The organism is Streptococcus atopicus (assembly GCF_049166725.1).
Taxonomy (GTDB): domain Bacteria; phylum Bacillota; class Bacilli; order Lactobacillales; family Streptococcaceae; genus Streptococcus; species Streptococcus hominis.
Genome location: NZ_JBMHFC010000006.1, coordinates 57672 through 108536 on the forward strand (window position 1 = coordinate 57672; position 50865 = coordinate 108536).

48 protein-coding genes and 3 pseudogenes (1 of these 51 cut by a window edge) are annotated in these 50865 nt (G+C 39.1%); 28 read left to right on the forward strand and 23 right to left on the reverse strand.

Annotated elements, in window-relative coordinates:
* Nucleotides 1-1565, forward strand: partial view of a YhgE/Pip family protein gene (locus ACOMA9_RS05490; RefSeq protein WP_421424836.1) — the 3' portion only. It extends 1234 nt beyond the left edge of the window; the window shows 1565 of its 2799 coding nt (coding positions 1235-2799); its start codon lies beyond the left edge, outside the window; the stop codon is at nucleotides 1563-1565.
* Between the two features lie 39 nt (nucleotides 1566-1604).
* Here the strand turns inward: ACOMA9_RS05490 and ACOMA9_RS05495 are convergent, their stop codons facing one another.
* From ACOMA9_RS05495 to ACOMA9_RS05505, 3 genes are all read right to left on the reverse strand, one after another.
* Nucleotides 1605-2378, reverse strand: coding sequence for a Cof-type HAD-IIB family hydrolase (locus ACOMA9_RS05495; RefSeq protein ID WP_421424838.1), 774 nt, complete (start codon nucleotides 2376-2378; stop codon nucleotides 1605-1607).
* Nucleotides 2379-2395: 17 nt separating this feature from the next.
* Nucleotides 2396-3277 carry a helix-turn-helix domain-containing protein gene (locus ACOMA9_RS05500; protein WP_421424839.1) on the reverse strand — a complete coding sequence of 294 codons (882 nt, stop codon included), beginning with the start codon at nucleotides 3275-3277 and terminating at the stop codon, nucleotides 2396-2398.
* Between the two features lie 274 nt (nucleotides 3278-3551).
* The gene (locus tag ACOMA9_RS05505; protein ID WP_024053269.1) at nucleotides 3552-3755 is read right to left on the reverse strand and encodes a hypothetical protein; all 204 of its coding nucleotides are present in this window, start codon (nucleotides 3753-3755) and stop codon (nucleotides 3552-3554) included.
* A 47-nt stretch (nucleotides 3756-3802) separates the two neighbouring features.
* Here ACOMA9_RS05505 and ACOMA9_RS05510 point away from each other — a divergent pair, with 47 nt between their 5' ends.
* The 5 genes from ACOMA9_RS05510 to ACOMA9_RS05530 all read left to right on the forward strand — a co-directional run bounded on the left by ACOMA9_RS05510 (nucleotide 3803) and on the right by ACOMA9_RS05530 (nucleotide 8070).
* Complete coding sequence (locus tag ACOMA9_RS05510; protein ID WP_421424842.1) at nucleotides 3803-4561, forward strand: DUF6261 family protein; 759 nt, start codon at nucleotides 3803-3805, stop codon at nucleotides 4559-4561.
* Between the two features lie 94 nt (nucleotides 4562-4655).
* Nucleotides 4656-5045 (forward strand): hypothetical protein, encoded by a 390-nt coding sequence (locus tag ACOMA9_RS05515; RefSeq protein WP_051437572.1) that lies wholly within the window; start codon nucleotides 4656-4658, stop codon nucleotides 5043-5045.
* 157 nt (nucleotides 5046-5202) lie between these two features.
* Nucleotides 5203-5937 carry a VTC domain-containing protein gene (locus ACOMA9_RS05520; protein ID WP_421424845.1) on the forward strand — a complete coding sequence of 245 codons (735 nt, stop codon included), beginning with the start codon at nucleotides 5203-5205 and terminating at the stop codon, nucleotides 5935-5937.
* The gene (locus ACOMA9_RS05525) at nucleotides 5918-6598 is read left to right on the forward strand and encodes a DUF4956 domain-containing protein (protein ID WP_330945145.1); all 681 of its coding nucleotides are present in this window, start codon (nucleotides 5918-5920) and stop codon (nucleotides 6596-6598) included. The genes ACOMA9_RS05520 and ACOMA9_RS05525 overlap by 20 nt, the downstream gene beginning before the upstream one ends.
* Nucleotides 6599-6609: 11 nt before the next feature.
* Nucleotides 6610-8070, forward strand: a complete 1461-nt coding sequence (locus ACOMA9_RS05530; RefSeq protein WP_330945146.1) for a carbohydrate-binding domain-containing protein — start codon at nucleotides 6610-6612, stop codon at nucleotides 8068-8070.
* Nucleotides 8071-8300: 230 nt separating this feature from the next.
* Here ACOMA9_RS05530 and ACOMA9_RS05535 read toward each other — a convergent pair whose 3' ends face one another.
* The 4 genes and pseudogenes from ACOMA9_RS05535 to ACOMA9_RS05550 form a co-directional block, all read right to left on the reverse strand.
* Nucleotides 8301-8915: a hypothetical protein gene (locus ACOMA9_RS05535; protein WP_003026739.1), complete on the reverse strand. Its 615-nt coding sequence runs from the start codon at nucleotides 8913-8915 to the stop codon at nucleotides 8301-8303.
* A 219-nt stretch (nucleotides 8916-9134) separates the two neighbouring features.
* A pseudogene (locus ACOMA9_RS05540) lies at nucleotides 9135-9751 on the reverse strand (HAD family hydrolase).
* Between the two features lie 9 nt (nucleotides 9752-9760).
* A complete protein-coding gene (locus tag ACOMA9_RS05545) occupies nucleotides 9761-10756 on the reverse strand; it encodes a DUF4097 family beta strand repeat-containing protein (RefSeq protein WP_270207192.1) in 996 nt (331 codons plus the stop codon).
* Nucleotides 10743-11069 (reverse strand): PadR family transcriptional regulator, encoded by a 327-nt coding sequence (locus ACOMA9_RS05550; RefSeq protein ID WP_126467953.1) that lies wholly within the window; start codon nucleotides 11067-11069, stop codon nucleotides 10743-10745. Before ACOMA9_RS05550 ends, ACOMA9_RS05545 begins: the two co-directional genes overlap by 14 nt.
* A gap of 303 nt (nucleotides 11070-11372) precedes the next feature.
* Between ACOMA9_RS05550 and ACOMA9_RS05555 the strand changes: the two genes are divergently transcribed.
* The 5 genes from ACOMA9_RS05555 to dltD are packed head-to-tail and all read left to right on the forward strand — an operon-like array spanning nucleotide 11373 to nucleotide 15821.
* Complete coding sequence (locus tag ACOMA9_RS05555) at nucleotides 11373-11504, forward strand: teichoic acid D-Ala incorporation-associated protein DltX (RefSeq protein ID WP_021002226.1); 132 nt, start codon at nucleotides 11373-11375, stop codon at nucleotides 11502-11504.
* A 33-nt stretch (nucleotides 11505-11537) separates the two neighbouring features.
* Nucleotides 11538-13064: a D-alanine--poly(phosphoribitol) ligase subunit DltA gene (gene dltA, locus ACOMA9_RS05560; RefSeq protein ID WP_414079131.1), complete on the forward strand. Its 1527-nt coding sequence runs from the start codon at nucleotides 11538-11540 to the stop codon at nucleotides 13062-13064.
* Complete coding sequence (gene dltB, locus ACOMA9_RS05565) at nucleotides 13061-14305, forward strand: D-alanyl-lipoteichoic acid biosynthesis protein DltB (protein ID WP_151380374.1); 1245 nt, start codon at nucleotides 13061-13063, stop codon at nucleotides 14303-14305. The genes dltA and dltB overlap by 4 nt, the downstream gene beginning before the upstream one ends.
* Nucleotides 14306-14320: 15 nt before the next feature.
* The gene (gene dltC / locus ACOMA9_RS05570; RefSeq protein WP_003026725.1) at nucleotides 14321-14560 is read left to right on the forward strand and encodes a D-alanine--poly(phosphoribitol) ligase subunit DltC; all 240 of its coding nucleotides are present in this window, start codon (nucleotides 14321-14323) and stop codon (nucleotides 14558-14560) included.
* Nucleotides 14553-15821 (forward strand): D-alanyl-lipoteichoic acid biosynthesis protein DltD, encoded by a 1269-nt coding sequence (gene dltD / locus ACOMA9_RS05575; RefSeq protein WP_330945149.1) that lies wholly within the window; start codon nucleotides 14553-14555, stop codon nucleotides 15819-15821. Before dltC ends, dltD begins: the two co-directional genes overlap by 8 nt.
* Before the next feature lie 130 nt (nucleotides 15822-15951).
* On the opposite strand, the gene ACOMA9_RS05580 is transcribed toward dltD, so the two are convergent.
* Nucleotides 15952-16776, reverse strand: a complete 825-nt coding sequence (locus tag ACOMA9_RS05580; RefSeq protein WP_151380372.1) for a Cof-type HAD-IIB family hydrolase — start codon at nucleotides 16774-16776, stop codon at nucleotides 15952-15954.
* Nucleotides 16777-17029: 253 nt separating this feature from the next.
* Here ACOMA9_RS05580 and ACOMA9_RS05585 point away from each other — a divergent pair, with 253 nt between their 5' ends.
* Nucleotides 17030-17614 (forward strand): DNA-3-methyladenine glycosylase, encoded by a 585-nt coding sequence (locus ACOMA9_RS05585; RefSeq protein ID WP_247906463.1) that lies wholly within the window; start codon nucleotides 17030-17032, stop codon nucleotides 17612-17614.
* Between the two features lie 66 nt (nucleotides 17615-17680).
* Here the strand turns inward: ACOMA9_RS05585 and ACOMA9_RS05590 are convergent, their stop codons facing one another.
* Nucleotides 17681-18850: a CynX/NimT family MFS transporter gene (locus ACOMA9_RS05590; RefSeq protein WP_151380371.1), complete on the reverse strand. Its 1170-nt coding sequence runs from the start codon at nucleotides 18848-18850 to the stop codon at nucleotides 17681-17683.
* A gap of 66 nt (nucleotides 18851-18916) precedes the next feature.
* On the reverse strand, nucleotides 18917-19438 hold the full coding sequence (locus ACOMA9_RS05595; RefSeq protein WP_021002220.1) for a TetR/AcrR family transcriptional regulator: 522 nt from the start codon (nucleotides 19436-19438) through the stop codon (nucleotides 18917-18919).
* Nucleotides 19439-19608: 170 nt separating this feature from the next.
* On the opposite strand from ACOMA9_RS05595, the gene ACOMA9_RS05600 reads away from it, so the two are divergent.
* The 3 genes and pseudogenes from ACOMA9_RS05600 (at nucleotide 19609) to ACOMA9_RS05610 (ending at nucleotide 22240) form a co-directional block, all read left to right on the forward strand.
* Nucleotides 19609-20472: a cation diffusion facilitator family transporter gene (locus tag ACOMA9_RS05600; RefSeq protein ID WP_049533139.1), complete on the forward strand. Its 864-nt coding sequence runs from the start codon at nucleotides 19609-19611 to the stop codon at nucleotides 20470-20472.
* 331 nt (nucleotides 20473-20803) lie between these two features.
* Nucleotides 20804-21792 (forward strand): annotated as a pseudogene (locus tag ACOMA9_RS05605) (LPXTG cell wall anchor domain-containing protein); the annotation flags it as partial.
* A 73-nt stretch (nucleotides 21793-21865) separates the two neighbouring features.
* Complete coding sequence (locus tag ACOMA9_RS05610) at nucleotides 21866-22240, forward strand: hypothetical protein (RefSeq protein WP_247905380.1); 375 nt, start codon at nucleotides 21866-21868, stop codon at nucleotides 22238-22240.
* 264 nt (nucleotides 22241-22504) lie between these two features.
* On the opposite strand, the gene rpmG is transcribed toward ACOMA9_RS05610, so the two are convergent.
* Nucleotides 22505-22654 carry a 50S ribosomal protein L33 gene (gene rpmG, locus ACOMA9_RS05615; RefSeq protein WP_003026692.1) on the reverse strand — a complete coding sequence of 50 codons (150 nt, stop codon included), beginning with the start codon at nucleotides 22652-22654 and terminating at the stop codon, nucleotides 22505-22507.
* 15 nt (nucleotides 22655-22669) lie between these two features.
* Nucleotides 22670-22852, reverse strand: a complete 183-nt coding sequence (gene rpmF / locus ACOMA9_RS05620; protein WP_003026691.1) for a 50S ribosomal protein L32 — start codon at nucleotides 22850-22852, stop codon at nucleotides 22670-22672.
* Nucleotides 22853-23080: 228 nt separating this feature from the next.
* Between rpmF and hisS the strand changes: the two genes are divergently transcribed.
* From hisS to ACOMA9_RS05640, 4 genes are all read left to right on the forward strand, one after another.
* Nucleotides 23081-24361: a histidine--tRNA ligase gene (gene hisS / locus ACOMA9_RS05625; RefSeq protein WP_421424852.1), complete on the forward strand. Its 1281-nt coding sequence runs from the start codon at nucleotides 23081-23083 to the stop codon at nucleotides 24359-24361.
* A gap of 79 nt (nucleotides 24362-24440) precedes the next feature.
* Nucleotides 24441-24647, forward strand: coding sequence for a hypothetical protein (locus ACOMA9_RS05630; RefSeq protein ID WP_003027825.1), 207 nt, complete (start codon nucleotides 24441-24443; stop codon nucleotides 24645-24647).
* Nucleotides 24648-24765: 118 nt separating this feature from the next.
* Complete coding sequence (gene aspS / locus ACOMA9_RS05635; RefSeq protein WP_421424854.1) at nucleotides 24766-26520, forward strand: aspartate--tRNA ligase; 1755 nt, start codon at nucleotides 24766-24768, stop codon at nucleotides 26518-26520.
* On the forward strand, nucleotides 26507-27442 hold the full coding sequence (locus ACOMA9_RS05640) for a YitT family protein (protein ID WP_003027823.1): 936 nt from the start codon (nucleotides 26507-26509) through the stop codon (nucleotides 27440-27442). The genes aspS and ACOMA9_RS05640 overlap by 14 nt, the downstream gene beginning before the upstream one ends.
* 102 nt (nucleotides 27443-27544) lie before the next feature.
* On the opposite strand, the gene pulA is transcribed toward ACOMA9_RS05640, so the two are convergent.
* The 6 genes from pulA to ACOMA9_RS05670 all read right to left on the reverse strand — a co-directional run bounded on the left by pulA (nucleotide 27545) and on the right by ACOMA9_RS05670 (nucleotide 35013).
* Nucleotides 27545-29620 (reverse strand): type I pullulanase, encoded by a 2076-nt coding sequence (pulA, locus tag ACOMA9_RS05645; RefSeq protein ID WP_421424856.1) that lies wholly within the window; start codon nucleotides 29618-29620, stop codon nucleotides 27545-27547.
* Between the two features lie 13 nt (nucleotides 29621-29633).
* Nucleotides 29634-30620 carry a LacI family DNA-binding transcriptional regulator gene (locus ACOMA9_RS05650; RefSeq protein ID WP_003027820.1) on the reverse strand — a complete coding sequence of 329 codons (987 nt, stop codon included), beginning with the start codon at nucleotides 30618-30620 and terminating at the stop codon, nucleotides 29634-29636.
* A 10-nt stretch (nucleotides 30621-30630) separates the two neighbouring features.
* Nucleotides 30631-31443: a DUF1189 domain-containing protein gene (locus tag ACOMA9_RS05655; RefSeq protein WP_247906466.1), complete on the reverse strand. Its 813-nt coding sequence runs from the start codon at nucleotides 31441-31443 to the stop codon at nucleotides 30631-30633.
* A gap of 97 nt (nucleotides 31444-31540) precedes the next feature.
* Nucleotides 31541-32383, reverse strand: a complete 843-nt coding sequence (locus ACOMA9_RS05660) for a sugar ABC transporter permease (RefSeq protein ID WP_049514631.1) — start codon at nucleotides 32381-32383, stop codon at nucleotides 31541-31543.
* Nucleotide 32384: 1 nt separating this feature from the next.
* On the reverse strand, nucleotides 32385-33680 hold the full coding sequence (locus ACOMA9_RS05665) for a sugar ABC transporter permease (protein ID WP_421424858.1): 1296 nt from the start codon (nucleotides 33678-33680) through the stop codon (nucleotides 32385-32387).
* A 73-nt stretch (nucleotides 33681-33753) separates the two neighbouring features.
* On the reverse strand, nucleotides 33754-35013 hold the full coding sequence (locus ACOMA9_RS05670; protein WP_247905386.1) for an extracellular solute-binding protein: 1260 nt from the start codon (nucleotides 35011-35013) through the stop codon (nucleotides 33754-33756).
* Nucleotides 35014-35341: 328 nt separating this feature from the next.
* On the opposite strand from ACOMA9_RS05670, the gene malQ reads away from it, so the two are divergent.
* The 4 genes from malQ (at nucleotide 35342) to nrdI (ending at nucleotide 40339) form a co-directional block, all read left to right on the forward strand.
* Nucleotides 35342-36865 (forward strand): 4-alpha-glucanotransferase, encoded by a 1524-nt coding sequence (gene malQ, locus ACOMA9_RS05675; protein WP_421424860.1) that lies wholly within the window; start codon nucleotides 35342-35344, stop codon nucleotides 36863-36865.
* A 25-nt stretch (nucleotides 36866-36890) separates the two neighbouring features.
* A complete protein-coding gene (glgP, locus tag ACOMA9_RS05680; RefSeq protein ID WP_049516937.1) occupies nucleotides 36891-39149 on the forward strand; it encodes a glycogen/starch/alpha-glucan family phosphorylase in 2259 nt (752 codons plus the stop codon).
* Nucleotides 39150-39298: 149 nt separating this feature from the next.
* On the forward strand, nucleotides 39299-39808 hold the full coding sequence (locus ACOMA9_RS05685) for an ABC transporter permease (RefSeq protein WP_003027812.1): 510 nt from the start codon (nucleotides 39299-39301) through the stop codon (nucleotides 39806-39808).
* 75 nt (nucleotides 39809-39883) lie between these two features.
* Nucleotides 39884-40339: a class Ib ribonucleoside-diphosphate reductase assembly flavoprotein NrdI gene (nrdI, locus tag ACOMA9_RS05690; RefSeq protein ID WP_421424863.1), complete on the forward strand. Its 456-nt coding sequence runs from the start codon at nucleotides 39884-39886 to the stop codon at nucleotides 40337-40339.
* A 54-nt stretch (nucleotides 40340-40393) separates the two neighbouring features.
* On the opposite strand, the gene argS is transcribed toward nrdI, so the two are convergent.
* Complete coding sequence (argS, locus tag ACOMA9_RS05695; RefSeq protein ID WP_195674378.1) at nucleotides 40394-42082, reverse strand: arginine--tRNA ligase; 1689 nt, start codon at nucleotides 42080-42082, stop codon at nucleotides 40394-40396.
* A 103-nt stretch (nucleotides 42083-42185) separates the two neighbouring features.
* Between argS and argR the strand changes: the two genes are divergently transcribed.
* Both argR and mutS read left to right on the forward strand, forming a co-directional pair.
* On the forward strand, nucleotides 42186-42626 hold the full coding sequence (gene argR, locus ACOMA9_RS05700; protein WP_330945158.1) for an arginine repressor: 441 nt from the start codon (nucleotides 42186-42188) through the stop codon (nucleotides 42624-42626).
* 192 nt (nucleotides 42627-42818) lie between these two features.
* Complete coding sequence (mutS, locus tag ACOMA9_RS05705) at nucleotides 42819-45380, forward strand: DNA mismatch repair protein MutS (protein ID WP_421424866.1); 2562 nt, start codon at nucleotides 42819-42821, stop codon at nucleotides 45378-45380.
* A gap of 188 nt (nucleotides 45381-45568) precedes the next feature.
* Here the strand turns inward: mutS and ACOMA9_RS05710 are convergent, their stop codons facing one another.
* On the reverse strand, nucleotides 45569-46027 hold the full coding sequence (locus ACOMA9_RS05710; RefSeq protein WP_003038399.1) for a DUF3021 domain-containing protein: 459 nt from the start codon (nucleotides 46025-46027) through the stop codon (nucleotides 45569-45571).
* Nucleotides 46024-46464 carry a LytTR family DNA-binding domain-containing protein gene (locus ACOMA9_RS05715; RefSeq protein ID WP_151379815.1) on the reverse strand — a complete coding sequence of 147 codons (441 nt, stop codon included), beginning with the start codon at nucleotides 46462-46464 and terminating at the stop codon, nucleotides 46024-46026. Before ACOMA9_RS05715 ends, ACOMA9_RS05710 begins: the two co-directional genes overlap by 4 nt.
* Before the next feature lie 253 nt (nucleotides 46465-46717).
* On the opposite strand from ACOMA9_RS05715, the gene mutL reads away from it, so the two are divergent.
* The 3 genes from mutL to ACOMA9_RS05730 all read left to right on the forward strand — a co-directional run bounded on the left by mutL (nucleotide 46718) and on the right by ACOMA9_RS05730 (nucleotide 49977).
* The gene (gene mutL, locus ACOMA9_RS05720) at nucleotides 46718-48664 is read left to right on the forward strand and encodes a DNA mismatch repair endonuclease MutL (protein ID WP_330945161.1); all 1947 of its coding nucleotides are present in this window, start codon (nucleotides 46718-46720) and stop codon (nucleotides 48662-48664) included.
* 133 nt (nucleotides 48665-48797) lie between these two features.
* Nucleotides 48798-49388 carry a Holliday junction branch migration protein RuvA gene (gene ruvA / locus ACOMA9_RS05725; protein ID WP_330945162.1) on the forward strand — a complete coding sequence of 197 codons (591 nt, stop codon included), beginning with the start codon at nucleotides 48798-48800 and terminating at the stop codon, nucleotides 49386-49388.
* 10 nt (nucleotides 49389-49398) lie between these two features.
* Nucleotides 49399-49977: a DNA-3-methyladenine glycosylase I gene (locus tag ACOMA9_RS05730; RefSeq protein WP_330945163.1), complete on the forward strand. Its 579-nt coding sequence runs from the start codon at nucleotides 49399-49401 to the stop codon at nucleotides 49975-49977.
* A gap of 102 nt (nucleotides 49978-50079) precedes the next feature.
* On the opposite strand, the gene ACOMA9_RS05735 is transcribed toward ACOMA9_RS05730, so the two are convergent.
* Both ACOMA9_RS05735 and ACOMA9_RS05740 read right to left on the reverse strand, forming a co-directional pair.
* The gene (locus ACOMA9_RS05735; protein WP_330945165.1) at nucleotides 50080-50493 is read right to left on the reverse strand and encodes an EamA family transporter; all 414 of its coding nucleotides are present in this window, start codon (nucleotides 50491-50493) and stop codon (nucleotides 50080-50082) included.
* A gap of 249 nt (nucleotides 50494-50742) precedes the next feature.
* Nucleotides 50743-50865: pseudogene (locus tag ACOMA9_RS05740) on the reverse strand (IS30 family transposase); the annotation flags it as partial.

Genomic DNA, 50865 nt, shown 5'->3' on the forward strand with positions numbered 1-50865 from the left:
TAAGCGATATGGAAACGGCTGCGAACACGCTTGCCAATAGTGCGACAACAGACAAGACTACGATTGCAACTAACGTGGCTGCTACAGCTGCTTATCAAAAGTTAAGTGCTAGTGAGCAGGCAGAAATCAATGCTGCGATTTCGCAAACTCCAAGTCAAACTGCTACGACTGCGGCAAGTCTATTGACAAATATTCAAGCGCTTAAGACGCAAGTGACGAACTTGCCAGAGCAATCTTCTAATCAACAAAGCGCAGCTGTCATCGGACAAGCAAAAGGTGCGCTTTCAGAGCTTCAAACGAGCTCACAACAATCCCAAGCAAAAATCCTTGCAGCTTTGCAACAATCAAATGCGGGTGCTAATAAAGTAGCAGCAGGTATTGACCAATTGCAAACGAGCTTAGCAACAGGTGCTGGTCAATTGGCAAAAGGTGTAACCGACTACACCAATGGGGTTGCGCAGATAACAGCAGGAGCTAATACCTTATCTAGTAAGAATATTCAATTAACATCCGGCATGGCGAAAATCAGTTCAGGTTCTAAGACTTTGGCTGGTAAGAATGGGCAGTTGACGTCTGGCATGGCGAAAATCAGTTCAGGTTCTAAGACTTTGGCTGGTAAAAATAGTCAATTGACATCTGGTATGGCAAAAATCAATTCCGGAGCTAATCAATTGGCGGCTAATAATGGTCAAATCGACGCTGGCTTAGCAAAATTGGCAGACGGAGCTAGTCAATTAGTGAACAATTCTGCTACGCTCGTGTCAGGGGCAGGCAAACTGTCTGACGGTGCTGGTCAAATTGCAAATGGTTCTACGAAGTTAGCAGACGGTAGTTCAACTATCACGTCTAATCTGGGAACACTTGTGTCGGGTGCGGACACCTTGACAGCAGGTTTGACAGATGCCAAAAATCAATTATCTATGGTGACAACCAATAAAGCCAATGCTAAAGCTCTCGCAAATCCATTAACAACGAAGAAAACAGATAAAGACCATGTTGGTAAAAATGGTATCGGTATGGCACCATACATGATTTCTGTGGCACTCTTTGTAGCAGCGATTTCAACCAATATCATTTTTAACACGTTGCCTTCTGGTAAGAAACCTGAGACACGTATGGAATGGCTGAAAGCACGTATTCAGGTCAATGGCGTTATTTCTCTCTTGGCAGGTTTATTGGTATATGGTGCGGTACACATGATTGGCTTAACCGCAAACCACGAATGGGCAACGCTTGGTATCATTCTTTTGACCAGCATGTGCTTCATGGCGGTGGTGACGGCTCTGGTAACGTGGGACACCAAGCTTGGAGCTTTCATTTCCTTGATCTTGTTGTTGCTGCAACTCGCCTCTAGTGCGGGTACTTACCCATTGCCATTGACGGATAAGATTTTCCAAGATGTCAATCCTTGGATGCCAATGAGTTACTCTGTTTCGGCTTTGCGTCAAACAATTTCGATAACAGGGCAAGTCGGTGGACAAGTTGCCTTCATGACAGTTGTTCTGCTGCTCTTTGTCGGTCTTGGTTTCTTGGTTTACAATCCAAATAAAAAAGAATTAGTCTAATCTAAAAGCTCTTGTATCTTGAATACAGGAGCTTCTTTTTCAAATTAAACCAAAGTGAGCAAGGGCGTACGGAATACCGTTTTCATCATTGGAGCGCGTGATGAAAGTGGCTGCTTCTTTGACGGCTGTTTGGCTATTGCCCATTGCAATGGGATAATCTACTGTCTCAAACATGGTCAGGTCATTGAGCCCGTCTCCGAATGCGTAAGTCGGTGCTTCGTCTGCCAGCAAAGTCAGCAGGTGCTGAATCCCAGAGCCTTTGTTACAGCCGTGCGGCGTGATGTCTATCGAGTAGGGGCTGTTACGGAAAAAGTGCAGTTCAGGGATTTCTGTCTGATACTGGGTGTCTTTTTCAGGCTCCTCACTAAAAATGAGCAACATCTGACAAGGCTGGTTTTGATAAATGGTCGGACCGACTTGGGGCAGGTCTTGATGAAAATAGCAGAAATTCCGCTGAACGGTCGGACTGAGCGCTGTCACACGCATTTCTCCTTGCGAATAAAAACCGAGGTCATGCTCATTTTCCTTTGCCAGTTGCAGGAGCTTGAGAATGCTGTTTTGTGCAATTCGTCCTTCAAACAGGAATTGCTTTTCATGGAGGATTTCCATGCCATTTAGCAAGATAGCGGAATGAATCCCAGCGTCTTCCAGAACCGTCCCCATTTCTCCGCGCCCGCGCCCCGTACAGATAATAGGCAGAAAGCCGTTGGCTCGTAGTTGAGCAATGGCTGTTTTGTTGTCTGCTGGGACTTGTCCTTGGCTATCAACCAAGGTGCCGTCAATATCAAAAAATACAAATCCGTTGTAAGTCATTGGCGTCTCTGTCTCCTTTAAGGTGCTGAAGTTCCACGTGAAACATGAGAGAAATGGGAAGTACGATGCTGTTTGACTTCTTCTTTCAAGTTTTCGAGCAAGGTCGTTTCTTCTGTCAGCTCAAGCAACTGGAGCCCCTTCTGGACAAGGGCATCGTCTCCTTGGCAAATACCCAGGCGAACCTGAGCAAACCCGAGCTTGTCGTATCGTTTTGTTTGCTTGGCGAGCGGTAAGATCATCTCGGTGATACGCTGGCAATCGTCAAGGCGGTTGTTGTAAAGGTAGATGGTCGAAAGGTTGGCTAAAATGGAGAATTGTGTACTGTGAATTTCTTTGTAATGCTTATACTTGTTGAGACTGGTTAAGATTTTTTCCGTTATATTTTGAATAGTTTCTAGTGGGAAGAAATAAAGAATGACACTTAGTAAATTTAGGTCACTTTCATAAAAAGTATCTCGTTTTTCTAAATCTGTCCATAACTGTTGGGCTAAAACTTGTGCTTGACTACTGATTTTATTTTTTCTAATTTCAATTAGTATATTTGCCATACGCAAAATATTGCTAATGGGAATATCATGATGAGCTTTCAAGTAGTCTTCACACTGTTTGGTTAAATCCAATAATTGTTCTGTTTCAACGACAGACAAATAATTTTTAAATTCCAAGATAATCTTCATTCTGTGATTTGAATGATAATAATCACAAATATATTCAAATTCCCCAAAGCTCATGTCAATCTGGTGAAGCAGAAATTCCATGGTTTCATAGCTGGGAATGGATTGGTTGCTTTCAAACTTGGAAAGATTGGAGCGAGAAATCCAATCTCCGCAAATCTCTTGCTGGGTGATTCCCTTTGCTTTTCGAATCGTCTTGTAAACTGTGCCAATATCCCAACGCATAGGCAACTCCTTGTGTAAAATATGAAATGTGAAAATAGTGGGCATTTTGTGAATGCCTTTTCATCATATTATATCATATAGATGAAAGGAGAAAAAGTGATGAAGAAAAATACCTTTTCTGCTTCTGCCGTCCATTAAGGACTGTGTGTTCAAACTGTTTTGAAAGTGGTTAATCCTCTTTTTCAGAAAATTTCCTATAATTTCCCATTCATGTTATACTAAATGAGATGATTTTTCTGGATTTCGTTGGCTGATGAGGTGAGGCGAGACAATTTTACTTCGTCCGCGCAGCTGACAAGGCAAACTGATTGTCGTTCACTTCGTCCGCCCGGCGGACAGCATGAATCAAAAGTAGTTTATCTCGTCCGCCGGGCGGACGGAGTAAACCAAAAGTAAGGGAAACTTTCTGCCGGGCGGACGAAGCAAACAAAAAGTAGTTGAGGTCATCCGCCGCGCTGACGGAAAAAGGAGAAGTCATTGAAACGGTCGCTTTAAGTGACAAGTAAAAAAGGAAAGAAGGAATGTATGAAGCAAGAAAAGCTCATTGGACTTAAGATTAGTAATCTCCGTCATGCGGAATTCACGCAGTTTATCACTCGTTTTTTAGATGATGTGGAGAAAGAAGCGCTCGACTTTAAAAATGAGGATGTCATTACCGCTCTCGTCAAGAAGATAAAAGCAGCCTTGCCTGCTTATCAAGCCTCTCTCGGTCAGATTCGGGCGAGTGAAAAGTCAGCTTCGATTAGTGCGGCTGACGAATTGCGCGACGCTGATTTGCAAGCTCTTCGCGATGCGCTGAAACCTTATCGGGCAGCCAAGCGGGAAGAGGAAAAGTCAGCTTATGCCAGCTTGAAACGCTTGTTTGACCAATACAAAGACGCTCATCAGAAACATTACGAGGAAGAAACAGCCCTCGTTGTCAGCTTACTGGACAAGCTAAAAACAGCCCCATATAAGGAGCAGGTGGGGACTTTAGCGCTTGGGAAATTCGTTGAAAATCTGACCGAAAGCCACACTGCCTTTGAGCAACTCTTTGCTTCACGCTCACAAGAGAAGTTGCAAAAAGTGAGCTATGATGTCAAGCAATTGCGCAAAGAAGTAGCGACGCCTTACCAACAATTGGCAGACTATGTCGAAATTTTAAGTCAGGTCAAATCAGATGAGTTTTACCAGAACGTACTTTCCGTGCTCAATAATAGCCGCAAATATTATGCGGATATCCTTGCTCGCCGCAAGGGGAAAGAGCCTAAAGTGGAAGCAGGAAAAGTAGCAGAAATCAACTAAAATTTCTCCTTCATCTTGCTTGAAGTTTGTCTGTCAGAGTGGTAAGATAAAGGTGAAGAAGAGGAACGAGCAGCAGATTAGAAAGCGTGATGTAATGATAAAATTTCATTTTAATAACGAATTTTGGTTTCGGTGGCGGTTTTATCTGTTGAGCATGCTGATATTCTTTGGATTGGTTGATCCTTACGTGAAATTGGATGTGTTCAATGTGATTTATTTTACTGTGCTGGGAATATTTTTGCTTTTGCAAATCTTTGTTCCAGAGCGCTCGCATAAGCGCTCCTATCCAGTAGGCAGTTATCATTTTAACTGGGAATTTTATAATGATATTTCTTTGTATTTGATAATGTATTTTTTACACTTCTTCTCTTCTGGTCCAAGAAATAGCCATGATGTGTGGTACTGGATTTTGCTAGTTTGGGCACTTATTGCTCTTCTTTCATTTCTAATCAAAAGAGAAAAAGCAGAGAAGAGCGAGGAATAAGATGCGGCAGCCTCTATTTTCTATTTCATTCTACAGACATCTATTAAACACCTCCAGAAAATGGGGGTGTTTTGTTTTCTTTAAGTTTTCTTTAGCTTTCTTTTAAGGATTTGCCCGTAAACTACGTAGATAAAGAACGACAAAGGAGAGCAATCTCATGGCTAAAAAAACATTTAAAGATAAATTTCAACGGATAGAAACCAAGTATGTCATCTCAAAGGAAACGTTGGCAGATTTGCTAAAGGAGTTTGAAGCGTATATGGTAGAAGATGAGCATGCCTATTCTACGATTGGCAATCTTTACTATGACACGCCGACCTATCAGATGATTCGGGAGTCTTTGGAGAAGCCTTATTTCAAGGAAAAATTGCGCGTGCGCACCTATGATGCCAGTCCTCAAGCGGATAGCCAAGTCTTTTTGGAAATCAAGAAAAAAGTGCGTAAGGTTGTGTATAAACGTCGGATTGCGACTGAGTTATTGACAGCAGAGCAATACCTCGCGGGGGAATCTAAACTTGAGGATTCACAGATTAAACAGGAAATCGAATGGCTTTGTGAGCGTTACGGTGGCGTGCAGCCCATGATGTATATCTACTACAACCGCTACTCTTTAAAAGGTTTGGAAGATTCAAATGTGCGGATTACCATTGACTATGATGTCGCTTATCGAACGAAAAATTTGAGCTTACTGGCAGGAAAAAACGGCAAGAACCTTCTTCCTGACAACCATGTCATCATGGAAATCAAGGTGCCGGGGGCGTATCCACTCTGGCTGGCAGAGATTCTGGATCGTCACCACTTTTTTCCAAAGTCTTTCTCAAAATACGGAGTTGCCTACAAGAAAACAACCGACTACAAAGGAGTAATCAATCATGTTCGATCAGCTATTTAGTGATGTCTTTACGGGGACAACGGTCAATCCAGCCAGTATGTTTGGTGCGATTGGTATCGCCCTTGTGCTGGGGCTGATATTAGCTAAGGTCTATCAATACAAAACCATTTACAGCAAGTCATTTATGATGACCTTGGTTATGCTGCCGACTTTGATTGCCATTGTCATTTTCCTAGTCAATGGCAGTCTGGGTGCAGGGGTTGCGGTCATGGGGGCTTTCGGCTTGATTCGCTTTCGTTCAGCACCGGGTGGTGCTAAGGAATTGCTGGCGATTTTCCTTGCGATGACGATTGGGATTGCTGTCGGTATGGGCTATCTTGTCTTTGCCAGCGTCTTTACGATCATCATGTCGGTTGTCATGTTGTTGCTGGAAACGGTGAATTTCGGGCAGATGAAACATTCCATGCGTCAAGTGACTGTTGTCATTCCAGAAAGTTTGGACTATGAGACGGTCTTTGATGACATCTTCCAAAAGGCGACCAACTATGTTGAACTAGCAAATGTCAAAACGTCTGATATGGGAAGTCTGTTCAAGATTAAGTATATTATCCAATTAAATGGTACAATGACAGAGAAAGAGTTAATGGACGCTCTGCGGACGCGAAATGGGAATTTAGAGATTGCCATTAGCCGTTATGTCACAAAAGAAAATGAACTATAAGGAGGACCGCCATGAAAAAAACAGCCTCAAAACAAAAACAGTTCAAACGTTTGATTCCACTCATCCTATTGACAGTTGCTTTAGGGGCATGCAGTGCGACAAACACCAGCTCAACCAGCACTAGCTCTTCTAGCACAAGTAAGACAACAACCACCAAGACATCTGATTATTTTACCAAGCGTGACCAAGACGCTTCTTATGATGAATCAAAAGCAACTAAAATTAGCTTGAGTGGATCATCTGCAAAGACTTCTGGTTCCGGTGCAGAAGTGTCGGGCTCTACGGTGACAATTACTAAAGCTGGGACTTATGTCTTGTCTGGTTCAAGTGAAAATGTCCAAGTTGTCGTTAAAGTTGGCGACCAAGACAAGGTTCAACTCGTACTGAATGGGGTCAGGATGACTGGAACAGATGCTGCTATTGTCGTAGAAAATGCAGATAAGACTTTTATCACGCTTGCAAAGGGCAGCAAGAACACGATTTCGGATTCTGCTAATCACAAGAATACAGACTATGACGCTACGATTTACAGCAAGGACGACCTCACTTTCAATGGTTCTGGTAGTCTGACGGTCGAAGGCAATTATGGCAATGCTATTGAGTCCAATGATGATTTGCGCATTACAGGCGGAACCTACACGATTAAAGGTTATAAAAACGCTCTTTCAGCGAATGACGCAATCAATATTAAAGACGCGACAATGAATTTGACCGCAACGGAAGACGCCATTCATGCGGACAATGATGAAGACACATCGCTAGGCAATTTCTATATCCAATCTGGAAAGATTACCATTAACGCTGGAGATGATGGTATTCACGCTTCTAATACGGCTCTTATTGACGGCGGTACAATTAAGGTTGAAAAGAGCGAAGAAGCGCTAGAAGGCAAAACCGTCACCATTAACGGTGGGGATTTAGACCTGACAGCCAATGACGATGGAATCAATGCAGCAGACGGTAGCAGCAGCGAGAGCGCTCCAGGGCAAGCGACTGCTGGTGTCAGTCTGACCATCACAGGTGGTAAGGTCAAGGTTAATGCCCAAGGTGACGGCTTGGATTCTAACGGAGATTTGACCATTTCAGGTGGAGAAGTCTATGTGGACGGGCCGACAAATGGTGGCAATGGTGCTCTTGACTATGACGGCAATGGCACCATTACTGGCGGAACCGTTGTAATGGTCGGCAGCAATGGCATGGCAATGGGCTTTGGATCAAATTCCAAACAAGCTTCCATCCTTGCGAATGTATCAGGCAGTGCTGGAGACAAGGTGACGATTACCGATTCGTCAGGCAAAGGAATCCTCAGCTATACCGCTGCTAAAAATTTCCAATCCGTTCTCGCTAGCTCAGCTGCTATCAAAGACGGTGAAAGCTACACCATTACAGTCAATGGACAATCTACGACCGCAACAGCTAGCCTGACTACCCAAAATGGAAACGGCATGGGCGGAGGTCCTGGCGGACGGTGATGATAGACAAAAGAGGCTGGGGAAACCCAACCTCTTTCGTTTGACCTTTGCTTAATCGTCAAGGTGTGATAGTGTTTTAATCGCTAACCATTGTGATAGAATTAAAACTAAGAAAAATATATGAAATAATAAATCACGTATAATTGGCATATTTCTACAAATAAATAAAGAAATGAAAGGGGAACAAACAAACCAAATAGCTTGAAAAATAACAATCTTTTTTTTCATACTTAATAACTCCTATTTCCATGATAATATAATGGACTGTGGTAACTAGATGTATCAGCAACTCCGACATTAAAGCTACCAACCTGACCAATACCAATTCCAGCTCCGATTGAAGTGGTTGTTGATGTATTTCTATACAAATGACCGTTTAAAGTAAAGTGTATTCTATTGGCATCGGGTAAAGCGTATTGAAAATTTCCTTGGAATATTAAACTTCCAGAATAATAACCTGCATAAACAATTCGTTTTATTCCTCTAAACCAACCGCTTTTACTAACTTCACAATAAAAATAGACATGTCCTGCATTATTTGGAATATAAGAAATTAACGTATCATCTTGATATGTAGCACCACGTAACACTACATATGAAGTTTCTTCATTTAGCTGAGCATTTCTAGCTTGAGAAGTGCTCTTATTGGGGAATAAAGTACGTTCAGCTTCTGCAAAACTAACGCCTGTATTACTAACATAATTGGCTAAGATTTCATCTTTAGTAACTGTTACAACATCAAAATTTTTAACAGTAGTTTCATCAGCTTTTACAGTCGTTCCAATGCCAAAGACTAGAACTAAGAAACTTAAAAAGCTAATAAACATTAAACCTAAACGCCTCATAGTGTTTCCTCCTTTTTATAAAATCAAATTGATAAAACTACAGCTCTAATTATAAATCCTCCCTTCTGACGAACTGCTTAAAGAACTCCCCTTTTTTCACTTTCAATGTATCACAAAAATAAGAAGAAACAAGTCTATTTTTGAAGGAAAATTTATGATATAATAAAGTTGATAACGTTAAAAAAACTAGAGCGAAACAACTCTAGTTTTTTTGCATGCTCAGCCTAAAATCTCTAGAATCTCTATCAAATTATCAACAGTCCAATCTGGTGCTTCTGCTGGATTCGTTACGTGGGTCAAGCGGCTAAATCTCTGTCGGATCCAAATGGTTTGCATTCCAAGTTGTTTAGCCGAAAGAATATCATTATACAAACGGTCGCCAATCATCACAGCGCCTTCAGCCAAACAGTTCGCTTGTTGGAGAGCTAACTCAAAAATAGCGAGATCAGGTTTTGCCAAGCCAACATCGGCAGAGGAAATCACCAGATCAATCCAAGAATCAATACCAAATCTTCCCAATCTTGCTTGCAAGTTCGGTAACTGGTTGGCAATAATCCCAATCTTGTAGTGCTGGTGAGAGTTTTCAGCACTTGCTTGCAGTCAGGATACAGCACCTCTAAATCAGATCTCCAAGACGGACGCTTCAGACCACAATCGTTCAGAGCTTCCCCATCGCCCTTTTTGTTTTCCTTAAAATAGTGAATCATAGTTTGATAAAATGCTGAATAAGAAATATTAGTATCAGCAAGAGCCTGTTTAATCCGCTCTTGATAGGCTTTCTCTTCATTTACCAAAGTTGAGCCAACATCAAAGAATAACCAATCAATCTGTTTCATGCTGAACCTCTAATAAAGATTGATGTCTCCGCTGACAGCTTGGATAGCAAGAGAATCTGTAGAAGTTGATACTTTATGACGGATTGTGTTGCCAACAATTTGGTGGCTTGGCTGGAGCTGCTCAGAAATAGAAATATCTCCATGTACCGTTTCAATATCATAGCTAAAATCATGGTGCAGCAGATGAAGTGAAATATCTCCGCTTGTCGTTTGAATAGAAGTTTTACCAGCAATTTCTAAAGAATGCGTATCGAAATCCCCTGACACGAGAGACAGCTTACAATCCGTCAACTTGACATGCGCTAGATGAATATCACCACTGATAAGGGTAACATTGGTTTGTTGCAAATGGCAATGCCGCATAGTCAGATCGCCACTTGAAAGCTCAATCATTCCTTTTTGTGTTTGAAGATGAGATACAGCTACATCGCCAGAAGTTGCTTGAAGTGAGGATGATTGAAGAATCTTGCCATTCGGGATTTGAATGCAAATGGGATGACGATCTAAACCATTTTTCATGACATGAATAACCCAGTTCAAACCACTAGGGTTTGCTGCTCCTTTTTCTGTAATGTGCCACTTCTCGTTTTGAACAGTAGAAATGATTTGATTGTTGCCTTTTCCATTATAGTATTTGATGTGGAAAAAATCATCAGGTGAAGGCTCAATCAGAATATCTTGCGTGGTGACATCAATATGTAATTCAGAGATTGTTGCATAGTCTTCAAAGATATAAGCATTGTCGGTATATGATTGGTGATTGTGTGCAGATGACTGGTGTTGAGGACGAGTTGACGTTTCTTCTGCTTGATTTGCTGAAAGTGAGCGAATAATCTCTTCGGCTGCGTCTTTGGGATCTCCCAACTCCTCAATGACTTGTGCTTCATTTTCAGGTCCGGCTTCTTCAAAGTATTCCGTAAAATAATCCATTGCTTCTTTATAATCTGCTTCTGGCAATGTTTTCAAGTATTTCTCTAGTGCGGCTAAATAGTCAGTTTTTGTCATGGCGAATGCCCCCTTCTATGATACCGTTGACTGTCGCTGTATATAACTTCCACTCCCTTTTAAGGGTGTTTAACTGCTTTCGTCCCTCTGGAGTAAGGGAGTAATACTTCCGTTTTCGACCTTGATATTCTTGCGAGTAAGTTGTTAAGTAACGATTCTTTTCTAACTTTTTTAAAATAGGATATAAGGTTGATTCCTTGATATTGGCAATCAATTTAATCGTTTGGCTAATCTCATAGCCATAGGAATCTTCACTTTCCAAAATCGCTAGAATGAGAAATTCAATTAGGGTAGAAGATGTTGGAAAATACATGAGCCACCTCCTATGTATAATATTTTTATATATAATTTTTCTATACATAGTATAGTGCTTTTCACTTTCAAAGTCAAGAAAATATATAAAATTTTTATATATTTTTAAAATGTAAGTCTAAAACTATTTTCTTTTCTAGTTTTTTGAGACAGCACATCTGTGATTTCCCTAGGTTTGTTGTAAATAAACCTTAATTCTAGCTTAATTCCTCAATTAAAGAATGTTTTGTATTGAAAAATAGCGTTAGAAAATGGTAAAATATATTAAGTCTTATCTAGAAGTAAGACAAAAGTGATGAATATGATGAAAAAACATAAAATAATTTTTAAATTTCTTGGACAGACGCTGCTTTATTTTGTGATATTTCTAGCGTTGCTTTATTTCTTTAATTATCTTGGTCAAGGCCAAGGTGGTTTTATCTATAATGAATTTTAGGAGCAGACTGTGACCAATTCAGTAATTAACGACATGATTGAAACGATTGAGTATTTTGCTCAGTCTCAACCAGATTTTCCAGTTTACAATGTTCTCGGAGAAGTTCATACTTATCATGATTTGAAAGTGGACTCAGATTCCCTTGCTGCAAAGATTGATAGCCTTGCGCTTCCTGAGAAATCACCAGTGGTGGTGTTTGGTGGGCAAGAATACGACATGCTGGCAACCTTTGTAGCTTTGACGAAGTCAGGGCATGCTTATATTCCGATTGATAGTCATTCAGCTCTGGAGCGCGTGACAGCGATTGTGGAAGTGGCACAGCCTAGTCTCATCATTGCAATCAATGACTTTCCGCTGAAAGATGTGAACATACCAATTCTTGACTTGGCAGCAGTTCAAACTGCTTTTGCAGAAAAAAAGCCTTACCAGCTTACACATTCTGTTAAAGGGGATGATAATTACTATATCATCTTCACTTCAGGAACGACTGGAAAGCCAAAGGGTGTGCAAATCTCGCACGATAATTTGCTCAGTTTTACCAACTGGATGATTACAGATAAGGAATTTGCGACTCCAGCTCGTCCGCAAATGTTGGCGCAGCCACCTTATTCTTTTGACTTATCGGTTATGTACTGGGCGCCAACCTTGGCACTTGGAGGAACACTTTTTGCAGTTCCGTCTGCCATTACGCAAGATTTCAAGCAGCTATTTGAGACTATTTTGAACTTGCCAATCGCTATTTGGACATCCACGCCGTCTTTTGCAGACATGGCAATGCTGTCTGAAGATTTCAATGCTGAAAAAATGCCAGGCATTACACATTTCTACTTTGATGGGGAAGAATTGACGGTTAAAACGGCTCAAAAATTGCGTGACCGTTTTCCAAATGCACGTATTATCAATGCTTACGGTCCGACAGAAGCAACTGTGGCTCTATCTGCCGTTGCTATAACGGATGATATGCTGACAAATATGAAACGCTTGCCGATTGGCTATACCAAAGCGGATTCTCCAACTTTTGTGATTGATGAAGACGGAAACAAATTGCCAAATGGTGAGCAAGGAGAAATCATTATATCTGGACCAGCTGTATCAAAAGGTTATATGAACAATCCAGAGAAAACAGCCGAAGCATTTTTTGAGTTTGAAGGATTACCAGCTTATCATACAGGTGATGTTGGTACTATGACAGATGAAGGTTTACTGCTTTATGGCGGTCGTATGGATTTCCAAATCAAGTTCAATGGTTTTCGTATTGAATTAGAAGATGTTTCCCAAAACCTGAACAAGTCTCAATATGTGGACTCAGCTGTGGCTGTACCGCGTTACAATAAAGATCATAAAGTACAAAACCTTCTAGCCTATGTCATCCTGAAGGACGGGGTTAAGGAACAATTTGAGCGTGAAATTGACATCACCAAAGCTATCAAAGAAGATTTGCAAGATATTATGATGTCTTATATGATGCCTTCCAAATTCCTTTATCGGGATTCCTTGCCATTGACACCAAATGGTAAGATTGATATTAAGGGTTTGATTAGCGAGGTCAACAACCGATGATGGATTTCATAAGACAGCTTCCTCACTTGGAACCGTACGGGGATCCGCAGTATTTTGTTTATATCATTTTAGCCGTTTTGCCAATCTTTGTTGGTTTATTCTTCAAAAAAAGATTTCCCATTTATGAAGCTCTGGTCAGCTTTGCTTTTATCATTTTTATGCTGACTGGACCGAAGTTAACGCAAATTTATGCGCTACTGTTTTACGTTATTTGGCAGATGATTTGGGTTTGGTCTTACAAAATTTATCGAAAAGCAAGAGACAGCAAGTGGATATTCTACTTGCACATTGCTCTCTCTATCTTGCCGCTTTTCCTTGTAAAAGTGACGCCGGCGATTGATGGACATCAATCACTCTTAGGCTTTTTAGGAATTTCCTACTTAACTTTCCGTTCAGTAGGAATGATGATTGAGCTGCGGGATGGTGTTCTAAAAGACTTTAGCTTATGGGAATTTCTACGTTTCATGCTCTTTATGCCAACTTTTTCAAGTGGGCCGATTGATCGTTTTAAGCGGTTCAATCAAGATTATGAAAATATCCCTGAGCGTGATGAACTGCTAGATATGTTGGAGCAATCCGTTCAATACATAATGCTTGGTTTCTTATACAAGTTTATTCTGGCACATATTTTAGGCTCAATGATTTTGCCTCCTCTCAAGCAATATGCAGTGCAAATGGGTGGTATCTTCAACCTGCCAACTCTAGGAGTGATGTATGTATTTGGATTGGATTTATTTTTTGACTTTGCGGGTTATTCCATGTTTGCCCTCGCTATTTCCAATCTAATGGGCATTAAAAGTCCGATTAACTTTAATAAACCTTTCGTTTCGCACGATTTGAAAGAGTTTTGGAATCGTTGGCACATGAGTCTGTCTTTTTGGTTCCGTGACTTTGTATTTATGCGGTTGGTCACAGTACTTATCCGAAATAAAATTTTTAAAAATCGGAATACCACTTCAAGCGTGGCTTATACCATCAACATGTTGGTCATGGGTTTTTGGCACGGTGTGACTTGGTATTATATTGCTTATGGACTTTTTCATGGTCTAGGACTCGTTATCAATGACGCTTGGGTGCGGAAGAAAAAGACCATCAATAAAGAGCGGAAAAAGAAGAATTTGCCACCATTACCAGATAACAAATGGACACAAGCAGTGGGGATGTTTATCACCTTTAATGTTGTAATGTTTTCATTCTTAATCTTCTCAGGATTTTTGAATGACTTATGGTTTAAAAAATAAAAAAGGAGTTCTCTAATGGACGTAAAAGCAGAAGTATTAGAAATTATTGATGATTTATTTATGGAAGATGTATCAGACATGATGGACGAAGATTTGTTTGATGCAGGCGTTCTGGATAGTATGGGAACAGTTGAATTGATTGTTGAGTTAGAAAATCGCTTTGATATTCATGTTCCAGTATCAGAATTTGGTCGCGATGATTGGAATACGGCTAATAAAATTATTGAAGGTGTAACGGAGCTTCGCAATGCTTAAACGATTGTGGCTCATTTTAGGCCCAGTTTTCTGCGCCTTTTTGATGGTGGTGGCTTTACTATTTTTCTACCCAACCAAGCAACAACATGATTACCAAGCTGAAAAGCGCTCAGCCGTTACTTTGACGGCGGGAAGTTTCAAGGGAAGAATACAAAAAGTACGTACTTTGACAGATAAAAAGCACCGCTTTGTTCCTTACTTTGGTTCAAGTGAATGGCTGCGCTTTGACAGCATGCATCCTGCGGTTTTGTCAGAAAAATACAACCGCAATTACCGTCCGTATTTTTTGGGGCAACGGGCAGCAGCATCTCTTACACAATATTTTGGTATGCAGCAGCTGCTTCCTCAACTGAAAAATAAAACAGTCGTGTATGTTGTTTCTCCTCAATGGTTTACCAAAAAAGGCTACAGTCCAGCAGCATTTCAACAATATTTTAATAGTGATCAATTGACCAGTTTCTTGCGTCAGCAAGAAGGAGATATTGCTGCTCAGTATGCGGCTAAGCGTCTCTTACAACTGTATCCGACAGTGGCTATGAAAGACAATGTAAAAAAAGTCGCTGCTAATCAGAAACTGTCAAATTTTGACAAGCAATATATTCGTCTTATTAGTCGTTTGAATCAGCGGGAGGATGCTCTTTTTAGCTCACTATTTGCCGAACGCAATGCAAATTATGAAAAATTGGTTCAGCCTCAAGTCAAGCGTTTACCAAATAAATTTTCCTACGAGGATTTAGAAAAATTTGCTATTAAAGATGCGCAAAAAAATACTAACAATAATAACTTGGGAATTGATAATAAGTTCTATCGTCGCCGTTTGCGAAAGCATTTAAAGAAGCTCAAAGGTGCGCAGGGAAAGCTATCCTATGTCAAGTCTCCTGAGTATAATGACTTACAGCTTGTTTTGAAGCAATTTGCAAAGTCAAAAACGAATCCAATCTTTGTTATTCCCCCTGTCAATGCAAAGTGGATGGCCTATACTGGTTTGAGTCAAGAAAAGTACCAACAAGCGGTGAAGAAAATTCGTTATCAGTTGGAAAGCCAAGGTTTTACCAATATTGCAGACTTTTCAAACGATGGTGGGAAACCTTATTTTATGCAGGACACCATTCACATGGGCTGGCTTGGCTGGCTGGCGTTTGATAAGGCTGTCAATCCTTTTATTTCCAATCCAAAGCCTGCTCCGACTTACCGGATGAATGATCGATTCTTCAGCAAAGAATGGGCAAATTATGACGGAGCAATTGAGAATTTTAAATAAGAAAAAGAAAACACGAACAAAGATTTTAACTAGTTGGTTGCTAGTTTGCTTGTCCGTGTTTTTTTATATGGAGAACTAGAGAATTTTATGAATCCGTTCATTTTTCTATTGTATTTTGGAAAGATAGCTGTTAATCCAAGACGTATTGCTCTATTGCTTGAGCAACTCCTCCCTCATTGTTTGTCAGAGTGACTATAGTAGCTTGCTCTTTGACTGCTTTAGGAGCATTTCCCATAGCCACTCCTAATCCGGCCAATTTCAGCATGGGGAGATCGTTGAAGTTATCACCGATTGCCATGACTTGCTGGAGAGGGATTTGGTAAAAATGAGCAATCTCTTGAAGAGCATTTTCCTTAGAAACCTGTTTAGCTGTAACTTCTAGATAATTCTCTTTTGAAAGATAAAAGGCTGTTTTAGAAAAATCTGTGTTTTGCAGATAGTCGTGAAGATTTTGGATGATGACTGCTTCACCTATCAGAAGAAGTTTGTGAATAGAAGCACGCCCTTCTACAACAGAGACTAGAGATTGAAGGATAAGATTTTCACCGGTAATATCTGCTTCTTCCTGAACCCATTTGTCAATCTGTTCAGCAAACCAATCCTTTCCTGAATAGAGATTGATAGCTACAGCTGGAAACTTCTCTTGGACGAGCTCTAGCAGACAACGAACTTCTTTTTTATCCAAAGCGTGTTCCATTAAAATATCATAATTCTGAGGATTTCCATTGATGACAAGAGCACCATTGTAGCAAGCCAATGGATTGTCAATGAGACCAAGCTGCTGTGCGATTGGCTCCATGCCAAGTGGTGAACGTGCAGATGCCAACACAAAAGGGATTCCTTTTTCCTGCAAAAGAGGAAGCTGTGTTTTTAGCTGATAATCAACTTGGTGTTGGTCATTTAAAATAGTACCGTCAATATCGCTTATGATAAGGCGGATAGGTCGTTTGTTCATAAAATTTCTTCCTTATAAGCATGATATCATTGTGGGGTGATAATCAGAATGTTCATTTTTCTTCTTTGTTATTATTTTAACACAAAAAAGAATTTTTGAAAGCGGTTTAACTGTTTTCTATTAAGACAAATTTAAGCAAAACAAGGTATATTATAACTAATCCTAAAAAAACTTTTTTCATCATAATCCCCTAAACAAAAAAGCAGTCTTTCTCGATTGCTTTTTTGTATGGAATTCATGTTATAATGAAATCATGTTATCAAAAGAATTTAAACACATCATGCAGACAGATACAGTCGCAACGGCTAAGTCCTTGTTAGGTATGCAATTGTGCTTAGACGGACAAGTGTTGGGACGAATTGTTGAGACAGAAGCCTATTTGGGAGCTAAAGATAGTGCTTGTCATAGTGCGCATGGCAAACGAACATCGAAAAACGAGTCTATGTATTTATCTGCTGGACACTGGTATGTCTATCAAATCTACGGACATCAAATGTTGAATCTAGTCACAAGAGCTGAGAATGTCGCAGAAGCTGTCTTGATTCGAGCCTTGGAATTGCCAGACGGGACATTGCTTGCCAACGGCCCAGGAAAATTAACCAAATTTGCAGGGATTACCAAGGAATTTGATGGTCAAGGTTTGACCACTTCAAGATTGCAATTGGTAGGAAATGCTGTCCCGTTTCAAATTGGCTCGCGCTCTCGAATTGGCGTGACCTGTACAGATGAATGGCGAGCTGCGCCTCTAGGCTTTTATGTTATGGGCAATCGGCATGTTTCTAAAATTTCGAAGGTAGGTTTACTGCCAGATGCTAAGACATGGAAAATAGATAATTAAAAAAACAGAGTGGAGAAAAGAGTCCAACAACTGAAAAAGGTTCACTCTCCATTCTGTTTTTGATTTTTATAAAATTTTATCAGATTTCTCTACATAAAAGAGGGCAATAATCATAATGATTGTAAGAATGAGCAAGACACATACAGCAGGTAGCCAAGAATGGAAGAAATCGGCACTATAACCAAATAGAGCTGGTCCAAAAGCAGCTAGTAAATAACCACCTGTTTGTGCTAAGCCAGATAGCTGAGCAGTTTGTTCAGGGCTACTCGTTTTTGTTGAAAAAGTAACCATAAGATATGGGAAAAGAGCACTCACAGCTGACCCAATGAGGATATTGGCAATAAGCCAATAAAAGAAATCATTCGTTTGAATTAAGAGCATGCTAATGCCAAAGACACCTGCAGCAGAGATAATTGCTAACATTATCATACGATGACGAGGAGATAGCCGTGTTGTCAAGCTAGGAATGGTCATTGAAAAAGGTAGACTAATCAAGTTAAAGACAGAGGCTAAAACTCCAGCAGAAGCATTTGAAATGCCGGCTTGTATTGCCATAGTTGGTAGCCAGGTTAGGCAAGTATAAAAAAGCAATGATTGCAAGCCACCAAAAATAATAATAGCCCAAACTTTTTTATTTTTCCAGATAGAGCTACCTTGGTGCTCTTTATTTTTGTTCACTAAGAAATGGTTATAAGATGTGTTTGGTAGCCAAATCAAAAATGCTAAAAGACAAACCATTGTCAAAAAAAGGACAAGACCTTGCCATGAAGTTGCTTTTGTTATCGGCACTGCAATAGAAGAAGCAATAGCGGTTGATAGCCCCATAGAGGTTACATACATGGTTGTCAAGAGTCCAATCCGATGCGGTTGATTGGCTTGGATGACACTTGGAAGTAAAACATTAAGTACTGCAATGGAAACTCCAATGAGAATCGTCCCCACATAAAGAAGTGGTAGATTAAAAATCCGAATCAAAGAGCCAATGGTAAGCAGAGCAAGGACGAGAGTAAAAAGCCGTTCGAGCCCAATTTTGCTCGCTAAACGCGCCGAAAATGAAGAGCATAGAGCAAACATGATTAAGGGCAGACTGGTCAAAAGACCGAGGGAACTAACTGAAACATGAAGCCCGTTGGCAATGTCTGTTAAGACAGTTGGAAGCGTTGTAAAGGGTGTCCGCAAAGCGACACCCACCATGATAATTCCTGGTAATAAAAAGATAGAATGTTGTTTTTTCATAAATTCTCCTAGAAGGGTTCTTAAAAAAAATTATACCATAGAGATAGTCAAAATTATAGCCCTATATTAGTGCATTAGCTCAAGATAGTAGGCTGTAATAGTGGCTTCATCGATTTTATTTCGTTGTCCCAACCACCAAGTAACCGTTTCGATAAAAGTTGTCGTGACATAGTTTTTTAAAAATGGTTCTGGTAAATCAGACTTTTGTGCCAATAGCTTCTCACGAATGAGAGGAAAAAGATAATGCTCTAGTTCTAATTTTAAACGATTGATAAAATAAATATTTTTAGACAATAATAAAGTGGCTATTTTATCTTGGTTTTTCCTGAAATGGTAAAAAATATGAGCTGTTGCGTCAAAAAGTTCGCTTGCTTGGTAGCGCTCAACAAACGTATGCTGGAACAAATCTTGGCACATTTCTTCAAGTAGTGCCTCTTTTGTCTCAAAATGAGCATAGAAAGTCGACCGACCGACATCTGCAAGGTCAATGATTTCTTGAACTGTGAGGGACTCATAGCTTTTTTGATTCAAAAGAGTGAGAAAAGCCTGATAAATGGCTGCGCGTGATTTTTTAACTCGTCTATCCATCGTTTCCGAACAAATCTCCTTAAATGTACACTATCAAACGAAGCATTAGATTTGTTTCTTGTTTCCTCCGTTAAAATAGTAGATAATATAATTGAACAAAGTGTTTTGTTTTGAATACATTATATAATAAATAAAATCAAATCTCAATGTGCGATTAGAAGGAGACAATAATGAAATCAAGTAAAAATGTCTGGATTGCATTTCTGTTAAATTTTTCGTTTGCGATTATTGAATTTATCTTTGGAGCTCTATTTAACTCCAGTGCTGTACTGGCAGATGCGGTACATGATACAGGAGATGCCTTAGCGATTGGCTTGTCGGCGTTTTTTGAAAAAATTTCCAACAGACGAGATGATAAGAAATACACACTAGGGTATAAACGGTATAGTTTGCTGGGGGCTATGTTGACCTCTACCATTTTGATAGTGGGATCTATTCTCATTCTGGTTGAAAATGTTCCCAAGCTGTTTGCGCCTGAACGGGTGAACTACGACGGTATGCTTGTCTTAGGAATTTTTGCAATTGTAATCAACTTTGCAGCCAGCAGAGTGGTTAGCCATGGACATACACACAATGAATCCATTCTGAGTCTGCATTTCTTAGAAGATATTTTAGGCTGGTTGGCTGTAATCTTCGTATCCTTTATTCTTCGCTTTACAAACTGGTATTTCCTTGACCCATTGCTTTCGCTCATCATTTCGACTTTTATCTTGAGTAAAGCACTGCCAAAGTTTTGGGAAAATGTTCAAATCTTTCTTGATCACGTACCGAGTGATGTGAACTTGAATGATCTTTATGCAGAGATTCAAACAATCGAGAATATCCAAACAATCACTCAGCTAAATGTTTGGACAACCGATGGGCTAGAAAAATTTGCGATGATTCATATTTGCATGAAACATCTCGAACAACAAGCAGAAACTCAGCAGCGCATTCGCCAACATCTCAAAATGTATGGAATTACAAAAGTAACCATTCAGACAGACGAAAGTTTAGATGAGCATGAAGAATGCTGTATTGGTGAGCAACAGTGAGGGGCAGAGAGTTTAAGACAGATGTTTATGTTTTAAACTCTTTGTTTGTATGCTTTCTTTTTAATGATTGTTGAAAATCTTTTATAAATTCTTGCGATTCCTAAAAAATATAGATTTGTGTTATTTTAGGATATAAGGAAGAATTGTTAGAATGTATTAAAGAAGGACAAATCTTTGATATAATAAGCTTATCAAAAAGTATATGTATATGCTTGGTTTGAAAGGTTCAGAAAAAACAAACGTAGGGGTATCTTTAGCCTTTGAGTATGATCAGGGTTATCCTAATAGTTTCATTGCAACATTTGTACTTTCCCCAACTGTTAAGAAAACGGAAACGAAAACAATCGTAAACGAACAGGAAGTAGCTAAGGCTTAAGCAACTTACGACAACGCTGTTAAGGCAGACCAAGACGCTAAAGCTAAGCTTGCTGATGCTCAAACTAACTACGATACTGCTACAAAAACTTTAGCAGATGCTCAAAAACAACTTTCTGATTTGCAATCAGGTAGTGTTGATATTCCCGCTCTTGAAAAAGCGGTAGTAGATGCTCAGATAAGGCATCATTGCAATCTGCTAAGGAAACTCTTGCAGTAGCTAAGGCTAGTGCGGTTGATAAAGCCAATGCTCTTTCTAAGGCTCAGGCTGAACTTGTAAAAGCTAAATCAGAAAACTTAAAAGCTCAACAAGCTCTTTCTCAAGCTAAGGAAGAACTAGAAGTGCTTACCAAAGCTAATGGGGTAGCTAAGCAGGCTGTTGAGTCTGCGACAGCTAACCGTGACAAAGTAAAAGTTCTTGCTGATGAAGCTAATAAAAAGGCTCAAGACCTTGAAACAGCTTTAACTAACAAACCAGTTGTACTTAAAGAACTTAATGCTAAACTTGCAGAAGCTCAAACTAAGGCAGCAGCAGCTCGTGCAGAGCTTGAAACTGCTAAAGAAGCACTTGCTAAGTTGCAAGCAACAGCTAAAGAAAAGGTTGCTAAGTACAATGAATTAGCTAAATTTAAAGATAAACAAGACAAGGCTGAAGCTGATGCTAAACGTTTGCAAGATTTGAAAAATAAGGCTGATGAAATCCGTAAAAATGGAGGTCAACCTAAAGAAGTCCTTGATGCTAACGGTAATGTTGTAGATGTTATTGATGCAGCGGTTAAAGAAGTGCCTACTAACTCTAAGGTAGTTCCTGTAACTTATTCACGGGTTGAAAGAAGCAAGCAGCTACCAAACACAGGCTCAAAAAGATCTATACTTGGTTTACTAGGACTTAGCCTGCTAGTAGGTCTAGGATTGGGATATAAAGGAAAACATAGAAGAGGATAGGAAAATGAGTAACACAAGAAAATTTTTAAAATAATTTATCAGATATAATTTATCCATTAGAGGTTTTGCTGTAATGAATCAAGGAAATTATTTGGAAGCAACAAAAGGTAAAGAAAAATTTAGAATTTTACCAGTAACTAGAACAATTCCGATAGATTCTGAAACCACTACAGTTGAAGCAAACTATGATTCTGTTAAGAAATTCCAAAAATACCATAATGAAAAGTATATTGATTGTATTGCTTATGGAATAAGTAAAGTTTCAGATAATGAGATTAAGGGGCTTGAATTATTTATAATTCCTATTGCAGAATTTGAGAAATATGTCCAACCTGACCAGAAAACAGGGGATGTTCTATCTAGAGCTTCTAATCACTATCATTACAATTATGCAAAATATAGTCACCCAATCAATGAGCTTATTCATAGCTCTTGGATAAGCAAGTAAAAAAAGAAAAATCTTCTTACATGGTGTAGGAAGATTTTTATATTCCACAAATGATTGAAAAGACTATGCTATTCTACTTATTTTTAGGAATGAAAAAAGCCCTAAGAATCTTCTAGGACTTCTCATTCTTCGATTGTTGACTTTCTTTTTTATTTCAAAAAAGGTTGCCATAGAACTGATTTCAAATGATTTGTAATGAAATTCAATATTTCAAAAATCGCATGAAATCAAGGTTTTTAGCATGTACTGAAATGTAATGAAACCTTATTTAACTTCTGTAAACACTACATGTTTACGTAATTTTGGTGAGTATTTCTTCAATTGAAGACGGTCTGGAGTGTTACGTTTGTTTTTAGAAGTAAGGTACAAGCGTTCACCAGATGCTTTGTGTTCAAGTGTGATATTTACGCGCATGGTAGCTCCCTTCTATTATTCTGCTGCTGCAGCTTTGGCGATTTTACGTCCTTTGTAGTATCCTTTGAGGGATACACGGTGAGAACGTGAGTAATCTCCGGTAGTTTCGTCAAAATGTACAGATGGAGCTGTAATTTTGTAGTGAGTGCGGCGTTTGTTTTTCTTCGCTTTTGAAGTGCGACGTGCAGGTACTGCCATTTTCTTTATTCTCCTTTTAATATAAGTTCGATTCAATCTCTTTGATTTTCATCAACTGTAATAGTATATCAAAAAAATTTTGTAAAGTAAAGTTACTTGACAGATTTTCTTTTACTTTTTGGAAAATAGCAGAGCATGCTAGCTTTTTAGAGAAAATATACCGAAACAGTCCTCAAAATCTGTTACTTGTGGTAAAATAATTATATTATATGAATGAAGAGGAAAGCTATGAAATTACAAAAACCCAAAGGGACTCAGGATATTCTCCCTCAAGAGTCTGTCAAATGGCAATATGTAGAAGAATTTGCTCGCAAAACGTTTAAAAAATATCATTACGCAGAAATTCGCACCCCGCTATTTGAGCATTATGAAGTGATTAGTCGTTCTGTTGGAGACACGACTGACATTGTAACCAAAGAAATGTATGATTTTTATGACAAAGGCGACCGTCATATCACATTACGCCCAGAAGGAACAGCACCAGTTGTACGTTCTTATGTGGAAAATAAGCTCTTTGCACCAGAAGTCCAAAAGCCGGTGAAACTTTATTATATGGGCTCTATGTTTCGTTATGAGCGTCCTCAGGCTGGACGTTTGCGTGAGTTTCATCAGATTGGTGTAGAGTGTTTTGGATCCAACAATCCTGCGACTGATGTGGAGACAATCGCCATGGCAGCTCAATTTTTCAATGAAATTGGTATTCAAGGTGTAACGTTGCAGTTGAATAGTTTGGGGAATGCAGAGAGTCGCGCCGCTTACCGTCAAGCATTGATTGATTATTTGACGCCGCTGAAAGACAGTCTTTCTAAAGATAGCCAGCGTCGTCTGGAAGAAAATCCTCTCCGTGTGCTAGACAGTAAGGAAAAAGAAGATAAACTTGCTGTTGAAAATGCACCCTCTATCCTGGATTATCTAGATGAAGAAAGCCAAACTCATTTTCAAGCTGTGCGTTCGATGTTGGAATCACTAAAAATTCCTTATGTTATCAATACCAACATGGTTCGTGGATTGGATTATTACAATCATACGATTTTTGAATTTACTGCAGATGTGGCGGGCAATGAATTGACAATCTGTGCAGGTGGTCGCTATGATAGCCTTGTTGCTTATTTTGGTGGCCCAGAGACGGCTGGTTTTGGCTTTGGAATGGGCGTGGAGCGCCTGCTTCTTGTTCTTGAAAAGCAGGGTGTGGCATTGCCGCTGGAGGATAGCTTAGACGTTTATGTTGCAGTTTTGGGAGAAGGTGCTAATAACAAAGCGTTGGAAATTGTACAAGCACTTCGTAAGCAAGGATTTACAGCTGAACGTGATTATTTAAACCGTAAGTTGAAAGCGCAATTCAAGTCAGCAGATACTTTTTCTGCTAAAGTGTTGATAACTCTTGGCGAAAGTGAAATTGAAAGTAACCAAGTTACCGTCAAAAACAATCACACTCGTGAAGAATTAACGGTTGATTTAAATCAGATCCAAGAAGATTTTCAAACAATTTTTGAACAACTGGGGTTTTAATTTAAAAAGGGAGAAGGCCAGTCAAATGGCTTTTTTTCTCATAACATAGTAGAACGTTGAAGTAGAAGTGGAGAGAACAATGAAAAAAATAATCATTCCGTCTGTAATTCAGTTTCTAATTGTTTTTTTGATTATAGGAGGAATTGCCTATTTTGTAAGAGGGGATTTCTTTTTTCGGTTTTTAGCACCGATTTTTGGCTTAGCAGCAGGGCTATTGCGCTTAGCATCAAGTTATGTGGTCAAGGTTTTGCATCCTGAATTATATGACAAAGAAAGTAAGAGGTGAGTCGTCATCTTCTTTTGTGAAATATTACGTTAAGATATGAAGATTTTGAAAAGCATGTCTTCTTTTTCATCGCTTTTGTGGTAAAATAGTAAAAGAATTAAAAGTTTGGAGAATAAAAATGAAACGTTCAATGTATGCTGGGCGTGTTCGTAGTGAACATGTTGGTCAAGAAATCACTTTGAAAGGTTGGGTGTCCCGTCGTCGTGACTTGGGAGGGTTGATTTTCATTGATTTGCGCGACCGTGAAGGCATCATGCAGCTAGTTATCAATCCTGAAAATGTGGCTAAAGAAGTCATGGAAATCGCTGAAAGTTTACGAAGCGAATATGTGATTGAAGTGACTGGAAAAGTAGAAGCCCGTACGCAGGCGAATGATAAATTGGCAACGGGATCTGTTGAACTACACGTGGAGAATCTGACAGTTCTCAATACGGCCAAAACGACTCCATTTGAGATCAAAGACGGTATTGAAGCGAATGATGATACCCGTCTCCGTTACCGTTATTTAGACCTTCGTCGTCCTGAAATGTTGGCAAATTTGAAATTGCGAGCTAAGGTAACACATTCTATCCGCAATTACTTGGATGAGTTAGAATTTATTGATGTGGAAACGCCGTTTCTTACTAAGTCAACTCCAGAAGGGGCGCGTGATTATTTGGTACCAAGTCGAGTGAACCAAGGTCATTTCTATGCTCTGCCACAAAGCCCTCAAATTACCAAGCAACTGTTGATGAATGCTGGATTTGATCGGTATTATCAAATTGTAAAATGCTTCCGTGATGAGGATTTGCGTGGAGACCGTCAACCAGAGTTTACACAGGTTGACTTAGAAACTTCTTTCCTATCTGATCAAGAAATTCAAGATATTACAGAAGGCTTGATTGCTCGAGTGATGAAAGAAACGAAGGGGATTGAGGTTACATTACCATTCCCACGAATGAAATATGATGATGCAATGGCTTTGTATGGAAGTGATAAACCAGATACACGTTTTGAGATGCTATTGCAAGACTTGACATATCTTGTCAAGGGAATTGACTTCAAAGTTTTCTCAGAAGCACCAGCCGTTAAAGCTATTGTTGTGAAAAATGCAGCTGACAGCTATTCGCGAAAAGATATAGATAAGTTGACAGAGCAAGCAAAACAGTATGGAGCAAAAGGACTTGCTTGGGTGAAAGTGGCATCAGGTGAACTAAATGGACCAGTTGTTAAGTTTTTGAAAGACTTGACAAGTGACTTGACAAATGCTTTACAGCTTGAAGACAATGATTTGGTTCTTTTTGTAGCGGATACTCTAGAAGTTGCCAATGCAGCACTAGGTGCTTTGCGTATACGTTTGGCAAAAGAGTTGGGCTTGATTGATGAATCGAAATTTAATTACCTTTGGGTTGTGGATTGGCCAATGTTTGAATGGTCGGAAGAAGAAGGTCGTTATATGAGTGCACACCATCCCTTCACTCTTCCACAAGCGGACACAGCCCATGAATTAGAAGGTGATTTGAGCAGGGTTCGTGCTATTGCTTATGATATTGTCTTGAATGGTTATGAATTGGGTGGTGGAAGTCTTCGTATTAACCACAAAGATTTGCAAGAACGAATGTTTAAAGCCCTTGGTTTTTCTGAAGAAGAAGCTACTGATCAATTTGGTTTCTTGCTAGAAGCAATGGATTATGGTTTCCCGCCACATGGTGGACTGGCAATTGGCCTCGATCGCTTTGTCATGTTGCTGGCTGGTGAGGAAAATATCCGCGAAGTGATTGCTTTCCCTAAAAACAACAAAGCAAGTGATCCAATGACTCAGGCACCAAGCATAGTTGACGCCAAACAACTTGAAGAATTAAGTTTACAAGTAGAAACTCATGAAGAAAAGTAAGATTTACAAACGATTGCGTTATTATTTGCGCCGTCTAGCCTATGATTTTAAGTTGATACGAGTACTTAAGAGTATTTCTCGTGAGAAATACGATGAAAAGATTTCTGCTTCGCTCATTTATGGTTTTCTATCTGCGGTTGCAGTGAATCTTTTCTTTCAACCGGGACATGTTTATTCAAGTGGTGCGACTGGATTGGCACAGATTTTAGCTGCTTTAAGTACACGTTTTTTAGGATTTACTATTCCGGTTTCTGTGACTTTCTACCTCATCAATATCCCGCTGATGATTTTGGCTTGGTATCAAATTGGGCACAAGTTTACGGTATTTACTTTTATAACCGTTTCCATGAGCTCGCTGTTTATCCAGTTTGTTCCTGAAGTGAGTTTAACAAATGACCCGATTATCAATGCCTTGTTTGGTGGGGTCATCATGGGAATGGGAATCGGCTTTGCTTTGCGTTCCAATATTTCTAGTGGTGGGACGGATATTGTCAGCTTGACGGTTCGGAAGAAAACCGGCAGAAATGTGGGAAATATTTCCTTTATGGTCAATGGCATGATTATGATTATTGCCGGTGTGACTTTCGGCTGGAAATATGCACTATATTCGATGATTACGATTTTTGTGTCAAGCCGTGTGACAGATGCAGTCTTTACTAAGCAAAAGAAGATGCAGGCGATGATTATTACCAGTCATCCCGAAGAAGTTGTTGATAAAATTCATAACAAATTGCATCGTGGTGCAACCATGGTTAATGGTGCAGAAGGAACTTACAATCATGAAAAAAAGACTGTTTTGATTACAGTTATTACGCGTGCTGAATTTAATGAATTTAAACATATTATGCGTAAAACTGATCCGCATGCTTTTGTATCGGTAGCAGATAATGTTCACATTCTTGGACGTTTCGTAGAAGAATAAAATATCAGATTGGTTTGTTTAGCCAATCTGATGTTTTTTGTTATATGACTTTCAGTCTGTCTCGTGGTTTTTAGTGCGAGACAAATAAAACAGATGTTACGATTATTTAAGTACGAGAACTTGTTTTGCAGGGACAGTATAGGAATCTCTGTTAGTATTGAGAGGAACGTCAAGGCTGATCTCTGGGTAGTTGATAAAAATAGCTTGTTTATCCTGATTTGGATAGCTAAATGCTTCGTTTCCAAAGTTAATGAGGATTGTGATTTGATCTTCTTTTTCTTTAATTTTATATTCGACCACAGAATCAGTTAGCCATTCGATAGAACAGTAATCTTTAATTTCTGTTCTTGTTTCCAAACTGAGGAGCGGATTTGCTTTTCTGAATTGGACTAACTGGCGAATAAAATCTACGTCTTTCTCATATTCAATGGAGCGTAGCCAATCAAGACGGTTGATGGTGTCTGGAGTATTATAAGTATTATCCATGAGGTTTTTACTGCGGAAAAACTCTTGCCCGCTATGGATGAATGGTACTCCCTGAGCTAACAAAGTAATATGCAAAGCAAGTCGTGCATCTGCTAACCGCTTATTTAGAGAGATATCTGGCTTTTTAATTGTAAAATAATCAAAAGCCGTTGCATCGTCATGGCATTCCACGTAGTTGATAGCTTGCTGGGGTGCAATAAAATGTGCTGTTTCCGTTAATCCAACATTAGCTGTCAATACATTTTCTATCGTATCTATTGGTTTGGAATCTTGGATTTGACTTCCTTCTAAAATCGTTTCTTTGATTGTATTGCGGAAGTGGTCGCTGAAAAAACCATAGTTTGGTAATTGAGCGGCGTTGAATTGATGTGCAAGTCGATTGCTATCCAGTCCGGTAGCCATACGCCACCCTTCTCCATACAAATAAACATTTGGATAAAGAAATTTCAATTCCTCTGCAATCTGCTTCATGGTTTCCATATCTAAAATACCCATGAGGTCAAAGCGGAAGCCATCCATTCCATAAAGAGTTAGCCATTGTTTGAGGGAATGCTTAATATAGCTACGAACCATTGCCCGCTCACTTGCCACATCGTTCCCACAGAAAGTCCCATTTGTCAAATTACCGTTGTGATCGTAGCGGAAGAAATAGCCTGGGACGATTTTTTCAAAAGCATAGGCTTTAGGATCGTAGACATGATTGTAAACGACGTCCATGATAACACTAATGTCGGCTTGATGATAAGTAGCGATTGCTTCTTGCAATTCAACGATTCTTGTATAAGGATCATGTGGATTCGTTGCAAAGCTACCGTCAGGAAGATTGTATTGCATAGGGTCGTAGCCCCAGTTATACACGAGTTCTGGATGATTTTCATCAACGCTGCCAAAATCATACAAAGGCATGAGCTGAATGTGGGTTACTCCAAGCTGTTTGATGTAATCCATTCCTAAAGTATGCTCTTGCAATTGCGGAGACTCTGTTAGGGATTTGAATTTACCAGGGTAAGAAAACTCGGCTTCTTTTTGCATGGAAAAATCTCGCACACTCATCTCGTAGATAACAGCTTTTGTTATTGGAATTTGTGTTGCTGCTCGGTGAATTAGGCGAGTAATTTTCTCTGGATTGACAACATAACTAACGCCAGAATTGCTTTCTGAAGATAAGGCATAAGGATCGTGTACTTCCACCCAATGACCATTCACTTTGTGTAGATAGTAATAAGCAGCCCCATCAAAGTCTCCAGAGACTTCTGTTTGCCAAACTCCTTTTTCTCCGAGCATCATTGGGTAAATGTCATTTTGCAAATGAAGCAATACTTGTTCAGAAATTGGTGCCCAAAGCTTAAAAATAGTTGCTTGTGGAGTATAATGAGCCCCTAAATCGCTTCCGTTGTAGGTAAATGTTTGGTCAAAAATCGGTTTTCTCACAATATGGCGAAATTGTAAGAATGTTTTATTGCGATCTTGGTCGTAAATCCAATAATGGCTAGCTAAATCTAACGGCTCAAGAGGAGCAAGACGGTATTGCACGAAGTTGTCATGTTCTCCTACAGCTCTTATCCGTAAAGTTTCTGCACGATCAACCGTTTCAATTGTAAATTGTAATGGTTCGGCATAAAATTGTTTTTCTAACTCAATAGTGATGAGACTTTGGTCATCTAAATAGGCTTGGAATGTTCGGAAAGCCATAAACTTCCTTTCTTTATCGTTCGATAATGCGATGTGGAATCAATTGGCGATAGCAAATTTGTCGATTTTCTTTGGTATCATTGATAATTTGTAGAATAGTCTTGAACGAAACCCGCCCTAGCTCTAATGTGTTAATGTCTACATAAGCTGTTAAATCAAGTTTGGGTTTAATAGAGTCAAAGGCTAGAGTGGGAACAGACAATTGATTTTCATTTAAATAATTACAAACTCCTTCTGCTAGCATACTGTCTGTTGTGATAATAGCATCAATTTTTGTATCATGACTGAGAAGGCGCTTGGTAAATTGATATCCTTTGTCTTCCAAAAATTCATTTGCAAAGGCTGTATTTTGAGGGTCAAGCTCTAAGTGATAATCCTCTAGTGCTTTTTGATACCCTTTATAGCGATCTTGCGTTACAAATAGTCTTTTGCTACCACCAATAAAAGCAATATTGTGGCAGTCTTTTTTGATAAAATATTCTGTTGCGTCATATCCAGCTTGGATATTGTCATTATCCACCAAAGGAATAAACGGAGAAAGCGATTTTCCTAAAATTAAGAAAGGAAATTGTTCTTCACTGACCATTTTCACTAGTGGATCATTTTCTTGAGAGTAGAGAAAGATGAGTCCGTCCACACGTTTTCCCAAAACCATTTGGGAAATGGCTTCCATGCGTTCTTTTTCATTTTTCCCGGTTGCAATTTGGATAGCGTAGTGATGCTCGGAAGCCACCTGAGCAATTCCGCGGAAAACAGAAGGAAAGAACGGATTTTGATAAAAAGTGTCTGAATCATCAGGTAAAACAATCCCAATGACTTGTGTGTAACTGCTAACAAGACTACGTGCATTGAGATTAGGGTGATAATTCAATTCTTTCATAGCCTTGCGGACTCTTTTTTTTGTTTCATCGCTAATGCTGGATTTGTTTTGAATCACACGGGTAACGGTAGAAGGCGAAACTCCTGCCAATTTAGCAACTTCTTTAATAGTAACTCGCATAAAAAACCTCCTACTTTTTCATTTTTTCATCACGGAAATGTGTCCGATAGAAAATAATGACGAGATAAAGAACAAAAAGAATGTTTTGAATGGTAATCATAGTGGTCATGGCTTGACCGAACAATAACCCTGCTGCAACAGCAATCAAAGTTGGCAATCCCAAACAGTTCAAAGCAAAGTGATAGCATTCTTTGACTGTTTTAAAGGAGAAGAGACGGGATTTTTTCGTTAAATAAAGGAAAAAAGTAGCACCTAGAAGGACAATAAAGAAGTTTAATGCCAATAGAAATCCTGAAATCAGAACCAAAAATAGACTGACTGTCACACGATTTTGTTGGAACCAGTCTTGAGAAATGGCAGCACTCAGAGCGGCTTTATCTTTCAAAGCAGCTTGATTAATATGCTGGTATTGAATTTCTGCTAGTTTTCTTCCTTTTTTACTAATAACCAATTGCTTTGGCTCAAAAGCAAGCGTTAACTTTTCTTCTAAGGTTGTATTCTCTTTTCCAAGAAAGACAGTTCCCGTTTTGCTATTGTGAGTTGCTTGCTGGCCAGAATAGCTAAATTGATGATTTTCTATTTTAGCGTTCTCTGCAATATCAGCCATCGTTTCTTTTGTTAGCGAGTCAAAAACACCGTCTACAAAAGTGGTGAGTGGGTAACTTTTGAGTGAAGCATTTTGAATCGCAATTGGTATCATGGATAAGGAAATTAAAAAGACACTAGTGAAAATCAGCTGAAACCATGTCAGCAATTTCCGATTAGCAAAAGGCTTTTTAAAACCATAAATACTGGAAAAATAATTAAATGGATAAGGTAACATAAGACACTCTTTCTAAAAAATTATAATCAGGTGATAGCTAATAAAATTAAATTTATTAGCTATCATACAACTATAAATAAAAGAGGGTGGGACAAGATTATCCCTTGTCGCCACCACTTGTTAAACCAGATACAAAGTTCTTTTGTAAGAAGAAGAATAAGATACAGATTGGCAAGGCAATCAAGATAGCACCTGCTGAGAAGTAGGCAATCTTCAAATTCTTCACATCACTAACAAAGGTTTGTAAACCAACAGCAACTGTATAGAATTCTTTTTCACGAAGTAAGAAACTAGATAAGATGTAGTCTCCGAATGGTCCCATGAAAGCCCAGAGAGCTTGTACAGCAATCATTGGACGAACGAGTGGCAGTACAATTTGCCAGAAGCGTCTGAAGTGCCCAGCACCGTCCAATTTAGCGGACTCATCAAGCGAGATAGGCACAGTATCAAAATATCCTTTCATGAGCCAAGCGTTCATTGGGATACCACCGCCGACATAAAGGAAGATGAGGAACCAACTGTGGTTGAGCGCATTTAACATCAAAGCCATAACGAAGAAGGCGGTCAGGGCAGCCATTGTTGGCACCATTTGAATGATTAAGAAGAAAACCAAACTTTGTTTTCTAGCGAGGAAATTATAACGGCTATAAGCGTAACCAGCTAGTACAACTATACTTGTTTGGATAATCATTGTCAAGATGGCAATGATTAAGGTGTTAAAGTACCAAGTACCGTATAGAGTTTCGGTAAAGAGCTTGCTAAAGTTTTCAAAACTGAAATTAATATCAGTATCCAACTTAAACGCAAGGACATTCCCTGTCTTGAAAGCAGACATAATCGTAATCAAGAGAGGATAGATAATGATAATAGATAAAGCCACTAGATAGAAATAAGTTAAAAAGTGGTTTAAACGGCGTTTAAATTTAATAGAATTATTCATCTTACACATCCTCCATATCAAATGCATGTAGTTTCTTGAACGCAATCATGGAGATTGAAATCACGATAAGAGAAATGATAAGTGTTACCGCAGCAGCCATTGAGTATTGAGGAGCTGCACCTGTCGTTAAACGATAAATCCATGAAATGAGGATGTCGGTTGAACCTGCACCACCACCAACTGTACCAGGACCGCCATCATTGAAGAGGTACATGATAGAGAAGTTGTTGAAGTTGAAAGTATACTGACTGATGAGTGTAGGGGCAGCAACTGCTAAAATCATTGGGAAAGTGATATTGCGGAATTTTTGCCATGCATTTGCACCATCAATGTAAGCTGCTTCGTAAAGATCGTTTGGAATGGATTGCAAGATACCAAGTGTCAATACATAGATGTAAGGGAATCCAAGCCAACCTTGCATCATAATTAGAGCAATTTTAGTCCATGTTGGATCTGTTTTCCAAGGAATCAAATGTCCATTTAAGAATGGCAAAACTTTACCAAGAAGCGGAATGACTTGGGTATTGATCGCACCGATACTATCGTTGAACATGTTACTGAAAGTTAAGATAGTGATAAATGCTGGGACAGCCCAAGGCAGTAGGAAGATAACGCCGAAAATGCGTTTTCCTTTAATAAATGGTTGGTTTGCAATAATAGCGGTAAAAATACCAATAACGATTTGGACAGTTGAGGCAGTCAGTGCCCAGATAATAGTCCAACCAAGAACGGCTCCAAAAGCAGAACGGAAAGTGCTAAGTCGCCAAATATTAGTGAAGTTTGTCATGCCAACCCAATCCAAGAGCTTGGTTGGAGGCAAATGTTGGAAATCATAGTTTGTAAAGGCGATTAAAAGAGTGACCAATACAGGGAAAATGATAGCAAAAGTCATTGCAATATATGAAGGAATAATCAATAGGTAAGGAAAACCATTAGCGTAAATTCCTTTTAACATATCTTTGAAAGTCGTAGGAACTGGATAATCATTATTCCAACGTTTCGCAATAGTATAAGCATCTTTTAGATTGAGAGCATAAAAGATGAAATAAACAATGACAAGAATAAAGTGGAATGCACCACGAATCAGCATGAAAAGAGAGTTATCGCGTCCAGGCACCTCACCGAGAGTAATTAAGTTTCCTAACTCAGGAGCAGCAATGGCGAAAAAGTAAATCAAAAATAAGATGGTAACTCCTAAAAAGATAGCCCCTTTTGCTTTTTGTTTATTATAAATTTGCCCAAGTCCTGGGATGAGGGAGAGCAGCAATGCTTTACGTGGCTGTTGTTGTGTAGTCATCAGAGTCTCCTTTTTCTAAAATATAGAACTCGACTGGTGCTGCCAATCGAGTTCTATCCTACCTCAATCTGTTTTATTTTTTACCAAATTTTTGATTGATAGTATCTTTAATCAATTTAACGGCATCATTTACAGCGGTTTTAGTATCTTTTTTACCACTTACAGCATCAAAGAGCATACTTGCTGCTGGATCCCATACAGTACTCATTTCAGAGATATTTGGCATAGGTTGAGCAGATTGGAATTGTTTAATAACAGCTGAAGTTAATTCATCATTCTTTCCTTCAGCGTATTTACGAGCCTCTGTGTTTGCAGGTACTTCGTTTGTAGCATCATAGAAAGCTTTTTGTTGTTCAGTCGAAGTCAAGAAATTAACAAATTTTTGAGCTGCTTTGGCATTTTTAGATCCTGCAGGGATGACCCAAGCTTTACCTCCACCAAAGGCTTCATAGTTTTTGCCATTTGGAAGTGTAGGAATAGTGGCAACACCATAGTTCACTTTAGCTTCTTTAAATGATGCAGCTTTCCAAGGGCCTTCAATGATAGCAGCTGTTTTACCTGATTGGAATTGAGTTTGAATTAAGTTTGCGGCACCTTTAGTATCTTGCATTCCTTTTGGCCATTTTGCATACCAAGTTTTAGCGTATTCAACACCTTTGATAGAACCGTCATTTGCAAGTCCAATGTCTTTAGGATCGGTACCGTTCTTACCAAAGACGTATCCACCATTACCAGCTAACAGACCGTAAGTATAGTAGAAGTTTGTCCAGTCAGCAAGGAAAGCAGTTGTTTTGCCTGATTCGTTTTCAAAATTGTACTTACTGTCTTTTGCAAGTTCTTCTAATTCAGCAAATGTTGTTGGAGCTTTAGAGATAAGGTCTTTGTTATAATACATTACCAAAGTTTCGATAACAGCAGGAGCACCATAAGTTTTACCTTTAGTTGTCACAAGTGCTTTAGTTGTATCATCAGTCATTGAACCTTTGTCAAGTTTCACTTCTGAAAGTTGACCGTCAGTACCGAGACTACCTACGCGGTCATATGGAGACATCATAACGTCTGGAGCCTTGCCAGATTGGTTGTCAAGTGAAAGATTTTCAAGACCTTTAAGTTGGTCACCTGTCTTAATAGTAACTTTTGTACCAGTTTCTTTTTCAAAAGCAGCAGCAGCTTTCTTCATGTAGCCTTCGTATTGTTTTTCTACGTAGGCTGTAATGTTCTTGCCATCGCTAGAAGAAGAATTACTTGTTTTACTTCCGCAAGCTACCAAAAGCAAGCTAGCCAACCCTACAGTTCCAAGAACTGCAGCACTTTTCAACATTTTACGTTTCATGATTTATTCCTCCTAAAGAATAAAATAATAAGATAACAATTTAAAATAGTTTACGCAAACGTTTTCTTAAACTATACTTAGTATACCACAAACAGAAAACGTTTGCAACACTTTTTTTAAAAATCTTGAAAATTTTTTATTTTCCACTCCAAAAATCTTGATAAAATATAGAAGAAAATGATTCAATTGTCCAAAATATTTTAAAAATTTACAAAAAAACTAGAAAAATGGTTGCACACAGACCGGAATTAAGTTATAATCAAATCAACGCAAACGTTTTCGTTAAATGAATTCAAAATTTAACAGAAAAATTTATTGAGGTGATAAGATGAAAGAGCGTCAAAGTGGTGTTCTCATGCATATTTCTTCTCTTCCAGGGAAATACGGAATCGGCTCATTTGGGAAAAGTGCTTACGATTTTGTGGATTTCTTGGTAAGAACAAAGCAACGCTACTGGCAAATTTTGCCTTTGGGCACGACCAGTTATGGAGATTCTCCTTACCAATCATTCTCTGCATTTGCGGGAAATACACATTTTATTGATTTTGACCGACTGATTGAAGAGGGGCTACTTACTGAAAGTGATATTGATGGTTTAGACTTTGGACAAGATCCAAGAAAAGTAGATTATGCGAAAGTTTTCAACAATCGTAGACCGGTTTTAGAAAAAGCTGTGAAACGTTTCTTAGAACGCGGAGATTTAGCGGCTTATGAAAAATTTGTAGCAGATAATGCGTCTTGGCTTGAAGTATTTGTTGAATACATGGCGATTAAAGAGCATTTCGACTTGAAAGCTTGGACGGAATGGCCAGATGCAGCGGTACGTCATCGTGAAGCGTCTAGCTTGGCAACTTATCGCGAAAAGCTAGCTGATCGATTGACCTATCATCGTGTTACGCAATATCTCTTCTTCAAACAATGGTTAGAATTGAAAAATTATGCTAACGAACATCATATTGAAATCGTTGGCGATATGCCAATCTATGTGGCAGCTGATAGCTGTGATGTTTGGGCGCAACCGCATTTCTTTAAAACAGATGAATTAGGACAGCCTACATGTGTAGCAGGATGTCCGCCAGATGAATTCTCTGCGACCGGTCAACTTTGGGGAAACCCAATTTATGACTGGAAGGCAATGGATGAAGATGGGTATAGCTGGTGGATTGAACGCTTACGTGAGAGTTTCAAAATCTACGATGTGGTTCGTATCGATCATTTTCGTGGTTTTGAATCTTATTGGGAAATCCCTGCTGGATCCGATACAGCCGCTCCTGGTAAATGGGTGAAAGGTCCTGATTATGCTTTGTTTAAAGCTGTGAAGGAAGAATTGGGTGAACTAAACATCATCGCCGAGGACTTAGGCTTTATGACCGACGAAGTGATTGCTTTGCGGGAAAAAACAGGCTTCCCTGGTATGAAAGTCACTCAATTCGCCTTTAATCCAGAGTCTGAAAGTATTGATAGTCCACATCTTGCGCCTAACAATTCTGTCATGTACACAGGTACGCATGATAATAACACGGTACTTGGTTGGTATCGCGATGAAATTGATGATGCCACACGTGAATATATGGCTCAATATACTAATCGTAAAGAATATGAAACAGTACCTCATGCTATGCTACGGACTATCTTTGCTTCTGTCAGCTTTATGGCAATTGCAACCATGCAAGATTTGCTTGAACTAGACGGCTCAGCTCGCATGAACTATCCATCAAGCATTGGTGGCAATTGGTCATGGCGTATGACAGCAGATGAATTGGACCCTGTGATTGAAGCAGAGTTATATAGCTTGACGAAAACATATCGTCGTTTAAATAAAAAATTATTAAAGAAAGAGAATGAATTGTAACGTTCTTTTCTAAGTAGGAGAAAAAATGTCAAATTTACAAGAATTTATCCAACAAACTTATCAAAAAGAAATTGCTGAATGCAGCAATGAAGAATTGTATATTGCCCTTTTAAACTATACAAAATTGGCTAGTGCACAAAAGCCAGTTAATACTGGTAAAAAGAAATTGTATTACATTTCAGCAGAATTTTTGATTGGAAAACTGTTGTCAAACAACCTCATCAACCTTGGCCTTTATGATGATGTCAAAAAAGAATTAGCAGACGCTGGTAAAGACTTGATTGAAGTGGAAGAAGTCGAATTAGAACCTTCACTTGGTAATGGTGGTTTAGGACGTCTGGCTGCTTGCTTCCTTGATTCTATTGCAACACTTGGTTTGAATGGAGACGGTGTAGGTCTGAACTATCACTTTGGTCTTTTCCAACAAGTATTGAAAAATAATGAGCAAACAACAGTACCAAACTTCTGGTTGACAGAGCAAAATTGGTTAGTAAAATCAAGCCGTAGCTATCAAGTACCATTTGCTGATTTCACTTTAACATCAACTCTTTATGACATTGATGTGCCTGGTTATAAAACAGCTACTAAAAACCGTCTTCGTCTGTTCGACCTTGACTCAGTAGATGCAAGTATCATTGAAGATGGGATTGACTTTGATAAGACAGATATTGCTCGTAATTTGACTCTATTCCTTTATCCAGATGATAGTAATAAGCAAGGTGAATTGCTCCGTATCTTCCAACAATACTTTATGGTGTCAAATGGTGCACAATTGATTATTGATGAAGCGATTGAAAAAGGTAGCAATCTTCATGACTTGGCTGACTATGCTGTTATCCAAATCAACGATACACACCCATCTATGGTCATTCCAGAGATGATTCGTCTTTTGACAGAACGTGGTATTTCTCTTGATGAAGCAATCAATATCGTTAAGAATATGACGGCTTATACAAACCATACCATTCTTGCTGAAGCGCTTGAAAAATGGCCGCTTGAATTCTTGGAAGAAGTTGTTCCACACTTGGTTCCAATTATCAAAGAATTGGATAAGCGCGTGAAGGCTGAATACGCAGATCCAGCTGTTCAAATTATTGATGAACATGATCGTGTACACATGGCTCACATGGACATTCACTATGGATATAGTGTCAATGGGGTTGCTGCTCTTCATACAGAAATCTTGAAAAACTCAGAACTCAAGCCCTTTTACGACATTTATCCAGAAAAATTCAACAATAAAACAAACGGAATCACCTTCCGTCGCTGGCTTATGCACGCAAATCCACGTTTGTCAAATTACATTGATAGCTTGATTGGTCGCGATTGGCACCATGATGCTTCAAAATTAGAAGACTTACTTGAATTTTCTGGTAAGGCTGATGTGAAAGCTGAACTTGAAAAAATCAAAGCTCACAACAAACGGAAGTTAGCTCGTCACTTGAAAGAGCACCAAGGTGTTGAAATCAATCCTGAATCAATCTTTGATATCCAAATCAAACGTCTTCACGAGTACAAACGCCAACAAATGAATGCTCTTTATGTCATTCACAAATACTTGGACATCAAGGCTGGAAACATTCCTGCGCGTCCAATTACAGTCTTCTTTGGTGGGAAAGCTGCTCCAGCATATACGATTGCGCAAGATATTATTCATTTAATCCTTTGCTTGTCAGAAGTAATTGCTAACGACCCAGAAGTTTCTCCATACTTGCAAGTCGTCATGGTTGAAAACTACAATGTAACAGCAGCTAGCTTCTTAATTGCAGCCGGTGACATTTCTGAGCAAATCTCCCTTGCTTCTAAAGAAGCTTCAGGTACTGGTAACATGAAATTCATGCTAAATGGTGCTTTAACGCTTGGTACTTCAGACGGTGCAAATGTTGAAATTCATGAATTAGTCGGCGATGACAACATTTATATCTTCGGTGAAGATTCTGAAACAGTTATTGATTTGTATGCCAAAGAAGCTTATAAGTCAAGTGAATTCTATGCTCGTAAAGCAATCAAACCGCTGGTTGATTTCATTGTCAGTGATGCCGTTCTTGCAGTTGGTAAGAAAGAGCGATTGGAACGACTTTACAATGAATTGATCAACAAAGACTGGTTCATGACGCTTCTTGACTTGGAAGATTATATCGAAACAAAAGAACGCATGTTTGCGGATTATGAAGACCGTGACGTCTGGCTTGAAAAAGTTCTTGTCAATATTGCAAAAGCAGGCTTCTTCTCTGCTGACCGTACGATTGCTCAATATAACGATGAAATTTGGCATTTGAACTAGTTCAATAGCAAATAGGCCCCTTGATTGATAGTTGAGGGGCTTTTGTTTGAAAAAAGTAATTGACACTAGTGAAACTTTTGTTGCCATTTTTGACTGCTTACGTTATAATAAATAAAACTGAAAACTTTTTCACAACGAGGAGGATTATTGTGAAAAAACGACCAATTTATCTATATGTCTTGCTGACACTATCAGCCATTCTATCATCTTTTACATTTGTAGGAACCTTTTTTGGCAGTGAAAAAATAACGAATACAAGTTCTTATAAAGGACTGTCTGAAACGGTTGTGAAGCAAATCGTGGAAGTAACTGAAAGAAGTCTTGTCTTTCTTCATAATATTCCGCATAAAATATTAGTTGTCCTTTCAATTTTATTGTTGATTGCTGCTATTGTGTTTATCGTCAAGAAAAACATTTTATACGCTAATTTTGCCTATATTGCTTATGTGTTATTAGGAATTATTGGGACAATTTACAATTATATCGGTGGTATGCCACTCAACAATCTTTATAAAGATCAAACGATGCGTGCCACAGCAATCTCATCGACAAGAGTTTTGACCATTATTTATTTTGCATTTAATATTCTTTTCCTTGTTATTGTCTTTTTCAAGATGAAACGGCAGCAACAAGACTTAGCAAAAGAAGAATTACAATAGTTGACAAAACATATCTATCAGCTTAAAATTTTAAGAGAATGATAGATGTGTTTTATTTTTAGAAAGTGAGAAAATATGAAGATTTCCTTAGTTTATATTAGCTTAAGTGGCAACACAGCGAGTTTTATCAAACGTTTGTCTGCTTTTTTGCAAGAGCGACATGAAAATGTTGAGATTGAGCAGGTGGATATAAAAGATATGGTGAAAGAGGAGCGACCATTTTACGCCATGTCTCAGCCCTTTGTAGCCTTTTTGCCAACCTACTTAGAAGGTGGGAATGGTTTGGATAATGGAGATGTGGAGATTCTTACCAATGATTTAGGTGACTTTATTGCTTTTGAAGAGAATTACAAGCGCTGTTTTGGCATTGTTGGTAGTGGTAATCGTAATTTTAACAACCAATATTGTTTAACAGCTAAGCAATATGCAGAGCGATTTGGCTTTCCAGTCTTGGACACATTTGAACTTCGTGGCTTGAATGAAGATGTCAAACGAGTTGGTCTGAAAATTGAAGAATTATACGGAATGTAATAAAAAATCCTATCGTTGTAAATACCGATAGGATTTTTTGATAGGGTTAGAAAATTACATTTTTTCTGGAGCATCAACGCCGAGAAGACGAAGAGATTCTTTTAGAACAACAGCTGTTGCGTAGCTGAGAGCCAGACGGCTGTCACGTTCAGGGCTTTCGTCCAAGATACGAGTGTGTGCGTAGAATTTGTTAAATGCTTGTGCAAGACTGATCGCATATTTTGCAATGAGTGATGGGTCATAATTGTCAGCTGCACGTTTGATAACACGGGCAAAATCTTGCAGCAGTTTAATGATTTCCCAACTTTCAGCATCATCTAGGCTGTATGTTGATTCAGCGCTTGGCTTGAAGTCAGCCTTGCGAAGGATTGATTGGATACGTGCATAAGCGTACTGGATATATGGTCCTGTTTCTCCTTCAAAAGATACCATGGCCTCCAAATCAAAGTCGTAACCGTTGCGGCGGTCTGTTTTTAAATCGTAGAATTTAACAGCTCCTACTCCGACAGCACGAGCAACGGCTTCTTTGTTTTCAAGGTCAGGATTTTTGGCTTCAATTTGTGACTGAGCACGATTGATAGCTTCTTGAAGAGTTGGTTCAAGAAGGATGATATTTCCTTTACGTGTAGACAATTTTTGGCGGTTCTTTGTTACCAAGCCAAAGTCTACATGAATCATATCATCGCTCCAGTCAAATCCCATCTTCTTCAAAACGGCTTTTAATTGTCTGAAGTGATTAGCTTGTTCTTGACCTACAGCATAAATGTTTTTAACGAAGTTGTAAGTGCGAGCACGGTACATAGCTGTCGCAATATCACGTGTAATGTAAAGTGTTGCTCCGTCAGATTTCTTAATCATAGCTGGTGGCAGATTGACATCATCAAGGTTGACAATGCTAGCCCCCTTAGACTCTTCCAACAATCCTTTTTCTTCAAGGATTTTGATGCCTTCGTCCATCTTGTCATTATAGAAGGCTTCACCAGCTAGACTATCGAATTCAACGCCAAGCAATTTGTAGATACGGTTAAATTCTTTCAGGCTTTCGTCGCGGAACCATTGCCATAATTCAGTAGCTTCAGGATCACCGTCTTCTAGTTTTTTGAACCAGAGGCGACCTTCGTCATCAAGCTCAGGATCTGTTTCGATTTCCGCATTGATACGAACGTACAGTTTCAGTAATTCATCAATTGGATTTGCTTCGACGGCTTCTTTGCTGCCCCATTTTTTATAAGCCACCATTAAAAGACCGAATTGTTTTCCCCAGTCACCTAAGTGATTGATTTTAATGGTGTTATAGCCCAATTTACGGAAAATATTAGAAAGGGCATCACCGATAACAGTTGAGCGCAAATGACCAACTGAAAATGGTTTTGCAATGTTTGGGCTGGAGAGGTCAATGGTGATGTTTTCTCCATTTCCTTCATTTTGCTGACCATAGTTATTTCCTTCTTTTACAATTTCTTTGATAACTTGAGCTGAAATTTTTGATTTATCAAGGAAGAAATTAACATAAGGACCAGTTGCCACTACTTTTTCAAAGTTTGTTGAGTCAATTTTTTCTGCAATATCTGCTGCAATCGCTTGAGGCGCTTTTCGTTCTACTTTCGCTAAAGAAAAGGCAGGAAAAGCAATATCACCTAAATCTGAGCTTTTGGGTTTTTCTAGTAAATTTAAAATAGCGTCTTGGTCTAAGCTGTCAATGACCTTAGCCAATTCACTTGCAATCAATTGTTTATTATCCATGGTTTCTCCTTTGGTCTTTTACTAGTATTTTAACATATTTTTTGACGAATCTTCAATTTTTTTGGTATAATTTTGAGTATAAATATACATTATTGAGGATAAAATGAAAAAGAGTGAACGTCATAAACTAATTAAGCGAATGATTAAGGAAGAAAAACTGAGTACACAAAAAGATATTCAGGATCGTTTAAAGGCACAAGGCATCATTGTAACACAGACAACCCTCTCTCGGGACTTACGTGAAATTGGATTGACGAAAGCCAAGAAAAACAATGAAGTTTATTATGTTTTAGCAGATGAAACAAATAAAATCGATTTGGTTGAGTTCTTGTCTTATCATGTAGAGGGCGTTTCTCGGGCGGAATTTTCCTTGGTTCTTCATACTCGCTTAGGGGATGCTTCTATTCTGGCTAACTTTGTGGATGAAAATAAAGGTGAGCTAATTTTAGGAACGGTAGCAGGGGCTAACACGCTCTTAGTTATCTGTCGTGATACAGCAGCTGCAAAACAAATGGAAGAGCAGCTCCTTGAGAAAATGGATTAAGAGAATGAATGATGAGGCTGGGACAAAGAGCTCAGCTTCCTTTGTTTATGTAGTCAACAAGACGCAGTAGCTGATTGCTCAACAGTCTCCCAGACTGTTGAGCAACCCTGCGGAGGTGAGACTACGAACTGAAAATTTTCAAGATGATTTCTATCCCACTCTTATCACTATTAACCAACAGAAAGGATGAGAATGACAAAAGAAAAACTATCTCCAGGAATGCAACAGTATTTAGATATAAAAAAAGATTATCCAGATGCTTTTTTGTTGTTTCGCATGGGAGATTTTTATGAATTATTCTATGATGATGCGACCAATGCGGCACAGATTTTAGAGATTGCTCTGACTAGTCGCAATAAAAACTCGGAAAATCCAATCCCAATGGCAGGAGTTCCTTACCATTCAGTGCAGCAATACATTGATGTTTTAATTGAAGCAGGCTATAAAGTTGCGATTGCAGAGCAAATGGAAGATCCTAAAAAAGCGGTTGGAGTAGTCAAACGCGAAGTAGTACAGGTGATTACGCCGGGGACAGTAGTTGATTCTTCAAAACCAGACAGTCAGAATAACTTTTTAGTGGCTTTGGATAAGCTGTCAGGTATATATGGACTGGCTTATATGGATGTGGGAACGGGTGAATTTCAGGTCACAAGTCTTAGTGACTTTAACATGGTCTGTGGAGAAATCCGGAACTTGCGAGCGCGTGAAGTGGTCTTAGGGTATGAATTGCCTGAAATGGAGCGCCAAGTATTGGAGACTCAAATGACTCTCCTTTTATCGCAAGTAGAAACTACATTTGATGATGTTCAGCTACTAGGAAAGGACTTGTCACCGCTAGAGCACCAAGTAGCTGGAAAGTTATTACAGTATGTTCATAAAACGCAGCTACGTGAGCTTAGTCATTTGAAACAAGTTCAGCATTATGAAATCAAAGATTTCTTGCAGATGGACTACTCAACTATGGCAAGTCTGGATTTAACAGAGAATGCTCGAACAGGAAAGAAGCACGGGAGCCTTTATTGGCTGATGGATGAGACTAAGACAGCTATGGGAACACGATTGTTGAGAGCGTGGATTCAACGTCCGTTGATTGATAAAGAGCGAATCGTCAAGCGGCAGGATGTAGTGCAAGTCTTTTTAGATCATTTCTTTGAGCGCAGTGACTTATCAGACACTCTCAAAGGAGTGTATGATATTGAGCGTTTAGCCAGTCGGGTTTCGTTTGGCAAGACCAATCCAAAAGATTTATTACAACTTGCTGCGACATTGAGTCATGTACCACAAATTAAGGGAATCTTAAAAGGAATTGACAGCCCAGTTTTGGAAGATTTGATTGCCAAATTGGATGAAATTCCTGAATTGGCAAACTTGATTCAGTTGGCAATTTCGCAGGATGCTCCAAATGTCATTACAGAGGGTAATATTATTAAAACAGGTTTTGATGAAACCTTGGACAAGTATCGAGTGGTCATGCGAGATGGAACGAGCTGGATTGCAGATATTGAGGCGAAAGAAAGAGAAGCTAGTGGAATTAACAACCTGAAGATTGATTACAATAAAAAAGATGGTTATTATTTCCATGTCACCAATTCTCAGCTTGAACATGTTCCCAGTCATTTTTTCCGCAAGGCAACTTTGAAAAATTCGGAGCGTTTTGGTACGGAAGAACTGGCTCGTATTGAAGGTGAGATGTTGGAAGCGCGTGAAAAATCAGCTAATTTGGAATACGAGATTTTTATGCGCATTCGTGAGGAAGCTGGTAAATATATCAAACGCCTGCAATCCTTGGCGCAAAATCTGGCAACGGTTGATGTGCTGCAAAGCTTTGCAGCTGTAGCAGAAAAGCAACATTTTGTGAGACCAGAATTTATTGAGCAGCGCTCTATCCAAATTGATAAAGGGCGGCATGCGGTCGTAGAAAAAGTTATGGGTGCACAAACCTATATTCCTAATAGCATTTCAATGGATGAGAATGTTAATGTTCAGCTAATTACAGGCCCAAATATGAGTGGGAAGTCAACTTATATGCGGCAGTTAGCGATTATTGTGATTATGGCTCAAATGGGCTCTTATGTTTCAGCCGAAAGTGCCCAATTGCCGATTTTTGATGCAATCTTTACTCGAATTGGTGCAGCTGATGACTTGGTTTCTGGACAATCAACCTTTATGGTTGAAATGATGGAAGCAAACCATGCTATTTCTCAAGCGACAGAAAATTCACTTATTCTTTTTGATGAGTTAGGAAGAGGAACAGCGACCTATGATGGCATGGCGCTTGCTCAAGCTATTATTGAGTATATTCACAATCGGACAGGAGCCAAGATACTTTTTGCGACTCACTATCACGAGTTGACAGAACTGTCAACTAGCTTGACACAACTAGAAAATGTCCATGTAGCAACCCTAGAAAAAGATGGTCAAGTAACATTTCTTCATAAGATTGAGGTTGGACCTGCTGATAAATCTTATGGGATTCATGTAGCAAAAATTGCAGGTTTGCCAAATGATTTGTTGACAAGAGCGGATCAAATATTGACACGATTAGAAAGCCAAGCAAATGAGAAGTCATCTTTTGGCATCTCTAATACATTGCCTGCGGATGCTCGTGAAAAAAATCAAGTGGCTGAGCAGATGTCTTTATTTACAGAAACAACTGAATCACCTATTTTAGACGAGTTGCGCCAGTTGGACATTTATAATATGACCCCAATGGAAGTGATGTTGGCTGTGGCAGAGATAAAGAAGAAACTTTAAAATGTTGAAGCTATAGTGGATGTGACTGGCTAACAGCTTAATTTGCTGAAATGTCATACCAGAATTGCAGCTAGGGTCTAATCTTCAAACCACAACAATTTAGTAAGCTATGATCGTTTTCTATCAATCTGCATTCTAAGTTGGGTTCAAATAACCGCCGTGAGTTTTTTCACAGCGGTTATTTCTTGCTATTTGCTTTGTTTGTTTAAGTGATGATTGATTTTCTCAATTTTCTTTTTAGTCAGATAAGACAGGATTGTCCAAAGGATGAGATAAACAACAGTAAATTCCAAAATTAACTGTAAGATGAAAATGGGTTCACTTGGAAACCAGCCGGCTAATAGAGCTAGAGGGATAAACCCTAAAATCATAAGCCCATAATGACAGATTGTTGCTTTGAGAATGCTCCAATCTTTTTTGAAAAGCTCTTTCCCTAAGCTAAAGAGCAAGCCGATTAGACACCATATCGCTGCGCAATAGAGAACGACTAAGGCGCCGTGAATATGATGCTGTTCCATCCAAAGACCAACTGCTGAATAAGGGTTGAGCGGATGATAGACAGGTGCAAAAAAGTAAGAAAAGATGACGGATAGGAGAAGCCCGATAACAATACCTCCTAGAGCATCTCTGAATAATGTTTTTTTCATAGCTGTAATTTCTCCTTTATAGCTTTGAGATAACGGCGAGATGAATACGTTATCAGACCGTTTTTCATTGCAATCTGAATCAGACCGCTGCCAGTCAATTTCAGATGATCAATCTGTTTGATATTGATGATTTCAGATTGGGAAATCTGTAGAAAATCAGTGGGAAGCAATTCCAAAACTTGATAAAGCGGAAGCCCTAAGAGATAATTGCCTGTCGCTGTTTCAGCCCAAACTTGGCGGTTTTCAATATAAACCCGCTGAATTTCAGCAGTATCTAATAGGTAAATCTCTTCCTCTTTTTTGGCTCGAATAACTTTGTTTTTACCGAGTTGTTGAGCAAATTTCATCAATTGCTGAATGGCATCTGACAAAGCCGGTGCTTCGATAATGACTTTTTCCTCTGAAAACTTTTCGTCAATATACAATTGCACTTTCATAAACATCCCTTCTTTCCAGATGTTGGTTTGTTGCTGATTTTCGTTCATACCAAGAGGTCACTAACTACCTCCTTCTTCCTAAATCTATTAAACATTATTTCGACTAGGAAAACAAGGACTTTTACCTAAGTGGTTGCTTTGCTTGTCTATTTGGTTCTTTCTAGTAAACGATGTGTGTCCCCCTCACACCGGACTTCTGATAGAAAAACAGCTTTATGTTATAATGATAGCTAGAATACTTACGGAGAAAACTATGTCAAAAATTATAGAACTACCAGAAAATCTTGCTAATCAGATTGCAGCAGGTGAGGTCATTGAGCGTCCTAGTAGTGTGGTCAAGGAGTTGATAGAAAACTCCATTGATGCTGGTGCCACTCAGATTATAGTTGAGATTGAAGAAGCAGGGCTCAAGAGTATTCAAGTCATCGATAATGGTGAAGGAATTGAGCATGAGGAGGTTTCCTTGGCTTTGCGGCGGCATGCTACTAGTAAAATCAAGAAACAAGCCGACCTTTTTCGAATTCGGACATTGGGCTTTCGCGGTGAAGCGCTTCCGTCGATTGCTTCTGTTTCACGCTTGACAATTGAAACTGCGACAAATGGTGGAACACATGGAACGCTTCTGATTGCGCAAGGTGGAGAAATTGAAACTATAGAACCAAGTAGCTGTCCTAGAGGCACCAAAATCAAGGTGGAAGATCTCTTTTTCAACACACCTGCTCGCTTAAAATATATGAAAAGTCAACAAGCAGAACTGTCTCACATTGTAGATGTAATGAACCGTTTGAGTCTAGCACATCCAGAGGTCGCTTTTATCTTGCTCAATGATGGTAAAGAGTTGACTCGGACGGCAGGAACAGGAAATTTGCGTCAAGCAATTGCTGGTATCTATGGATTAACAACAGCAAAAAAAATGATTGAAATTTCAGCATCTGATTTGGATTTTGAAGTATCAGGCTATATTAGTTTGCCAGAATTAACAAGGGCTAATCGGAATTACATCACCATTCTCATCAATGGTCGCTACATCAAGAATTTCCTGCTCAATCGAGCTATTTTAGATGGATATGGTAGCAAGCTCATGGTGGGACGTTTTCCGATTGCTGTGATTGATATTCGGATTGACCCATATCTTGCTGATGTCAATGTTCATCCGACCAAGCAAGAAGTGCGGATTTCAAAAGAGAGAGAACTGATGGCCTTGATTTCGCAAGCCATTTCTGCGAGTTTAAAAGAGCAGGATTTGATTCCGGACGCTTTGGAAAATTTAGCAAAATCAACCATTAACCGAGCAAATAAACCTGAGCAGACGAGTCTCCCACTCAAAGCAAACCGACTCTATTACGATAAAGAAAGAAATGACTTCTTTGTGAAACCACAAGTGTCAGAAGCCCAACCTTCTTTTGAGGAATCTGACCGATTAGACCAACAATCTGCTGATACAGCTGAACTCAATTCAAAAGCTGCTTCTGTCAAATTTGCAGAAAGGCAATCTCCTTCTTACAATCAACTAGATCATCCAGAGCTGGATCAGGCGAGCTTAGAGAGAGCTTTAGATAAGCTAGATGGAGAAGAAACTTCAACGTTTCCAGAATTGGAATATTTCGGGCAAATGCATGGCACCTACCTTTTTGCTCAAGGAAACGGTGGTCTCTATATCATTGACCAGCATGCGGCTCAAGAGCGAGTGAAGTACGAATATTACCGTGAAAAAATCGGAGATGTAGATGCTAGTCAGCAGCAGATTCTGGTTCCCTATATCTTTGAATTTCCAGCCGATGATATGCTACGTCTGAAACAACGTATGTCTCTTTTGGAAGAAGCTGGTGTTTTCCTTGAAGAATACGGAACTAATCAATTTATTCTTCGTGAACATCCCATTTGGCTTAAGGAAGAGGAGATCGAATCAGGTATTTATGAGATGTGCGATATGCTCCTTCTAACCAAGGAAGTCTCTATCAAGAAATATCGCGCTGAGCTGGCTATTATGATGAGTTGTAAACGCTCTATTAAAGCCAATCACAGTTTGGATGACTATTCAGCACGTGATTTGATTTTTCAGTTATCACAATGCGACAATCCCTACAACTGCCCTCACGGTCGTCCCGTTTTGGTCAACTTCACTAAATCTGATATGGAAAAAATGTTCCGTCGGATTCAGGAAAATCATACCAGTCTGAGAGAATTGGGGAAATACTAAATATCCTGAAAACAGAGAGTTACCATATTCTCTGTTTTTTAGCTTTTTTCTATCCAATGTGAGGTTTTTCCAACAGCTTCAATTTTTTCTAGTTGAAAATATGATATACTAAAAGGGTTGAAAAGGAGAAGTCATGTACGAATATTTTAAAGGAATTTTAAGTAAAATCACAGCCAAATATATTGTAGTGGAGGTGGGGCAAATTGGCTATACCCTGCATGTGGCAAATCCCTATGCCTATTCAGGTCAGGTCAATCAGGAGATTCAAGTTTTTGTTCATCAGGTGGTCAGAGAGGATGCCCAGATCCTCTACGGTTTTCGTACAGAGGATGAAAAGCAGCTTTTTCTCAATTTGATTTCGGTTTCTGGTATTGGACCTGTTTCTGCTCTTGCGATAATCGCTGCCGATGATAATGCCGGTTTGGTGCAGGCTATTGAGCAGAAAAACATCACTTATCTGACAAAATTTCCTAAAATCGGAAAAAAAACAGCCCAGCAGATGGTGCTGGACTTAGAAGGAAAGGTTGTGGCAACAGGTGTTGCTCCTAAGCAAGTTGCTGTTGCAGCTACTAGTGACAATCAAGAATTGGAAGAAGCCATGGAAGCCATGTTGGCTCTGGGCTACAAGGCGGCTGAACTCAAGAAAATTAAGAAATTCTTTGAAGGAACCAATGATACCGCGGAAAACTATATCAAATCCGCTCTTAAGATGCTGGTAAAATAAAGGAGAAAAGATGAAACGATGTAGTTGGGTAAAAAAGAATAATCCTTTATATGTCGCTTATCATGATCTAGAGTGGGGGATTCCTTTGCATGATGAGCGGGCTTTATTTGAGTTGCTCTGCCTAGAGACCTATCAGGCAGGACTGTCTTGGGAGACTATTCTCAATAAACGAGCAGCCTTTCGACAAGCTTTTCATGGCTATGATGTTCATCAGGTGGTAGCCATGACAGACGCGGAGTTAGAAGGTATTTTACAAAATCCTGCCGTCGTACGAAATCGTCGGAAAATCTATGCAACACGTGCCAACGCCCAAGCTTTTCTGAAAATACAGGCAGAATTTGGCAGTTTTGATTATTATCTCTGGTCTTTTGTAGACTTTACACTAATTGACAATCCTGTAAAGGATTACAAGCAGATGCCCTCCAAGACTCCATTGTCTGAAAAACTGGCTAAAGACATGAAGAGACGAGACTTCAAGTTTGTAGGACCAGTTTGTGTCTATTCTTTCCTGCAGGCGGCAGGTCTCGTCAATGACCATGAGGAGACTTGCGATTTTAATCCAGCAAGAAAAACAATCAAACGATGTTAATAGCTTTGCTATCTTTTATGTGAGCAGTCAGTGCAATATTTATTGACCGATACTGTTTTATATTTTTCGTAATATTGCCGTATTTGTGATGATATGACATCACTACAAAACCATGACCAAAGTTCCAATCGTAATCAAAATGCTAGCAATCAAGGATTTCATAGTAAAATCCTCGTGGAGAAAGATAAAAGCAAGAATGAGTGTGAGGACAACACTAAGCTTATCAATAGGAACGACCTTGGAGGCTTCTCCCTCCTGCAATGCTCGGTAATAACAGAGCCAGGAAGCGCCTGTCGCTAATCCAGATAAAATCAAGAAAATCCAACTTTTCTTGCTGATATTAGCAAGACCGAGTTGTCCTTTGGTCAAAAAGACCATACCCCAAGCTATTAAAAAAACGACTACTGTCCGAATAGCTGTCGCTAGATTAGAATTGACACCAGAAATCCCGATTTTGGCTAAGATAGATGTCAGTGCTGCAAATAAAGCAGAGAGAAATGCAAAAACTGCCCACATCATTAAATCATCTTAAATGTTTTGTTTTCTTTATTTTATCACATTTGATTCTATCTAAACATAGTAAAACCAAAGAAACTCATGCAGCAAGAATTATCTGGCTTTTCTTTATATAAAGCCTAGTTTCGTTAAAGCTAATCCTTATTTTTGCAACGCATGGCCCTCATGTGTATAATTGAATAGATTATATTATTGATGTGGCGCAATTATAGTTATAATTAGAAGAAGGCTGGCAATTCCAGACTTTTTCTTTGGGAAATATTCTCTTAGTAAGCCATTTGCGTTTTCATTGCTTCCTCTCTGCCAGGATGAATAGGCATCCGCAAAGAAAAAGGAAATTCCTAAATTCTCTACCAGAGGATAGCAGGCAAA

Excerpts from the sequence above, each read along its gene's own strand:
- ACOMA9_RS05495 (WP_421424838.1), bottom strand. The coding sequence starts at position 2,378 with ATGACTTACAACGGATTTGTATTTTTTGATATTGACGGCACCTTGGTT.
- ACOMA9_RS05500 (WP_421424839.1), bottom strand. The coding sequence starts at position 3,277 with ATGCGTTGGGATATTGGCACAGTTTACAAGACGATTCGAAAAGCAAAG.
- ACOMA9_RS05505 (WP_024053269.1), bottom strand. The coding sequence starts at position 3,755 with ATGACTTCTCCTTTTTCCGTCAGCGCGGCGGATGACCTCAACTACTTT.
- ACOMA9_RS05510 (WP_421424842.1), top strand. The coding sequence starts at position 3,803 with ATGAAGCAAGAAAAGCTCATTGGACTTAAGATTAGTAATCTCCGTCAT.
- ACOMA9_RS05515 (WP_051437572.1), top strand. The coding sequence starts at position 4,656 with ATGATAAAATTTCATTTTAATAACGAATTTTGGTTTCGGTGGCGGTTT.
- ACOMA9_RS05520 (WP_421424845.1), top strand. The coding sequence starts at position 5,203 with ATGGCTAAAAAAACATTTAAAGATAAATTTCAACGGATAGAAACCAAG.
- ACOMA9_RS05525 (WP_330945145.1), top strand. The coding sequence starts at position 5,918 with ATGTTCGATCAGCTATTTAGTGATGTCTTTACGGGGACAACGGTCAAT.
- ACOMA9_RS05530 (WP_330945146.1), top strand. The coding sequence starts at position 6,610 with ATGAAAAAAACAGCCTCAAAACAAAAACAGTTCAAACGTTTGATTCCA.
- ACOMA9_RS05535 (WP_003026739.1), bottom strand. The coding sequence starts at position 8,915 with ATGAGGCGTTTAGGTTTAATGTTTATTAGCTTTTTAAGTTTCTTAGTT.
- ACOMA9_RS05545 (WP_270207192.1), bottom strand. The coding sequence starts at position 10,756 with ATGACAAAAACTGACTATTTAGCCGCACTAGAGAAATACTTGAAAACA.
- ACOMA9_RS05550 (WP_126467953.1), bottom strand. The coding sequence starts at position 11,069 with ATGTATTTTCCAACATCTTCTACCCTAATTGAATTTCTCATTCTAGCG.
- ACOMA9_RS05555 (WP_021002226.1), top strand. The coding sequence starts at position 11,373 with ATGAAAAAACATAAAATAATTTTTAAATTTCTTGGACAGACGCTGCTT.
- dltA (WP_414079131.1), top strand. The coding sequence starts at position 11,538 with ATGATTGAAACGATTGAGTATTTTGCTCAGTCTCAACCAGATTTTCCA.
- dltB (WP_151380374.1), top strand. The coding sequence starts at position 13,061 with ATGATGGATTTCATAAGACAGCTTCCTCACTTGGAACCGTACGGGGAT.
- dltC (WP_003026725.1), top strand. The coding sequence starts at position 14,321 with ATGGACGTAAAAGCAGAAGTATTAGAAATTATTGATGATTTATTTATG.
- dltD (WP_330945149.1), top strand. The coding sequence starts at position 14,553 with ATGCTTAAACGATTGTGGCTCATTTTAGGCCCAGTTTTCTGCGCCTTT.
- ACOMA9_RS05580 (WP_151380372.1), bottom strand. The coding sequence starts at position 16,776 with ATGAACAAACGACCTATCCGCCTTATCATAAGCGATATTGACGGTACT.
- ACOMA9_RS05585 (WP_247906463.1), top strand. The coding sequence starts at position 17,030 with ATGTTATCAAAAGAATTTAAACACATCATGCAGACAGATACAGTCGCA.
- ACOMA9_RS05590 (WP_151380371.1), bottom strand. The coding sequence starts at position 18,850 with ATGAAAAAACAACATTCTATCTTTTTATTACCAGGAATTATCATGGTG.
- ACOMA9_RS05595 (WP_021002220.1), bottom strand. The coding sequence starts at position 19,438 with ATGGATAGACGAGTTAAAAAATCACGCGCAGCCATTTATCAGGCTTTT.
- ACOMA9_RS05600 (WP_049533139.1), top strand. The coding sequence starts at position 19,609 with ATGAAATCAAGTAAAAATGTCTGGATTGCATTTCTGTTAAATTTTTCG.
- ACOMA9_RS05610 (WP_247905380.1), top strand. The coding sequence starts at position 21,866 with ATGAATCAAGGAAATTATTTGGAAGCAACAAAAGGTAAAGAAAAATTT.
- rpmG (WP_003026692.1), bottom strand. The coding sequence starts at position 22,654 with ATGCGCGTAAATATCACACTTGAACACAAAGCATCTGGTGAACGCTTG.
- rpmF (WP_003026691.1), bottom strand. The coding sequence starts at position 22,852 with ATGGCAGTACCTGCACGTCGCACTTCAAAAGCGAAGAAAAACAAACGC.
- hisS (WP_421424852.1), top strand. The coding sequence starts at position 23,081 with ATGAAATTACAAAAACCCAAAGGGACTCAGGATATTCTCCCTCAAGAG.
- ACOMA9_RS05630 (WP_003027825.1), top strand. The coding sequence starts at position 24,441 with ATGAAAAAAATAATCATTCCGTCTGTAATTCAGTTTCTAATTGTTTTT.
- aspS (WP_421424854.1), top strand. The coding sequence starts at position 24,766 with ATGAAACGTTCAATGTATGCTGGGCGTGTTCGTAGTGAACATGTTGGT.
- ACOMA9_RS05640 (WP_003027823.1), top strand. The coding sequence starts at position 26,507 with ATGAAGAAAAGTAAGATTTACAAACGATTGCGTTATTATTTGCGCCGT.
- pulA (WP_421424856.1), bottom strand. The coding sequence starts at position 29,620 with ATGGCTTTCCGAACATTCCAAGCCTATTTAGATGACCAAAGTCTCATC.
- ACOMA9_RS05650 (WP_003027820.1), bottom strand. The coding sequence starts at position 30,620 with ATGCGAGTTACTATTAAAGAAGTTGCTAAATTGGCAGGAGTTTCGCCT.
- ACOMA9_RS05655 (WP_247906466.1), bottom strand. The coding sequence starts at position 31,443 with ATGTTACCTTATCCATTTAATTATTTTTCCAGTATTTATGGTTTTAAA.
- ACOMA9_RS05660 (WP_049514631.1), bottom strand. The coding sequence starts at position 32,383 with ATGAATAATTCTATTAAATTTAAACGCCGTTTAAACCACTTTTTAACT.
- ACOMA9_RS05665 (WP_421424858.1), bottom strand. The coding sequence starts at position 33,680 with ATGACTACACAACAACAGCCACGTAAAGCATTGCTGCTCTCCCTCATC.
- ACOMA9_RS05670 (WP_247905386.1), bottom strand. The coding sequence starts at position 35,013 with ATGAAACGTAAAATGTTGAAAAGTGCTGCAGTTCTTGGAACTGTAGGG.
- malQ (WP_421424860.1), top strand. The coding sequence starts at position 35,342 with ATGAAAGAGCGTCAAAGTGGTGTTCTCATGCATATTTCTTCTCTTCCA.
- glgP (WP_049516937.1), top strand. The coding sequence starts at position 36,891 with ATGTCAAATTTACAAGAATTTATCCAACAAACTTATCAAAAAGAAATT.
- nrdI (WP_421424863.1), top strand. The coding sequence starts at position 39,884 with ATGAAGATTTCCTTAGTTTATATTAGCTTAAGTGGCAACACAGCGAGT.
- argS (WP_195674378.1), bottom strand. The coding sequence starts at position 42,082 with ATGGATAATAAACAATTGATTGCAAGTGAATTGGCTAAGGTCATTGAC.
- argR (WP_330945158.1), top strand. The coding sequence starts at position 42,186 with ATGAAAAAGAGTGAACGTCATAAACTAATTAAGCGAATGATTAAGGAA.
- mutS (WP_421424866.1), top strand. The coding sequence starts at position 42,819 with ATGACAAAAGAAAAACTATCTCCAGGAATGCAACAGTATTTAGATATA.
- ACOMA9_RS05710 (WP_003038399.1), bottom strand. The coding sequence starts at position 46,027 with ATGAAAAAAACATTATTCAGAGATGCTCTAGGAGGTATTGTTATCGGG.
- ACOMA9_RS05715 (WP_151379815.1), bottom strand. The coding sequence starts at position 46,464 with ATGAAAGTGCAATTGTATATTGACGAAAAGTTTTCAGAGGAAAAAGTC.
- mutL (WP_330945161.1), top strand. The coding sequence starts at position 46,718 with ATGTCAAAAATTATAGAACTACCAGAAAATCTTGCTAATCAGATTGCA.
- ruvA (WP_330945162.1), top strand. The coding sequence starts at position 48,798 with ATGTACGAATATTTTAAAGGAATTTTAAGTAAAATCACAGCCAAATAT.
- ACOMA9_RS05730 (WP_330945163.1), top strand. The coding sequence starts at position 49,399 with ATGAAACGATGTAGTTGGGTAAAAAAGAATAATCCTTTATATGTCGCT.
- ACOMA9_RS05735 (WP_330945165.1), bottom strand. The coding sequence starts at position 50,493 with ATGTGGGCAGTTTTTGCATTTCTCTCTGCTTTATTTGCAGCACTGACA.